This is a genomic window from Brevundimonas sp. (assembly GCF_046295775.1).
GTDB lineage: Bacteria > Pseudomonadota > Alphaproteobacteria > Caulobacterales > Caulobacteraceae > Brevundimonas.
Window position 1 is genome coordinate 1 of record NZ_JBKBML010000018.1, and the last position, 44,473, is coordinate 44,473.

Genomic DNA, 44,473 nt, shown 5'->3' on the forward strand with positions numbered 1-44,473 from the left:
GGACGCCAAGATCAGCCAGGCCGGCGTGCGCGCCCTGGCGATCGAGACCGAAACCTTCGAGGGCTGGCGCGCCGAGGTCCAGGCCCTGGCCGCGCCGCTCCAGGCCTTGGCCGACGCCCTGACCGAACTGGACGCCCACGCCGCCCTGGCCGAATGGGCCGAAGAGGTCTCGGCCGTCCGCCCGACGGTGGACGAGACCCTGGGCTTCGAGGTCGAGGCCGGCCGCCACCCGGTGGTCGAGGCCGCTGTGAAGGCGCAAGGCCTGCCCTACACGCCCAACGACGGGCGGCTGGACGGCGCAGGCGCCGCCCATGCTCGGCTGGCCATCGTCACCGGGCCGAACATGGCCGGCAAGTCCACCTTCCTGCGCCAGAACGCGCTGCTGGTCATCCTGGCCCAGGCCGGCGCCTTCGTGCCGGCGCGCGCCATGCGGCTGGGCGTGGTGGACCGGCTGTTCAGCCGCGTCGGCGCAGGCGACGACCTGGCGCGCGGACGCTCGACCTTCATGACCGAAATGGTCGAGACCTCGGCCATCCTAAGCCAGGCGACCGAGCGCAGCTTCGTGGTGCTGGACGAGATCGGGCGCGGCACCGCCACCTATGACGGCCTGGCCATCGCCTGGGCCGTCGCCGAGGCGCTGCACGAGACCAAACGCGCCCGCACCCTGTTCGCCACCCACTATCATGAGCTGGCGCGGCTGGAGGACCAGCTGGACCACGTCTGCAATCTGTCGATGAAGGCGCGCGAGTGGAACGGCGACCTTGTCTTCCTGCACGAGGCGGCGCCCGGCGCGGCGGACCGCTCGTATGGCGTCCAGGTGGCGCGGCTGGCGGGCGTGCCCGGGCCGGTCGTGGCGCGCGCCAAGGCGGTGCTCGATCGACTAGAGGGCCAGAAGGCCGCCGTCGCCCGTCTGGACGACCTGCCCCTGTTCGCCGTGGCGGAGGCCGCCGCGTCGCCGCCTGAACCCTCTGCGGTGGAGCGGGCGCTAGGTGCGCTCGACCCCGACGCCCTCAGCCCGCGCGAGGCGCTGGAGGAACTCTACCGCCTGAAGGGCCTGGCGGGCCGGTGACCGCTCCCTCGCCCGACGACCTGCTGATCGCGGCGGCCGGGGCGGCCGATCCGCGCGCGGCGGTCGCAGCGGTGCTGGGCGAGCGCTACGGTCAGGCCCGTGAGCGGGCGGCTCAGAAGCTGGCGAGCGGCCAGGCGGGCGTCGAGGTGGCACGGCAGTATTGCGCCGCCGCCGACGCCCTGATGACCAGCCTTTGGCGGCTGGCGACCGAGGTGCTGTATCCGGCGCCCAATCCCACCGAGGCGGAGCGGCTGTGCGTGCTGGCGGCGGGCGGCTATGGGCGCGGCGTGCTGGCGCCGTTCTCGGACCTGGACCTGATGTTCCTGCGTCCTTGGAAGACCACGCCCCGCAGCGAACAGATTGTCGAGTTCGTCCAGTATGTCCTTTGGGACCTGAACTTGAAGGTCGGCGCCGCCACGCGCTCGATCGACGAGGCCCTGACCCTGGCCTGGCGCGACATGACGGTGCGCACCGCGCTGCTTGAGGCCCGCTTCCTGGCTGGAGACGAGGGTCTGGCCGAGGGCTTCTTGGCGCGCTTTCGGCGTGAGGCGGCGCAGATCGATCCGCGTCCCTTCATCGCCGCCAAGCTGGAGGAGCGCGAGACCCGGCACCAGAAGGCCGGGGCCTTCCGTTATCGCGTCGAGCCGAACGTGAAGGACGGCAAGGGCGGCCTGCGCGACCTCAACACCCTGTTCTGGATCGCGCGCGGACTGGCGCCCGACAGCCATCTGGGCGCCCGAGCGCTGGAGGGTCTTCTGACGGCGCGCGAGCGGCGGCTGTTCGAAGAGGCCTTCGACTTTCTGTGGCGGGTGCGGGCCAATATGCACATCGTCGCCGGGCGCGCCGAAGAACGGCTGACCTTCGATCTTCAGCCCGAGATCGCACGCCGCATGGGCTGGCGCGGGCGCGGCGACGAGTTGGCGGTCGAGCGGTTCATGCGCCGCTATTTCATCGTGGCCCGCGACGTGGGCGCCCTGACGCGCGCGGTCAGCGCCCAGCTGGAGGCGCGCCAGCAGAAGAAGGCCATGGGCCTGTCGCGCCTGTTGCCCCGACGGCGCAAGCGCCTGCCGGTCAAGGGTCTGGTCATTGAGGGCGGCCGCTTGTCGATCGCCGGGCCGGGGGTATTCGAGAGCGATCCGCCCTTGCTGCTCAAGCTGTTCGCGGAGGCCGACCGGCTGGATCTGGACCTGCACCCCGACGCCTTTTCGGCGGTCACGCGCGCCTTGCCGCTGGTCACGCCGGCGCTCAGGCGTGACCCCGAGGCGGCTCAGGCCTTCCTGACCGTGCTGGCTCACGGACAGCGGCCCTATCGCGCCCTGACCATCATGAACGAGACGGGGTTGCTGGGCCGCTTCCTACCCGAATGGGGGCGGATCGTCGGCCAGACCCAGTTCAACATGTACCACGCCTTTACGGTCGACGAGCACACGCTGCAGGCCGTCGGCGTCATCAACGACATCGCACGCGGCAAGCTGGCCCAGGACCATCCGCTGTCGACCGGCATCGTGCACCGCATCGCCGACTTCGAAGCCCTGATGCTGGCCATGCTGCTGCATGACGTGGGCAAGGGCGGCGACCGGGGGCAGTTGGAGGATGGGGCCATCGCCGCGCGCCGCGCCTGCGAGCGGCTGGGCGTCGAACCGCGCCGGATCGAGCTGGTGGTCTGGCTGGTGCGCCATCACCTGACCCTGTCGGACTACGCTCAGAAGCGTGACGTTTCCGATCCCGAGACGGTGCGGGCTTTCGCCGCCGTGGTGGGCGATCTGGAGCGGCTGCGCACCCTGGTGGTGCTGACCGTGGCCGACATCCGCGCGGTAGGCCCCGGCGTGTGGAACAGCTGGAAGGGCCAGCTGATGCGCGACCTCTACGGGCGCACCGAGGCCCTGTTTCACGGCGAGGACATCGGCCGCTCCGACCCGCTGGCGCAGCATCCCGAACTGGTCGAGCGCGCGCGACAGACCGGCGCGGCGGCCGAGGCCTTCATGGACGACGAAGGCGGCGGCCTGCGCGTCGCCGTGGCCGCCCGCGACCGCCAGGGCCTGTTCGCCGATCTGGCCGCGGCCCTGGCCGCCTCGGGCGCCGATGTGGCCGGGGCGCGGCTGGCCACGTCGCCCGACGGCATGGCGCTGGACGTCTTCGACCTGCACGGCGAGCCCGACGCCCGGCGGCTGAAGCGCCTGACCCTGAGCCTGGAGCGCGCGGCGCTCGGCCGTTCGCGCCCGACGCCGCCGGGCCCCGAGCCGGTCAGCGCGCGCCGCGCGGTCTTTGATGTCCGCCCCGTGGTCATGATCGGCCGCGCCAGCGACCAGGGCCCGGTCATCCTGGAGGTGTCAGGCGCCGACCGGCCGGGCCTGCTGGCGGATCTGGGCCGCACCCTGGCCGACCACGACCTGTCCGTTCGCTCGGCCCATGTCGCGACCTTCGGCGAGCGCGCGGTCGACAGCTTCTATCTGGACCGGGAGCCCGAAAGTCCCGCCGCGCTGAAAATGGCTCTGGAGGCGGTGCTGGACCGCTCGCTTCCGCTCGCGCCGGGGCGCCGCCCTGCACCGGTTCGCGCCAGCGCGCGCGATGTCTCGGAGATCGGCCGACTGCCGTCGCCCCAGCCCATATCGCGGCGTCGCAAAGCGCGCTAATCGCTGATGCTCCGCCGCCTCGGACCGCGCCCTTGAGCCTCGCCCGCAACACCCTGGTGCAATCGACCCTGACGCTGGGCAGCCGCGTGCTGGGCTTCGCCCGCGACTTGGCCTTGGCCGCTCGCTTCGGCCAGGGGCCGATGATGGACGCCTTCACCACGGCGTTGATGCTGCCAAACATGTTCCGGCGGCTGTTCGCCGAGGGCGCCTTCGCCCAGGCCTTCGTGCCGATCTACGGCGGCGTGCGCGAACGCGAGGGCGAAGAGGCGGCCGCCGTCACGGCGTCGGAGGCGCTCAGCTTCATCTTCGGCGTCGTGGCCGGCTTCTGCATCCTGCTTCAGATCGCCATGCCCTGGATCATGCCCTGGCTGCTGTCGGCCTGGCGCGACGATGTGGGCGTGATGACCGCGGCGGTCACGGCCGCCCAGCTGACCATGCCCTATCTGGCCTGCATGACGATCGCGTCCCTGCTGTCAGGCGTGCTGAACACCAGCGGCCGGTTCGCCCTGTCGGCCGGCGTGCCCGTCTTCCTGAACCTGTGCACCCTGGTCCCCCTGCTGGCCCCCAGCCTGATTCCCATGGAGCAGCCGCTGATTCTGGTGGCCGTCAGTGCGGCGGTCAGCGTGTCCGGCCTGGTTCAGATGGGCCTGCTGTGGTGGGGCGTGAGGCGTCTGGGCGTGACCGTGCGCCTGTCTTGGCCGCGCCTGACGCCGGGGGTGAAGAAGACCCTGGCCCTGGCCGTGCCGGGCGTGCTGGCCGGCGGCGCCTTCCAGATCAACTCTCTGGTCAGCCAGTTCCTGGCCGGCTCGAACGAGGGCGCGCGTTCGGTGCTGTACAACGCCGACCGCCTGTACCAGCTGCCGCTGGGCCTGGTCGGGGTGGCGCTGGGCCTGGCCCTGGTGCCGCGCCTGACGCGCGCCTTTGTCTCCGGCGATCACGAAGGCGGCCGACGCACCATGGACGACGGCATGACCCTGGCGCTCGCCTTCGCCCTGCCGGCGGCGGTGGCCCTGTTCGTCATCCCCTTCTTCATCATCGACGCCACGGTGACGCGCGCGGCCTTCACCAGCCAGGACGCCGCCCGAACCGCCGATGTGCTGCGCCAGTTCGCCTGGGGCGTGCCGGCCTTCGTACTGGTCAAGGTGCTGACCCCGCCCTTCTTCGCGCGCCAGGACACGCGGCGGCCCATGATCTACGCCGTGGCCTCGGTGATCGCGACGGTGGTTCTGGGCGCCGGCCTATTCTTCGGCCTGTCGCGTGTCGGCGTGGACGGCGTTCTGGGCCTGGCCGTCGCCACCAGCACGGCGGCCTGGCTGAACGTCGCCCTGCTGGCCGGAACCCTGGCGCGTGAGCATGTCTGGCGGCCCTCGCCCGCCTTTCTGTCGCGGTTCGTCCGCGTCGTCGGCGCCAGCGTCCTGATGGGGCTGGTGCTGTTCCTGGCCAGCCTCAACTATCCGCTGCTGTCGCGCCTGTTGCTGACCAAGGAGATCGCCGTGCTGATCGTGTGCGGCGTCGGCGCGGCCGTCTATGGCGCGGCCCTGCTGGGTCTGCGCGCCGTCACCCTGGCCGAACTCAAGGGCGTGCTGCGCCGCGAACCGGGGGCCAAGGCCGTTCAAGGGCTGGACTGACGACCCGATGTGGCGATAAGCGCGAGGCATGACAGCCTCGGGCCTCCTTCTCGACCGGCGATGGCGCGGCTAGCTCCGCCCCGATCGCCCCTGTCCGCCCCTTCGCTTCGAGACCCGCACCATGACTGACACCTCGGCTGACTACACCGGCCCGCGCCGCATCCTGAGCGGTATCCAGGCCTCCGGCGCCCTGCACCTGGGCAACTATCTCGGCGCGCTAAAGCGTTTCACGGCGCTGCAGGACGAAGGCGCGCCCTGCTTCCTGTTCGTGGCCGACATGCACGCCATCACCGTCTGGCAGGACCCGGCCAAGCTGACGGCCCAGACGCGCGAGATCGCCGCCGCCTACCTGGCCTCGGGCCTGGACCCGGCCAAGTCGACCATCTTCCCGCAGTCGGCCGTTCGCGCCCACGCCGAGCTGGCCTGGGTGTTCAACTGCGTCGCCCGCCTCGGCTGGCTGGACCGCATGACCCAGTTCAAGGAGAAGTCCGGCAAGCACAAGGAACGCTCTTCGGTCGGCCTCTATACCTACCCGGTGCTCCAGGCGGCCGACATCCTGCTGTACAAGGCGACGGGGGTGCCGGTCGGCGAGGACCAGAAACAGCACCTTGAGCTGACGCGCGACATCGCCGCCAAGTTCAACACCGACTTCTCAGCCCCCGGCTTTTTCCCTCTGCCAGAACCCCTGATCCAGGGGCCGGCGACGCGGGTCATGAGCCTGCGCGACGGCTCGGCCAAGATGTCCAAGTCCGACCCGTCGGATCAGAGCCGCATCAACCTGACGGACGACGCCGACGCCATCGCCGCCAAGGTCAAGAAGGCCCGCACCGACGCCGAGCCCCTGCCCGAAACGCTGGACGGCCTGGCCGACCGCGCCGAGGCCAAGAACCTGGTCGCCATCTACGCCGCCCTCGCCGGGACCACGCGCGAGGCCGTGATCGCCGAATACGCCGGCCAGGGCTTCGGCGCCTTCAAGCCGCGCCTGGCCGAACTGGCGGTGTCGGAACTGGCCCCCGTCACGGCCGAGATGCGCCGCCTGATGGACGACCCGGCCGAGATCGACCGCGTGCTGGCCGACGGGGCGCGCCGCGCCGCCGAGATCGCCGATCCGGTGGTCGACGAGGTCAAGCGCATCGTCGGCTTCTGGCGCGCCTGATCGAGCCTAGGTGATCTGGTCGGGATGCGTTTGCGTCCCGGCCGGCAGGCCGTCGACGTCCTGCCAGGGATCGTCGGTCTCGCGCACCGCCAGAATCGACTCGCCCGGATGCATCAGCGGCACGGCGGCGTCGCCGGCCTGGACGTCGGTCTTGGACGGCACCTTCAGGACGCGCTTGGCGCCGTCCTCGGCGCCCACGGTGACTTCATAGATTCGCATGATCGGTCTCCTTGAAGGGATCGAACCCGTCGGGCGTCGGATGCGTTCCTGCGACATGACCGACCCCGACACCGATCCCCCCCTGAACCGCCACGGCTGGAGCGCGATCCTGATCCTGGTGATCCTGGGCTTCGTAGCCCTGCCGTTCGTGGTCTTCACCTGGGCCAAGCTGAGCGACTGGGGCCTGATGGGGGCATGGGCGCTGGGCGCGGGGGCCTGAGCCCACAAAGCAAAAAAGGCCCAGTCCGAAGACCGAGCCTTTTGTGTTTCGACTGGAGCGGGCGAGGCGATTCGAACGCCCGACCCTCACCTTGGCAAGGTGATGCTCTACCCCTGAGCTACGCCCGCACTCCGTGGAGCGACGATGCCGCCCCGTGTCGAGGAAGCGGCGTATAGCGGAGGGGCGAGGCAGGCCGCAACCCCTTTTTTGCCTATCGCGCTTCGTCTTGCTTGAGGCCATCCGGCGGTCGCCTCAGTCGGTGCTGTCTGAGGCCGCCAGGCGCTCAAGCAGCGCGAAACGACCGCGTCAGCGCGGCGCCAGACGGATCGCCCCATCCAGGCGGATGCATTCGCCGTTGATGTAGACGTTGCGCGCCAGTTCCAGCACCAGCGAGGCATAGTCCGCAGGCGTGCCCAAGCGGCTGGGGAAGGGGATGGCGGCGGCCAGGGCGTCCTGAATCTTCTGGTCCATGCCGGCCATCATCGGAGTCCACATGATGCCGGGCAGGATGGTGTTGCAGCGCACGCCTTCCTGAGCCAGGTCGCGGGCGACCGGCAGGGTCATGGCGTAGACGCCGCCCTTGGAGGCCGAATACGCGGCCTGGCCGATCTGGCCGTCCTGAGCGGCCACCGAGGCGGTGTTGACGATCAGGCCGCGCTCGCCGTCGGCCATGGGCTCAAGCGTGACCATACCCGCCGCCGACTGCGACAGAACGCGGAAGGTGCCGAACAGATTGACCGTCACCGTCTTCTCGAACTGCGCCATGTCGTGGGCGCGGATCTCGCCGGTGTCCTTCTTGCGGCTGACGGTCTTCTGACCGGTGGCGATGCCGGCGCAGTTCACGGTCAGGCGCTCCTGGCCATGGGCGGCGCGCGCCTTTTCAAAGCCGGCCGCGACCGAGGCGTCGTCGGTGACGTCGACCTGGCAGAAGACGCCGCCGATCTCGGCCGCGACGGCCTCGCCCCTCTCGGCGTTCATGTCGAAGATGGCGACCTTCACACCCTGGGCGGCCAGCGCGCGCGCCGTGCCCTCGCCCAGGCCCGAGGCCCCGCCTGTCACCACCGCCGCGATCGAACCGTCGAGTTTCATGGCCTGAGCCCCTATATGAGTGAACCTGAATGAGTGTGCGGGATTTAGCCGTCATGGCCGCAAACGCAAAACGCCCCTTTGGATCCTGGTCGCCGCGCGACGTGATCGATCCCAAGCGCGCCCTGATCCCGTCGGTGGTGCGCGTCAACGAGCGGCGGGTGAAGCAGGGCTTCTGGCCCAAGGTGACGCGCACGGCCGCGCACATCCCGTTCGCCGACCGGCTGCTGAGCGTCTGGTACGCCGCGCGCGATCCCAAGACGCCGGTGGCGGCCAAGGGGATCATGCTGGGCGCGCTGGCGTATTTCGTGCTGCCGGTCGACGCCATCCCGGACGTCTTCGTCGGCATCGGCTTCACCGACGACGCGGCGGTCATCGCCGCTTTGCTGGCGACCCTGGGCAGTCATGTGAAGCCGCGCCACCACGAAAAGGCCGAGCAGGCGCTGGAAGACCTGAACGCCCGCTAGGTCGGCGGCTGACCCGCTTCCGGCGGATTGACGCGCCACCAGCCGGTGATCGAATGACGCGGCCCCCCGGCGAAGGGGGCCACCATCGAGACCGCGTGGTCCTGCGGCACCTTAAAGACATTCAGCGTTCCGAAGGCGGGCGTGAAGGTCTCGCTGACCGCGCCGTCGTCGTCCAGGAACATCAGCAGGCCGCCCCATTCCGCCCGCCAGCGCGGCGTCAGATTCAGCACATAGGCGTATAGCCGCCCCGCGCCCTCGTGCTCGTCGGTGTGGCTGTTCAGGAAATGGCCCGGCAGATAGCGGGTCGCCTGGGCGTCGACATAGGCGATGCGGTCGTCGCCGGTCAGATCTCGCGCGAAGTTGAGATAGTCCTCGCCATTGAACAGGGCATGCAGCTCATAGAGCGCCTTCGGAATAGGCAGACCCATGCCCCGGGCCTGACCCAGGCGCAGACGGTCGAAGATGAACTGAAAGCCCTCAGTCGCTTCTTCGTGCGCCAGGCTGACCAAGCGAGCCTGCTCCTCGATCGGTTCGCTTTCGAACACGGCCACGGGCACGTCGGCGTTGTACGGATTTCGGATCGCGCGATTCCAGACCATGTCGGGATGGGCCACGGCCTCGGCCAGGATCGTCGCCCCAGCGTCCAGCACCCCCTCCACCCGCACGCGGCCCGTTTCGGCCAGCCGGGCGCGCGCTGCGGCGAGGTCCAGACCCGCAGCCAGCGACAGGCTCACGACGCGATCGTCACGACGATCTTGCCCATGGCCTGGCGGTCGCCCAGGGCCTTGATCGCCTCGCCCGCCTGCTCGAACGGATAGGTCCGGCTGACACGGGGTTTGATTTTGCCCTCGGCGTAGAGGCGGAACAGGTCGGCCATGTTGGCCGCGTGCGCCGCAGGGTCGCGCATCACCGCCGCGCCCCAGAACACGCCGATCACGGACACCGACTTCAGCAACGTCAGATTCAGCGGCAGTGACGGAATGCCCGCCGGGAAACCCACCACCAGATAGCGGCCGTTCCAATCCATGGCCCTCAGGGCCGGCTCGGCGTAGTCGCCGCCTACCGCGTCATAGACCACATCGGCGCCGTCCCGCCCGGTGGCCAGCTTGAACTCGCCCGACAGCTCCTTCTGGGCGGCCTTGTCCATCTGGCCAGACGGATAGATCAGGCCGTTGTCGGCGCCCAAATCCAGCGCGAACTCGACCTTGTCGTTGGTCGAGGCGGCTGCGACCACGCGCGCGCCCATGGCCTTGCCCAGCTCGACGGCGGCCGCGCCCACACCCCCGGCCGCGCCCAGCACCAGCAGCGTCTCGCCCGGCTGCAGGTTCGCCCGGTCCTTCAGGGCATAGTAGCTGGTGCCATAGGTCATGATCAGGGCCGCGCCCTCCTCGAAGCTCATGGCCTCGGGCATCTTGATGACGGTGGCCGCCGGCACGGCCAGCCGCTCGACCAGCCCGCCCCAGCCGGGCACGGCGATGACGCGGTCGCCCTTGAACAGCCCCTTCACGCCCTCGCCCACGGCCTCGATGACGCCGGCCACCTCGCCGCCAGGCGAGAAGGGGCGATCGGGCCGAAACTGGTACTTGTCCTCGATGATCAGGGTGTCGGGAAAGTTGACGCCCACCGCCCGCACATCGATGATCACCTCGCCCTTCTTGGGCGTCGGATCCAGCCTCTCCTCCAGCACCAGGGTTTCGGGACCGCCGGGGGTCTTGGACAGAATGGCGCGCATGATCAGGTCTCCGGGAAGGCGGGGGTGTCGGCGCGGATCCAGCCGGTGACGGCGTAGCGGGGCGCGCGGGCGAACGGGGTGACGAAGGTGACGGCGTGTGTTTGGGGCACGGCGAACAGATTCAGCGCATTCATGCGCGGCGCATAGGCCTCGGCCACGTGCCCGTCTTCGTCGATGAAGGCCAGAAGGCCGCCCCAGTCGGTCTTCCATTCCGGCGTCAGGTTCAGAACATAGGCGTAAAGCCGATCCTGGCCGGGGCGGCTGTCGTCATGCTGGGTCAGATAGTGGCCGGACGTGAACCGAGTGGCGCGTGAATCGACATAGGCCACGCGCGCATCGCCGGTCAGGACGCGGATGAAGTCGAGGAAGGCTGCCCCGTTCAGAAAGTCGTGCACGGCACGCCAGGGCGCCAGCAGCGGCTGACCATCGATCAAGGCCGTGTCGATGCGAAAGGCGTCAAACAGGAAGTGCAGCCGGCCTGGCGTCTCCAATGCGCGGACTGCCTCGGCGTGCGCCGCCTCGATGAGGGCGCGGGGCTTGTCGGGGCCAGACGCCGCCAGCGCCTTCACTGGTAGATCGGCGGCGCGATCGCCGGTCAGGGTCGAGGACACCCAGTCCTCTTCCGCCTCCAGCAGGCGATGCAGGGCCTGGGCGTCGCCCGTTTCCAGAACACCTGGCAGGTGCAGCCGTCCCAGCCGCCGGAACGCATCCGTCAGCCCGGCCGGATCGAGGGCCGGGTCGAGACGAAGGCGGTCGGGAAAGGCTGCGGTCATGCGAAACCCAGGACGGCGTCGCTTGCGCCGGGACAGGCGACGACGCTAACGAGCCTTGACCGTTCAGGAAAGATCATGACGCGACCAGCCCTCATTCTTCACGGCGGCGCCGGCGCCCGCCGCTCGCGCGACTACACCGCCGAGATCGCCCACATGCGGTCCGTCGTCGAGGCCATGAAGCCGCGGCTGGAGGCGGGCGAGCCGGCGCTGGACGTGGCCGTGGCGGCGGTGGTGATGCTGGAGGACTCAGGGCTGTATGTCGCCGGGCGGGGCGCTTCGCCCAACCTGGACGGGGCCTATGAGCTGGACGCCAGCCTGATGGACGGCTCCAGCGGCAAGGCCGGGGCCGTCGCGGCGCTGCAGGGCTATCGCAATCCGGTTGTCGCCGCCCGCGCGGTGATGGACCAAACGCCCCACGTCATGCTGGCCGGCGAAGGCGCCGCGCGGTTCGCCGCCGATCAGGGGCTGACGACGGTCGACGACCCCGCCGCCTGGTTCACCGGCGCCGGTCAGGGCGAGGACAATCATCCCCCCGGAACCCTGGCGCACGGCACGGTCGGCTGCTGCGTGCTGGACATGGAGGGAAGGCTGGCGGCCGCGACCTCAACCGCCGGCGTGTTCGGCAAGATGCCGGGCCGCGTCGGCGACACGCCCATCCCCGCCGCCGGAACCTGGGCTGATGGCTCCGCCGCCGTCTCCTGCACCGGGCAGGGCGAGTATTTTATCCGCCTGGCCGCCGCCGCTCGCGTGGCGTGGGGCGTGGAGGGCGGACAGACCCTTGGTCAGTCCGCGCAATCCGTCATCGACCGGATCGGCGCCCTGGGCGGCGACGGCGGCCTGATCGCGCTTGGGCGCGACGGCGAGATCGCCGCCCCCTTCAACAGCCAAGGCATGAAGCGCGCCTGGCTGGGCGTCGACGGCGTGATCGGGGTTGAGGTCTTCGGCCGCTGATCAGGCTGACAGGCAGACGACCTGCGCCACGCGCAGATCGCGCCTGAGCCCTTCGGCCACCTGGCCGTAGTTGTCGGTGTCGACCGGCTCGCCCAGCACCTGTTCGTCGGCCGCCTGCTGCCCGCCGACCGTCGGCCCGAAAGTCTCGGGCGAGGTGGTGTAGACGCGGCCCCGTCGCGGCGATTCCGCCAGGGTGACGCCCACGGCGCGCCCGCGCGCGTCCAGCACCGGACCGCCCGACAGGCCCGCCAGGGTGCCTTCCAGCCCTCGAGTGCGTCCGACCTCGGCCCAGGCCAGAACAGGCTCGTCACGCTCTCCACGCCCGCGGACGCGCAGGGTTTCGCGGCCCAGCAGCCGGCTGGCGACCTCGCCAGGCCGCCCCTGAGGAAAGCCGGGGTGGTAGGCGCGCTGGCCGCGCCTCAGCTCCGACCCCGAATAGACAGGCAGGGCAGGCGGCCCTCCGTCGGTCAGCAGCACGGCGATGTCGGCGCGCGGCGCCAGGCGCACGTCGGCGGCGACCGCACGCCCGCCGCCGACGACCAGGGCGGGCTGGCGGCAACCTTCGACAACGTGCCGGGCCGTGACCCAACGACCCTCGCCGGCGATCGAGAAGGCGGTGCCGGACGAAGGCTGGAACGGGATGTCCGGGGCGTTGACCACCACGGCGGGATCGAAGGGCGTGATGGGGCCCAGAAGCTCGCCTTCGGCGTCTGTCTCCACCGGCTGGCTCGATGCGACGTCGGCGTTCTCCCGGCGGCCCAACGAGGCGGCCAGCAGCACGCCGACGACCGCGGCATAGACGGCCCAGTCCGGCAGACGGGGGAAATGCATGGGCTCAGCCCGTCAGGGCGGCGGCCAGCACCACGGCGGTGGCCAGCTTCGCGCCGACCAGGACGACGGCGGCCGACATCTCCCCCTTCTCGATGCGTTGCGGCAGTCCCGTCAGGACCAGATCGACGAGGCGGAAGCACAGGAGCTGGATGACCAGGGTGGCCACCCCCCAGATGACGATATCGCGGGCTGTGGTAGACACCGACAGCGACACCGCCAGCGGAACCGCCAGCCCCACCAGCACGCCGCCGAACGCCAGGGCGGCGGCCGCATTGCCCTGGCGAATCAGAGTGACCTCGCGCCAGGGGGTCATGAGCGAATACAGCACCGCGCCCGCGCCGAGCAGCGCCAACGTCACCGCCAAGTGCAGCAGCATCACCGGAAATCCGCTGGCGAAGGCCTGGACCTCGGGGCTGGACAGGGCGTTGGACGGGTCCATCGGACGGCGCCTGATCAAAGGGTCAGAGGGGAACGAAACCAGACCGTCATTGCCCCATTGCCGCCCCAATCCGCAAGGGCGCCGAAGTCACAGTCGGCGACGGAAGTTTACAGACGACAGATCTACGCCGCCGCCTGCTCGGCCTTTCTGAGCGCGGAAGCCCGCACCTTCTCGCTTTCGGACTTCAGCTGTCCGCAGGCGGCCAGGATGTCGCGGCCGCGCGGCGTGCGGATGGGCGAGGCGTAGCCGGCCTTGTTCAGGATGGCGGCGAAACGCTCGATGGTCTTCCAGTCCGAGCATTCATAGTCAGTGCCCGGCCATGGATTGAACGGGATCAGGTTCACCTTGGCCGGAATGCCCTCGATCAGCTTGAGCAGAGCGCGGGCCTCTTCGGGGCTGTCGTTGACGCCCTTTAGCATGACGTATTCGAACGTCACCCGCCGCGCGTTGGACAGGCCCGGATAGGCGCGGATGCCGGCCATCAGCTGGTCCAGCGGATATTTCTTGTTCAGCGGCACCAGAACGTCGCGCAGGGCGTCGCTGGTCGCGTGCAGGCTGATCGCCAGCATGGCGGCGGTGCGCTCGCCCAGTTCGTTCAGCTTGGGCACGACGCCCGAGGTCGAGACGGTGATGCGGCGGCGCGACAGGGCGATGCCCTCGTTGTCCGAGATGATGTCGATAGCGTCGGCGACGTGGTCCAGATTGTAGAGCGGCTCGCCCATGCCCATGAAGACGATGTTGGACAGGCGGCGGTCTTCCTTGGGCGACGGCCATTCGCCCAGGTCGTCGCGCGCCACCTGGACCTGGGCCACGATCTCGGCCGTGGTCAGGTTGCGCACCAGCTTCTGCGTGCCCGTGTGGCAGAAGGTGCAGTTCAGGGTGCAGCCGACCTGGGATGAGACGCACAGCGCCCCGGCCCGGCCCACGTCGGGGATGTAGACGGCTTCGACCTCAATGCCCGGCGCCGTGCGGATCAGCCATTTGCGCGTGCCGTCCTTGGACACCTGGCGCTCGACGATCTCGGGGCGGGCCAAGGTGAAGTGCGCGGCCAGCTTGGCCTGCATGTCCTTGGCGACGTTGCTCATGGCCGCGAAGTCGGTCACGCCGTAGTGGTGGATCCAGCCCCAGATCTGGCTGGCGCGCATCTTGGCCTTTTCGGGCGGGCAGACACCGGCGTCGATCAGCGCCTGGCGCAGCCCCGCGCGCGTCAGACCGCTGAGGTTGACGGGAGCCGCAGCGGCCGGCGACGAAGCGCGCGAAAGATCGAGCGTGATGCTCAAGGCTGATGATCCTGAACGACGGGGAGCGCGCCTTATAGCACGGATCGCGCTGGTTTTAAGGCAGGGTCGTCAGCCGCTGTTGCGCAGGCCCGCCGCCACGCCGTTGATGGTCAGCAGAATGGCGTCGCGCACCTGGGGATCGTCGTCGCCTGCGCGCCGCCGGCCGATCAGCTCGACCTGGACGTGGTTCAGCGGCTCGACATAAGGCATGCGCAGCTGGATCAGCTGCTCCAGCTCAGGCTGGCCGCCTAGCAGTCGGTCCTCGCCGGTGATCGCCAGCACAGCGGCGTGGGTGCGATCCCATTCGGCGCGGATCTCGCCCAGCACGCGGTCCGCCAGGGCGCGATCGGGCACCAGTCCGGCGTAGCGCTCCGCCAGGGTCATGTCCGCCTTGGCCATGACCATCTCCATGTTCTGGATCAGGGTGCGGAAGAAGGGCCAGTCGCGGTTCAGGCCCGCCAGCCGCGCCATGTCCGCTCCCTGAACCGCCGAACCGAAGCCGAACCATCCGGGCAGCATGACGCGCGACTGGGCCCAGCTGAACACCCAGGGAATGGCGCGCAGATCCTCGATCCGGGTCGAGGAGGTCCGAGACGCCGGACGCGAGCCGATCTTCAGCTCGGCGATCTCGGCAATGGGGGTGGCCGCGCGGAAATAGTCCACGAAGCCGGGGGTGTCGTAGACCAGGGCCCGATAGGCCGCGCGCGACCGCTCGGATAGATCGTCCATCAGCGTCAGACGGTCGTCGTCGGGCGCCAGGCCGGGCCGGGGCTCAAGCGACGCCAGAAGCGTGCCGCAGGCCAGGGCGTCCAGGTTCAGCCGCGCCACGGCCGGCTCGCCGTATTTGTTGGCGATGACCTCGCCCTGTTCGGTGATGCGGATGCGGCCGCTGACCGTGCCCCGAGGTTGGGCCAGAATGCCGGAGAAGGCCGAGCCGCCACCCCGCCCGACCGCGCCGCCCCGACCATGGAACAGCTGAAGCCGCACGCCGGCTGCCTCCGTCACCTCCAGCAGGGCGCGCGAGGCCTGGTGCAGCGACCAGCCCGAGGTCAGGTACGAGCCGTCCTTGTTCGAATCCGAATAGCCGATCATCACCTCCTGCACGCCGCGCGCGCGGGCGACGGCGCCGGCCGAGGGCTGGGCCAGAAGGCGTTCGAGCGTCGGCCGCGAAGCGTGCAGGTCCTCGATGGTCTCGAACAGGGGCGCCGCCTGGATCGGACAGGCGCCGGGGTCGGCCGGATCGAACAGACCGGCTTCCTTGAGCAGCAGATAGACCTCCAGCAGGTCGGAGGCCGCGTCGGTCTTGGACACGATGTGGGTGCGGATCGCCTGCGGCCCGAACCGGGCCAACGCTTCCGCGGCCGCCGCCAGGATCTCGCGCTCTTTCAGGGTCTCGGCGTCATAGTCGGCATAGGCCGAGAACAGCGGGCGCGGCGAGGCCAGCTCGGCCTCCAGCACCGCGACGCGCGCGTCCTCGTTCAGGTCCAGATAGTCGTCCGCGACGCCCGCGCCCTTCAGCAGATCGGCCACGACCCGTTCGTGCACGTCCGCATTCTGGCGCAGGTCCAAGGTCGCCAGGTGAAAGCCGAACGCCTGCACCGCCGCGATCAGCCGCGACAGGCCGTCGTCGGCGAAGGCCGCGCCATGGCCCTGCACCAGGCTGTCGCGCAGCAGCCGCAGGTCGGCTTCCAAGGCCTCCGGCCCCTCATAGGCGGGGGCCTCGAACCCGGCCGGACGCGGCGGGGCGGCGTCGGCCAGCTCAAGGTGCGTCGCCGCCAGCCTGGCGTAGATCTGCGACAACGCCCGCCGATAGGGCTCGTCCGCGCGGTGTGGAGAGGCGTCGCCCGAGGCGTCGGCCAGGGCCTGCAGGGCCGGACTGACCCGCGCCAGATCGCCTGACAGGCTCAGCTCGCCGCCGAGCGCGTGGACGGCCTCCAGATAGAAGCCCAGCACCGCCCGCGCCTGGGTGCGGAAGGCCGCCCTCAGGGTCGAGGCGTCGACATTGGGATTGCCGTCGCGGTCGCCGCCGACCCACGCCCCCACCTTGAGAAAGGGCTTCAGCTCCGGCGCGTCCAGCAGCCGCCGCCAATCAGCCAGCTGTTCGGGCACGACCTTCAGGAAGACGCGCTGCATGAAGGACACCGCCGTGTCGATCTCGTCCTGAACCACCAGGCCCTGGGCGCGCACCAGCCGGGTCGCCCACAGGATCAGGATCTGGCGCATCAGCCCCGAGTTCAGCCGATCCGGCGCGTCGGCGACGCTCTCGCGGTCGTAGTCGTCCAGCAGATCGCCGATGGCCGTGATCCGGTCGATCACGCTCTTGCGCCGCACCTCCGACGGGTGGGCCGTCAGCACCGGCGAGATCAGGGCCCCGTCCAGCAGATCGCGCGCGGCCTCCCGACCAACCCCGGCCTCGGCCAGCCTCCGCAGCGCGCCTTCGGGCGTGTCGGGCCGTTCGCCGGCCGAGGTCTGGGCCCGCGCGCGGCGCTGGCCGGCCCGATCCTCGGCGATATTGGCCAAGAGCGAAAACAGGGCGAAGCCGTGCGCCAAACCCGCCGCTTCGCCCGCGTCCAGGTCCTTGAGCAGCCCTTCCAGTGTCTGCGCCTCATGGTCCGCCCCGTCGCGGTGCCAGGCCACCGAGGCCTGACGCACCGCCTCGACCCGGTCGAACAGGGCTTGTCCACCCTCGTCGCGGATCACCTCGCCAAGCAGGCCGCCCAGCAGCCGGATTTCCTCGCGCAGTCGATCGTCGGCGGCCTGGATCATGAAGCGTCTCTCTGCGGAAGGGATGCGAGGAGAAGTCCTGGCGACCAAGCCGGTTGCGCGTCGAAACCTATTGTGCGCCGGTCGGAGCAGAGATCGGCGGCAAGTCGAAGACGTCGCGCAGGAACAGGTTGGTCACTTCGGCCTGGGCGTCGGCGTTGGACTTCTTGCGGAAGCCGTGACCCTCGTCCATCGCCAGCAGATACCAGACCGGCCGCCCGTGGCCGCGCACGGCCGTCACGATCTGCTCGGCTTCCGAGCGCGGCACACGCGGGTCGTTGGCGCCCTGGATCACCAGGAGCGGGCTGGTCATCTGGTCGGTGAGGTTCAGCGGCGAGATCTGGTCGAAGATGGCCCGCATGGCCGGATCGCGCTCATCGCCGTATTCTGCCCTGCGCAGGTCGCGGCGATAGCCCTCGGTGTTCTCCAGGAAGCTGACGAAGTTGGAGATGCCGACGATGTCGACACCGCCCGCCAGCCGATCCGCATAGGCGGCCATCGAGGCGAGCACCATGAAGCCGCCGTACGATCCGCCATGCACCACCACCCGCTCGGGATCCAGGTCTGGCTGGGTCGCGATCCAATCCAGCAGGGCGCCGATGTCCTTGACCGAATCCTGGCGCAGCGGCCCGTTGTCGAGCGAGACGTAGCGCTTGCCGTAGCCGGTCGAGCCGCGGACGTTGGGCACGATCACCGTCGCGCCGAGGTCGGCGATCCACTGCTGATAGGTGGTGTTGAAGCCCGGTCGGGACTGGCCTTCGGGGCCGCCGTGAATATCGATGACGACCGGTGCGCGGCCCGAGGCGCTGGGCGCGCGATAGATGAAGGCCGGCACGCTGAGGCCGTCGAAGGAGTCGAACCGCACCAGCTCAGGAATAACGAAGGTCGAGGCGTCGATCGGGCCTACTTCGGACTCGGTCCAGCGCGTCAGACCGCCCCCGGCGACGTCCCACGTCCAGACGTCGCCCGACGACCGGGGCGTCGACATGTTGATCGCCAGCGAGCGGCCGTCCGGCGAGAATTTGATCCCCCCCACCACGCCGGTCGGCAGCTCAGGCTGCGGCAGGGCGCGGCGCGTGCGCAGGTCGCGCAGGTGCAGTTTGGAATAGCCGTCTTCGTTGGTGACATAGGCCAGCACCCGGCCGTCATCCGACAGCTCGACGGACGCCACGTCCCAGTTCAGCCCTTCGGTCAGCGGCGTGACCGCGCCGTCGGCCAGCGAGATTTCGACCAGGCCCCGGAAATCGGACCCCTCGTCGCTGGTGGCGATCACCGAGCGCGCATCCGGTCCAAACAGGGCGTCGCCATAGGAGACGGGCGTGTCGGACGGCCGGATTTCGCGCACCTGGCCTGAGGCGACATCCAGCACCCACAGCTCGCTGTCCTGGATCGAATTGTACTTGGTCAGCAGGATCGACCGGCCGTCCTGCGAGATGTCCGCCGGCTGCCACAGCCCATCGCCGCTATACATCACCCGCCGCTCGCCGGGTTGGGACGGATCGGCCGCCACGATCTCATAGGTCGCCTGGCCGGGCCGCACCTGGCTCCACACCGCCAAACGGCCGTCGTGAGACACCCGCAGACCCTGGTTGCGCGTGCCGGCCTCAGTCAGCGCCGTCTCGGCGCCGTCCGGTCCGGCCACATAAATCTGGAAATACTCGGCGCCGCCGCTGTCTCGCGAATAGGCGTAGCGGTCCGAGCCCGGCAGGGCGGTGGCGCCGCCCACCGGCTCGGCGAAGAAGGTCAGTTGGCGCCGATCCGCGCCGGGCGCCGCGACCCGGTGGATCTGAACGGTTTCGCCGAACCGGGTGCTGATCAGCATGCCGCCGTCCGCGGTCCAGTCCTGGAAGGACGCCGAGCGCGCGTTGCGATAGCGCTGCAGCTGCGGCTTCAGCTCGGCCGGAATGGCGGGGATGCCGTCGAACACCAGCGCCCCGACTTCGCGACGGTCCGGCTGGACGGACACAGTTTGCGCCCCGGCGGTCTGCCCGCCCTGCGCCAGCGCCATCGGCGCCGTCGAGGCCAGAAGCACGGTCGCCAGCGCCATGCGGCACGCCAGATTGCGGATCATCGTCGCCTCCCCTTGTGTTGAGGTGGGGGATCAAACGGGCTGAAGTCCCGCCTGGCAAGCGCCGGCCTTGTCTTTGACCCGCTTTTCCCTCATAAGCCGCCGCTTCCGGCGCAAGTGAATCCTGCGTCTCCACCGTCACGACCCCCAACAGCTTGGGACGAGGACGGCGAGAACCCTCTGCCGACGTGATCGTCGCCAGAGGCCGTTTCGCTATGGAGACCTGTTCGAGCGCATGAAAGGGTTTGAATGTTCGAGGCTCTGAACGAGCGGCTGACAGGCGTATTCGACCGGATCACCGGCCGCGGCGCCCTGTCCGAAAAGGATGTCGAGGCCGCGCTGCGCGAGGTCCGCGTCGCTCTGCTCGAGGCCGACGTCGCCCTGCCCGTCGTCAAGGACTTCATCGCCAAGGCCAAGGAGGCCGCGACCGGCGAGGACGTGATCCGTTCGGTCAAGCCGGCCGATCAGGTCATCAAGATCGTCTACGACGGCCTGGTCGACATGCTGGGCGGCGAAGAGCCGGTCGGCCTGAACACCAACGCCACGCCCCCCGCCGTCATCCTGATGGCCGGCCTGCAGGGCTCGGGCAAGACGACGACCTCGGCCAAGCTGGCGCTGCGCCTGACCAAGTTCGATCGCAAGAAGGTCATGATGGCCTCGCTGGACACGCGGCGTCCGGCGGCGATGGAGCAGCTGCAGACCCTCGGCAAGCAGATCGAGGTCGCCACCCTGCCGATCGTGGCGGGCGAGAGCGCGGTCCAGATCACCCGCCGGGCCCTGTCGTCGGCCAAGCTTCAGGGCTTCGACGTCCTGATCCTGGACACCGCCGGCCGCATCACCCTGGACGAGGGGCTGATGAACGAGGTGGCCGAGGTCGCCGAGATCAGCCGCCCTGTCGAGACCCTGCTGGTCGCCGACAGCCTGACCGGCCAGGACGCGGTGCGCACCGCGGCCGCCTTCCACGAACGCCTGCCGCTGACCGGCCTGGTGCTGACGCGCGCCGACGGCGACGGCCGCGGCGGCGCCATGCTGTCGATGCGCGCCGTCACCGGCCTGCCGATCAAATATCTGGGCGCGGGCGAAAAGGTCGACCAGCTGGACGTCTTTGACGCCCGCCGCGTCGCCGGCCGCATCCTGGGCCAGGGCGATATCGTGGCCCTGGTCGAAAAGGCCGCCGGCGAGCTGGATCAGGCCAAGGCCGAGAAGATGGCCCGCAAGCTGGCCAAGGGTCAGTTCGATCTGGACGACCTGGCCGGCCAGCTGGCGCAGATGAAGCGCATGGGCGGCCTGCAGGGCGTCATGGGCCTGCTGCCGGGCGTGGCCAAGATGAAGGCCCAGATGGCCGATAACAACATCGACGACCGCATGATCGCCCGCCAAGAAGCCATCCTGTCGTCCATGACCAAGGCCGAGCGCAAGAAGCCCGACCTGCTGAACGCCAGCCGCAAGCGCCGTGTGGCCGCCGGCGCCGGCGTCGAGGTTCAGGACATCAACCGCCTGCTGAAGCAGCACCGGCAGATGGCCGACATGGTCAAGTCGCTGTCGCGCGGCGGACCCAAGAAGATGCAGCAGATGGCCGCCATGCTGGGCGGCCTCGGAGGCGGTGCAGGCGGCGGGGCCGACATGGCCCGCCTCAAGGCGATGGGCGGAGGCAAGATGCCCGAGCCGGACGCCGAACAGATGAAAGCCCTTCAGGACCGGTTCGCCGGTCTTGGAAGCCCTCTCGGGGGCGGCGGACAAACGCCGGGGGGCCTTCCGGGTCTTCCCGGCCTCCCCAAGAAGAACTGATTTCCTAGAAAGAGACTGACAATGCTGAAGATTCGTCTGGCCCGCGGCGGCGCCAAGAAGCGCCCCTACTACCACATCGTCATCGCCGACTCGCACTCGCCGCGCGACGGCAAGTTCATCGAGAAGGTCGGCAGCTACAACCCGATGCTGCCCAAGGACGGCGACAAGCCGCGCGTCGCCCTGAAGGCTGACCGCATCGCCGAGTGGCTCGGCAAGGGCGCCCAGCCCACCGACCGCGTCGCCCGCTTCATCAGCCAGTCGCAGGACGAAGCCCTGGTCGGCAAGGTGAACTGGACCCAGTCCAACAACCCGAACAAGGCTCAGCCGGGCAAGAAGGCTCAGGAACGCGCCGCCGAGCGCGCCCAGCGCGAAGCCGACCGCGCCGAAGCCGAAGCCGCCGCCAAGGTGGAAGCCGCCGAAGCCGCCGAGCGCGCCAAGGCTGAAGCCGCCGCCGCCGCTGAAGAAGCCAAGAACGCCCCGGCTGCTGAAGAGGCCCCCGCCGAAGAAGCCGCCGCTGAAGCGCCTGCCGCTGAAGAGGCTCCGGCTGAAGACAAGGCCGAGGGCTGATCCCTTAGCGCCGTCCGGTTTCGACCGGATCGGATATGGAAAGCAGCGTCCTCACGGGCGCTGCTTTTCTGTTATGGGCGGGCAGGAATTGCGGAGAGCGGCATGGCCGGCGATGACAGACTGATCCTGGTGGGCCAGGTGGCCGGCGGCTTCGGCGTGAAGGGCGAAGTGCGGATCACCGCCTACACCGCCGACCCGCTGGCGCTGACGGCGTACGGCCCCCTGTTGCGCGCCGACGGCTCGCCGGGCCTGACCCTGACCTCGGCCCGGCCCGACAAGAACGGCGTCGTTGGTCGCGCCCGCGAGATCGGCACAAAGGAAGAGGCCGACGCCCTGCGCGGGCTGAAGCTGCACGTGCCGCGCGACCGCTTTCCCGAACCCGACGAGGACGAATTCTATCTCGCCGATCTGGTGGGCGTCGAAGCGCGCGACCCCGACGACGCCGTGCTCGGCGTGGTGAAGTCGGTGCAGAACTTCGGCGCCTCGGACATGCTGGAGATCGCGCCCGCGACCGGCGGCCCGACCTGGTATCTGCCCTTCACCCGCGAGGCCGTGCCCGAACTGCACCTGACCGCCGGTTGGCTGCGCGCCGTGCGCCCGACCGAGGTCGGCGAGCGCGAGCCGGACTGAACCGGCGCACACTTCTGGCGTTTCCGTATCCAGAAACGGGAGCCCGCAGTCATGAGCGTCTTTTCCTCCATTTGGAACGCCGTCACACGTCGCAAGCCGAAGGCAGCCGGCGCCGCCCAGACTGCACCAGCGCCGCAGCCCGCGCCTGCCACGCAGCCCTCACCCTCCCCGGCGACAGCCCCCGCGTCACAGCCGGTTGATGTCGAGGCGGTGCTGACTGAAATGGCGCAGGAGAAGGGCGGCGGCGGCAACTGGCGCACCTCCATTGTCGATCTGCTCAAGCTGCTGGATCTCGACTCCAGTCTGAATGCGCGCAAAGAGCTGGCGACTGAACTGGGCGTCAACGCCGGCCCGCACGGCTCGGCGGAACAAAACATCGCCCTGTCCAAGGCCGTCTGGAAGAAGCTGGCCGACAACGGCGGCCAGGTTCCGGCCTCTCTCAAAGATTGATCGGAAGCGCGCGGATGACTTCCAGCGTCATCCGCGCCTTCGACTATGACGCGACGCGTCGGCGGCTGGCGATCGCCTTCGTTTCCGGCGATGTCTACGTCTATCTGGATGTGCCGCCCGAGACGGCGCGCGGTCTGGCCGACGCGCCGTCGAAAGGGGTCTTCTTCGCCGAACAGATGCGAGACCGCTTCGCCTTCGAGCGCCGCCCGCGTGGCGGTTAAGCCCTACTCTTCGTCGCCCGCCAGACCCATCATGTGGAAGCCAGCGTCGACGTGGACCACTTCGCCGGTGGTCGACAGGCCCAGGTCCGAGCACAGCCAAAGGGCGGCGCCGGCGACGCCTTCCATCGAGGTGTCTTCCTTCATCGCCGACATGGCGCGGCCCTGGGCGATCATGCCCCGGCCGCCCGAGATGCCGGCCAGGCTGAGGGTGCGCATGGCGCCGGCCGAAATGGCGTTGACGCGGATGCCCTTCGGTCCCAGGTCGCGCGCGATGTAGCGGGTCGCGGCTTCCAGCCCGGCCTTGGCCACGCCCATGGTGTTGTAGTTCGGGATGGCCCGCTCGGCGCCCAGATAGGTCATGGTGATCATCGAGCCGCCGTTCGGCATCAGCTTGGAGGCCCGCTTTGCCACGTCCACGAAGCTGAACACCGAGATGTTCATGGCCAGCAGGAAGCTGTCGCGCGTGGTGTTGTCCACGAACGAGCCCTGCAGCTCGTTCTTGTTGGCGAAGGCGACCGAGTGGACGACGAAGTCGATCGTGCCGAAGGTCTTCTCCAGCTCGGCGAACAGGGCGTCCATAGAGGCGTCGTCGGTCACGTCGCAGGGCAGGATGGCCTTGGCGCCGACGCTTTCGGCCAGCGGACGGACGCGACGCTCAAGCCCCTCGCCGAGATAGGTGAAGGCCAGCTCGGCGCCCTGGGCGGCCAGCTGCGAGGCGATGCCCCAGGCGATGGAGTTGGCGTTCGCCACGCCCATGACCAGGCCCTTCTTGCCCTTCATGAGTTCGCCCGCGGGCATGGTCCAGCTGCTCTCGGCCATGACGGCTCTCCTGTTGGTTTTCCGGCGCCTGACCTAGCACCGTGCGCGCAAGGTCGGAAGTCAGTCGCCCGTGGGATAGGGGATGGTCACGCCGGTGGAGATGACGCCCGGCATGGCCTCGCCCAGGCCCGCCAGGATGAACTGGATGGCCATGGCGCACAGTATCAGGCCCAGCACCCGCACCACGACCGCCATGACCACGTCGCCCATCACGCGGCTGATCGGGCCGGTCAGGGAGAAGCAGATGAAGGTGATGACGCTGACCGCCAAGATGGCGGCGGCGCTGGCGGCGAGGCCGATGGGGCCGAGGACTTCCGCCTCGCCCGCCTGGATGATGACGGCCGAAATGGCGCCGGGGCCGACCAGCAGCGGGATGGCGAAGGGCACGATCAGCTTCTGGAACCGGCGCTTGGCGTAGCCGCGCACGTCCTGAGCGTCCGCCACGGCGTCGGCGTCGGCGAACAATTTGAGGAAGTCCTCGCGCGCCATGCTGAGGCCGAGCAGCAGCAGCAGGATGCCGCCGGCGATGCGGAAGGCGGCCATCGAGATGCCGAAGAACTCCAGCACCATCAGGCCGGTCAGCAGGAAGAACAGCAGGAACAGCACGATGGCGACGCACAGACGGGCCGCCACCGCCATGCGCTGCTTCCAACTGGCCCCGGCCGTGGCGGCGGCGAAGATCGGGATGTTGCCGATGGGATCGACCAAGGCGAACAGGATCACGAACAGGTTGATCCCCAGGAAGAACGCGTCCATTGCCTGATCTCGCCCCTCAATACGCCGGCCCAGCCGACGACGCGTCCCGCCGCGTCGTTTCGCCATAGCCGGTCAGCGCGAGCCCGTCGATGACCCTCAACCCCAATCGTGCGCCCGATCCCCGGCTGATCTGCGCCCTGGACGTCGAGACGGCCGATGAGGCGCGTCGCCTGGTTGAGCGCACCGACGGCGCCGTGGGCTTCTTCAAGATCGGGCTGCAGCTGTTCGCGACGGACGGCATGACCCTGGCGCGCGAGCTCAAGTCCGAGGGGCGTCAGGTGTTCCTGGACTGGAAGCTGCACGACATCGGCGCGACGGTTCAGAAGGCGGCGGCGGTTCTGGCCGGTTCCGGCTGCGACCTGCTGACGGTGCACGCCCGGCCGCAGGTGATGGCGGCGGCGATGCGCGGGGTCGAAGGATCAGGCCTCAAGGTGCTGGGCGTCACCGTCCTGACCAGTCTGACGACCGAGGACGTGGCCGCCGACGACCACAGCCTGTCGCCCGCCGAACTGGTCGAACATCGCGTGCGTCAGGCGCTGGACGCGGGCGTGCACGGCGTGGTCGCCAGCCCGCATGAGGCGGCGCGCGTGCGCTACCTGGCGTATGAAGCAGGCCGCGAGGACTTCCTGATCGTCACCCCAGGCGTCCGGCCCGCCGGAGCGGCCCTGGACGACCAGGCGCGGGCGGCGACCCCGGCGCAGGCCATCCGCGACGGCGCGACCCATCTGGTCGTGGGCCGTCCGATCACGGGCGCTGAGAATCCCCGCGCGGCGGCTCAGGCGATCGCCGGAGAGATCGCCCTGCTCTGACCGGCGACGGCGGGGCTCAGCCCCGCTCGCCGCGCTCCTGAACGTAGGGATATTCGCTCGACGACCGCGGCGGCGGCGCGGCGGCCGGGCGGCTGTCGGGCTGGCCATAATAGCCCGAGGGCGGCGTATGGCCGTGGTGCGGCGGCGGAGGCGGCGCCTGTTCGAACTCCACCATCGGCGGGGCCACCTCGACCGACGGCGGGGCGACATGGACCGGGCCTTGGCTCACATGCACGCGCGACGGGGCGACGCGGACGTCGGCGGGTGCGACGTGGACCGGCGGCGCCTGCACATAGACGTCGTTCGGCTGCACATAGACCGGCGCGGGCTCCACATAGACGGGCGGCGCCTGGACATAGACGGGCGGGGCCTGAACATGCACCGGCCGTTGGCGCACATGCACCGGAGGAGGCAGCGGCGCATAGACGGGCTCGGGATAGGGCTGGGGCCGGTGCGACGGCGGCGGGACGCAGTGGCCGCACTCGCGATAGCCCTGGCTGTATCCGTAGCGGCCGCCGCGATCCTCGACATAGTCGCGGCGCTCGTAGCTGTAGCTTTCGACTGGCGGGGTGATCTGCGAATAGCCGTAGCCGCTCGAATAGCCGCCCGCGTATCCGCCGTTGGCATGGCCGTAGTCGTAGCCGCCGTAACCCGAGCCGCCCTGACGATAGCGCGTCCAGGGCGCGCCGCCGGAATAGTCGCGGCCGAAGCCGTAGACGGGATAGCCGAACGGCATCGACTGCTGGACCTGGCCGGCCCAGCCGCCGCGGATCGGCTCGGCGTGGCTGATCACCACCGGGGGCGCATAGCCCGCCCCGCCGGCGCCGTAGGCGTAGCCGCCGCCGTAGGCTTCGACCGGCCCGTAGCCGCCGCGCCAGCCGGTGTCGCTATAGCTTTCCGAGCGGGAGACGTATCCGCGCACCGAACCGTAGCTCTGCGCGTCGGACCAGGACCGCGCCTGGGCGTGGCCCCCGGCGTAGGCCTGGCCGTGGGCCGGCATATGGCGGGCGTATCCGCCTGCGGCGTTGCGGTGGCCTTGGGCTTCAGCGGCCGTCGCAGCGGTCAGAACGGCCGCCAGGGCCAGTGTCGCGGTGGTGATGTGTCGAGCCGTCACGGCCGATCTCCCTGTCGATTCCCAGCCAAGCTAATGCCGTTTTCTCGAAACGGTTCGGATTTCCCTTTCCGCGCGAGAGACAGGGTTAACATTCCCTAAAAATCGATCGCCAGACCCTTCTTCTCCCAATCGCCGTAGCGGGTGGGCTCGGGCCCGCGCGGGCCGCCGTCCTCGGGCGGGAGGTCAGCAGCGGTCTCGGCCTCGCGGCGTTCGGCGGCCTCCAGCAGGGCGCGACGGGCCGCGTCGCTGAGGGGTCGTTCAGGCGTGGCGTTCGGCACGTCTGCGTTGTGGCGCGGCGCGGCGTCTTCGTCGGGCGGGGTGGGCTGATCGGTCACAGGGCGTCTCCCTTGAGGGGCGGGCGGTGCGCAATCAGATAGTCGAGCGACCGGCCCGCGTCATGGCCGGACATGGTGACCTGCGATGAATCATCTGAAGACCTTCGCCCTTCTGGCCGTGATGACCGCCCTGTTCATGGGCTTGGGCTACCTAATCGGCGGCGCGGGCGGCATGGCGATCGCCTTCGTGATCGCTCTGGGGTTGAACATCTTCAGCTACTGGAACGCCGACAAGATGGTGCTGAAGATGTACCGGGCGCAGGTGGTGGACGAGAGCCACCCCAACGCCGTGGTGCGCGCCTATGTGGCCGACGTGGTGCAGATGGCGGCCGACGCCGGCCTGCCGCGACCGGCCATCGCCATCATTCCGACCGATCAGCCCAACGCCTTCGCCACCGGCCGCAATCCGGCCAATGCGGCCGTCTGCGCCACCACCGGTCTTCTGGACATGCTGAACCGCGACGAAGTGCGCGGCGTGATGGCCCACGAACTGGCCCATGTGAAGAATAGAGACACCCTGATCATGACGGTGACGGCGACCATCGCCGGCGCCATCGCCATGCTGGCCAACTTCGCCCTGTTCTTCGGCGGCGACCGGGATCGCCCGGGCGGCATCATCGGGACCATCGCCTTGATGCTGCTTGCGCCCATGGCGGCCGGTCTGGTGCAGATGGCCATCAGCCGCTCGCGTGAATACGAGGCCGACCGCGTCGGGGCCGAGATCGCCCGCGATCCCCAGGCCCTGGCCTCGGCGCTGCAGAAGATCGAAGCCTACGCCAAGCGGATCGAGAACCCCACGGCCGAGCGCAATCCGGCCTCGGGCCAGTTGTTCATAATCAATCCCCTGACGGGACGTGGGGCAGACAACCTGTTCTCGACCCACCCCAACACCGGCAACCGCGTGCGCGCTCTGATGGAGCTGGGTGCGAAGATGGGCATGAGCCGTCCGGCGCCCGCCGCCTTCCACGAGCCTGCGGCGCGGGCTTCGACGGCGGTTCCGACCTCGACAGACGTTCCCCAGGGACCGCGCGGCCCCTGGGGCTGAGCCCGACCGGTTTCAGTCCATCAGCTGCTGGGACAGATAGACGTAGTGCCGCGCCCAGCGACGGGCGTTGGCCACCGGGTCTGCGTCGTTGGAGTGGCCGCCCGCCGTGTCCTCGAAATAGAGGTGGTCGTGGCCCATGTCGCCCAGGCGCGCGGCGAACTTGCGCGCGTGGCCGGGGTGCACCCGGTCGTCGCGGGTGTTGGTGGTCAGATAGACGCGCGGATAGTCCACGTCGGGGCGCAGCTGCTGATAGGCCGAATAGCGGGCGATGAACTCGGCGTCGCCGGGGATGCGCGGATCGCCGTATTCGCCGATCCACGAGGCGCCCGCCGGCAGCTCCTGATAGCGCAGCATGTCCACCAGCGGGCTCTCGATGACCGCGGCATTGAACAGCTCGGGATGCTGGGTGATCGACACCGAGGTCAGCACCCCGCCGTTCGACCGGCCGTAGATGCCCAGCTGTTTCGGCGTGGTGATCCCGCGCGTCTGCAGGTCGCGGGCGACGGCGGCGAAGTCGTCGAACGATCGCTGGCGGTTTTCGCGCAGGGCCGCCTGGTGCCAGGCCGGTCCGAACTCGCCGCCGCCGCGAATGTTGGCCGAGACGAAGACGCCGCCGTTCTCGAGCCACAGCTTGCCCATCTCGGGCCGGTAGATCGGCGGGAAGCTGGCCTGGAAACCGCCATAGCCGAACAGGATGGTCGCCGCCGATCCCTGCTGGTCGCGCGGGCGGGTGACGAAATAGGGGATGCGCGTCCCGTCGGTCGAAACGGCCTCGAACTGCTCCACCACATGGGTCGAAGCGTCGAACTTGGCCGGGGTGGTCTTCAGTTCGGTCAGCGAGGCGCCCGGCACGCTGGCCAGGTTCAGCGTCGCCGGCGTCAGGAAGCCCTGCGTCGAGACAAACACCTCGCCGCGCGACTTGGAGCTGTCGCCCAGTCCGACCGAGCTGTTGGCCGGCACGGCGATGTCGGTGGCGCGCCACGCGGCGTGGCCGCGCGGGGCGCTGCTGTCGAAACGCTTCAGCGTGCCGACGACATTGTCGGACACCACGGCCAGGATGCTGTCGGACATGACACGCACGCTGTCGATCGACTGGCGCTCGCCCGGCGTGAAGATGACGTTCTTGAGGTGGTTCGTCGCCACAGGCATCGAACCGTCCCCATGATCCTCGAGGAATGCTAGCGGCACAGACAGAAGCGAGCCGGGTGACACAGGCTCTTCTTGCCAGGTGAATTCCTGGTCGTTCGAGAAGATCAGGCGGTTGCCCTGTGTTCCGAAGATTGAGACCCGCTCGGGCAGGTTCAGCTTGACCGCGCGGCCGTCGACCCAGCGCCAGGTCTCGGCGCGGAAGGTGTCCAGCGGGCGGCGGAACAGCACGGCTTCGACGTTGCCGTCCTTGTCGCGATAGACCGCCGGGCTGACGCCATAGCCGCCATCGCCCTGTTCGCCGCGATAGACCTCGGTCGCCTGGGCCAGGGTCTGGCCGCGTTTCAGCGATTTGACGATGTAAGGATAACCTGACTCGGTCAGGGTGGGGCGGCCGTTCCCAGATCCGATATCAGGGCCGAAGTCGGTAGCGATCAGCAGGGTGTCGCGATCCAGCCAGCTGATGCGGTGCTTGCCCTCGGGCAGGACGAAGCCGCCGTCAACGAAGCGCTTGGTGGTGGTGTCGAACTCGCGCACGACCACGGCGTCCTTGCCGCCGTCCGACAGATTGACCAGGCAGCGTGTCTCGTCCGGCGCCAGGCAGCTGACGCCCTTCCAGACCCAGTCCTTGCCCTCGGCCCGGGCCAGGGCGCCGACGTCGATCAGGGTCTCCCACTGAGGCGTTTCGGTGCGATAGCTGGCCAGCGTCGTGCGCCGCCAGACGCCCTTGGGATTGGCCGCGTCCTGCCAGAAGTTGCCCACGCCGTCGCCCAGGAACGAGGGCGAGGGGATGCGGTCCGTGGCGGTCAGGATGGCCTGGGCCTGCTGACGGAAGGTCTCGTAGCGGCGGTCGCCCTCCAGGGCGGCCAGGGCCTTGCGGTTGGATTCCGCGACAAAGGCCATGGCCTCGGCCCCGTCCACCTGCTCGAGCGCCAGATGATCGTCCGCCGCCGCGACGCCGGCCGGCGACAGGTCGGCCGGAAAGTGCGGGGCCGGGCCCCGTTGAGCCGCCTGCTGGGCGGGGGCCTCGGCCACAGGCGCGGTGGTCGCGCAGGCGCCCAGCAACAGAGCCGGGATGGCGGCGGACAGGATCAGGTGACGCATGGATTTCTACTCCGCTCGTCCCGGCGCACGCCGAGACACAGGTATGGGCGGCCGAAGCCGCCCACGTTCAGGCCTATTGCTGCGCCGGTTCGTCTATCAGGCGGCGCGTCAGATAGGTGTATTCCAGCGCCAGCCGCCGGGCGGTCTCGCGCAGATTGGCGCCGGCCGCGTGGCCGCCGTCGGTGTTCTCGTAAAACAGGACCGGATAGCCCAGCTCCTCAAGCCGCGCGGCCGCCTTGCGGGCGTGGCCCGGGTGGACGCGGTCATCCTTGGTCGAGGTGTGGATGAAGACCTCGGGATAGGGCTGGCCGGCGGCCAAGCGCTGATACGGTGAATACTGCTCGATCCACGCGCGCTGCTCGGGGATGTCGGGGTTGCCGTATTCCGCGATCCAGCTGGCGCCGGCCAAGAGGCGGTGGAAGCGCAGCATGTCGAACAGCGGCACCTGAATGACCGCCGCATTGATGAGGTCGGGCCGCTGGGTCAGCATCGCGCCCATGAACAGCCCGCCCTGCGAGCCGCCCATGATCCCAAGGTGCGGCTGGCTGGTGACGCCGCGCGTGATCAGGTCCTGGGCCACGGCCTGGAAGTCCTCGTGCGCGCGCTGGCGGTTTTCCTGAAGCGCCGCCTGGTGCCAGCGCGGGCCGAACTCGCCGCCGCCGCGCGTGTTGGCGATGACATAGACGCCGCCGCGCTCCAGCCACAGCTTTCCGACAGTAGGCGAATAGCCGGGCAGAAGCGACGACTGGAAGCCGCCGTAACCGTACAGCAGCGTCGGGTTGGACCCGTCCATCGCCATGGCGTCCTTGTGGACCACGAAGTACGGGATCATCGTGCCGTCGGCCGAGCGGGCCTCGAACTGATCCACCCGCATGCCGGTCGCGTCGAACTTGGCCGGCAGCGACTTGACCTGGGCCACGTCGCCCGTCGCCGCGTCGGCCAGATACAGGCTGGACGGGTTCAGATAGCCGGCGACGCTGACGAACACCTTGTCGTCGCGGTCCGAGCTTGAGCCGATCCCGACGGTGACGTTCTCGGGCAGGTCCAGACGGGTGCGCGACCACTCGCCCGAGGTCGAGGGCTCATAGACATAGACCGAGCCGCGCACGTTCTCGTACAGGGCCACGACCAGCTTGTTGCGGGTCGCCGAAACCGCCTCGACCGCCTCGCGCTCGCCGGGACGGATGATCAGCTGGGCCGGCGTGGCCGGGTCGGCTAGCCAGGCCTCCAGCGGCCAGGCGATCACGTCGCCGGTGGTGAAGTTCTGGCCGGACGGGGCGGTCCAGTCCTGATCCGTGGTGACCACCAGCTGGCCGTTCACCAGGGCGTTGATGTTCGACTTGGCCGGCAGCTGCAGCTGAGTGGTCGTGCCGTCGTCGTTCAGGCGCCACGTCTCGCCTTCGTAGAAGTTGATCGAGCGGTTCAGCAGCACCGCCTTCACCGCACCGTCGGCGTCGCGCAGGGCATAGCCCGAGACGGATACGTCGGTGGACTGGCCGCGGAAGACTTCCTGCGCCTGGTCGACCGTCTGGCCGCGCTTCATCAGCTTGACGATCATCGGATAGCCCGAGTCCGTCAGCGTGCCCTCGCCAAAGTCACGCGAGATCAGCAGGGTGTCCTGATCGATCCAGCTGGCGCCGCCCTTGGATTCAGTCAGTTCGATGCCGCCCGGCACGAAGGCCTTGGCGGCGATGTCGAACTCACGGATCGTCACGGCGTCCTTGCCGCCGTCCGACAGGGACACGAGGCAGCGGTTCTCGTCCGGCGCCAGGCAGGTCATGCCCTTGTAGACCCAGTTCTTGCCCTCGGCGGCGGCCAGGGCGTCGATATCCAGGATGGTCTCCCACTGGGGCGCGTCGGTGCGATAGCTGTCCAGCGTGGTCATGCGCCAGATGCCGCGCACATGCTCGGCGTCCTGCCAGAAGTTGGAGACGCGGCCGTCGTGGCGCAGGCCCGGCGACGGAATGCGGTCGCGCGACTGGACGATCTCAAGGGCCTGCTGATGCAGGGTTTCGTAGCGGGGGTCGCCCTGCAACACGCCCAGCGAGCGGGTGTTCTGCTCATTGACCCAGGCCATGGCCCGATCGCCTTCGACCTCCTCCAGCCACAGATAGGGATCGGCGGCGTCGGCGCTGGGAGCGGACGGAGCAGGGGCCGGCGGCGGGGTCTGGGCCAAGGCGGTCGAACTCAGGCTGGTGGAGGCGAGAAGGGCGGCAAGCGCCCCGGCGGAAGCGAGCGAACGGATCATCGACAGGGCCCCGGAGAGAAAAGAGTGCGGCACCTTAACCACCGACGGCTGACCGGCAAGCGGGCGCGACATTACGGCCGCGTAATGATCAATTGCCTTCGTCGGGAATGGCCAGGGTCGTCCCGCAGGCCTTGCAGTGCACGGCATCCGGATCGTGTTTCTGAAGCGCGCATGTGGGGCAGGGAAACCGCACCTTGTGCGGCCGCAGAAGGGTTTGTCCCAGACGTACGAACAGCGTCACGCCGGCCAGCATGATGACAATGGAGACCACCCGGCCCCACGGCCCCGGCAGCAGAATGTCACCATAGCCGGTCGTCGTCAGGCTGGTGACGGTGAAATACAGGGCGTCGAGATAGCCGCTCAGCCCGTCGGCGCGACCGAGGAACCATGTGTATACAAAGCCGGTGGCCACGAAGACAAAGGTCACCAGCGCCGCCAGCGCCTTGACGATTTCTTCGACGCGGGTGTCGTCGTAGCGCCGGCCGACGGTGCGCCAGAAGAAGTCGGAGCTGATCAGCGTCCACAGCCGCAACAGCCGCAGGAAAGCCAGGCTGAACAGCCAGGCCGGGAATAGCAGGGTGGCCAGGACGAACAGGTCGACCCAGACGATCGGCTTCTTCAGCCAGTCGCGGATGTCGGCATAGGCCAGGGCGCGCGCCGTCAGATCTGTCGCCAGCAACGCGGCGATCAGATAGTCCACCGCATAGAAGACCCAACCGCCTTCCTTGAGCACCGGCGCGGCGATGAAGAAGGCGATGATGGCGATGTCGATGATGATGACCGCCAGCCGGAACCGCACCGCCGGCGGCTGGGAGCCGTGGTAGAGGTAGCGCAGCCGCGCCCTCAGGCGCAGGCCGCCGCCGTTCGCTTCTGTATGGCTCAAGCGCATCCCCGCTTCATGGACCGGCCGGACCATAGAGCACGCCGCGCGTGCGCCAAGCCCCGGCTCGAAACGGCGTCGGCGAGGGGCTATATGCGAGCCATGACCCAAGCTTCGCCCGGCCGTCCCTATGTGCGCATGAACGGCGCCGGCAACGACTTCGTCGTTGTCCAGGCCTTCGACGCCGCGTTTCGGCCCGAAGCCGACGCGGTGCGCGCCCTGTGCGACCGCGCCTCGCCCACCGGCGGCTGCGACCAGTTGATCGTGCTGGAGCCCGCGCCGGACGCGGACGCCTTCATGCGGGTGTGGAACGCCGACGGCTCCAGCGTCGAGACCTGCGGCAACGCCCTGCGCTGTGTCGGCTGGCTGATGATGGAGGCGCTGGGGTGCGAGGAGGTGCGGATCGACACCGCGGGCGGACCAACCACCGCCCGTCGCATATCAGGCCGCGTCGGGTCGGGAGATCCCGAAGGGTCGACGACCGCAGCCCAGATTCAAGTCGACATGGGCAAGCCGCGCCTGGACTGGACCGAGGTGCCGCTGGCCGAAGAGATGGACACGCGCGGCATCGAGCTTCAGGTCGGACCGATCGACGACCCGGTGATCCATACGCCGGGCGCCGTCTCCATGGGCAATCCGCACGTGGTCTTCTTCATGGACCATGCGCCCAACGACGCCTTCGTGCGCGGCTCGGGCTCGCTGGTCGAGCATCACCCGCTGTTTCCCGAAGGGGTCAACGTCGGCTTCGCCCATATCGAGGCGCCGGACCGCATCCGTCTGAGGGTGTGGGAGCGTGGCGCGGGCCTGACCAAGGCGTGCGGCACGGGCGCCTGCGCCGCCCTGGTCGCGGCGGCCAGACGGGGCAAGGCCGACCTGTCGGCGGACGTGGTGGTCGACGGCGGGGTGCTGCGCATCGACTGGGACGAGACCACCGGCCACGTGTTGATGACGGGTCCTGTCGAGGTCGAAGGCACGGGCATCCTGCCGCTCTGAGGCGCCAAGGGCGGTTGTCCCTGGGGAAGGGGGGCTCTAGGACAGGTCTGCGCCCGCTTCAGACCCGAGACCCCGATGCCCGAACTGACCGACAAGCAGACCTTCTCCGACGACGAGGCGCTGGAATTCCACCGCGCGCCGACGCCCGGCAAGATCTCGATGGCGCCGACCAAGCCGATGGCGACGCAGCGGGACCTGTCGCTGGCCTATTCGCCCGGCGTGGCCGTGCCCGTCCTGGCGATCGCCCAGGATGCCGACCGGGCCTATGACTACACCTCCAAGGGCAATCTGGTCGCGGTGATCTCGAACGGCACCGCGATCCTGGGCCTGGGCAACCTGGGTCATATGGCGTCCAAGCCGGTGATGGAGGGCAAGTCGGTCCTGTTCAAACGCTTCGCCGACGTCGACAGCTTCGACGTCGAGGTGAAGACGACCGACCCGGACGAGTTCGTCACCGTGGTCAAGAACATCGGCGACACCTGGGGCGGCATCAATCTGGAGGACATCAAGTCCCCCGAATGCTTCGTGATCGAGAGCGAACTTCAGGACCTGCTCGACATCCCGGTCTTTCATGACGACCAGCACGGCACGGCCATCATCTCGACCGCCGGCCTGATCAATGCCTGCCACATCACCGGCAAGAAGCTGGAGGACGTGAAGGTCGTTCTGGCCGGCGCCGGCGCGGCGGGCCTGTCTTCAATCGCCCTGATGAAGTCTGTCGGCGTGCGCGCAGAGAACACCGTCATCGTTGACCGCGACGGCGTGGTCTACAAGGGGCGCGACGGCGTCGATCAGTGGAAGGCCGCCCACGCCACCGACACGCCGCACCGCACCCTGGCCGAGGCGATGGTCGGCGCCGACGTCGTCATCGGCCTGTCGGCCAAGGGCGCAATCACCAAGGAGATGGTGGCCTCGATGGCGCCGCGTCCGATCATCTTCGCCATGGCCAATCCCGACCCGGAGATCACGCCCGAAGACGTGCTGTTCGTGCGTTCCGACGCCATCATCGCCACGGGCCGGTCCGACTACGTCAACCAGGTCAACAACGTGTTAGGTTTTCCTTACATTTTCCGGGGCGCTCTGGACGTGCGTGCGCGCCAGGTGAACCACGAGATGAAGGTCGCCTGCGCCCAGGCCCTGGCCGCCCTGGCGCGCGAGGACGTGCCGGACGAGGTCGCCGCCGCCTATCGCGGCCGCAAGCTGAAGTTCGGACCGGACTACATCATCCCCACGCCCTTCGATCCGCGCCTGATCTGGTACATCCCGCCCTTCGTCGCCCAGGCGGCGATGGACACGGGCGTGGCCCGCAAGCCCATCGAGGATATGGAGGCCTACCGCACCGAACTGCGCCAGCGCGTCGATCCGTCCGCCTCGCTGATGCAGAAGATTTCGTCCGCCGTGCGGGCGGGGCCGAACAAGCGCGTGGTCTTCGCCGAGGGTGAAGAGACCGCCGTCATCCGCGCCGCCTGGGGCTTCAAACAGGCCGAGCTGGGCACGCCGATCCTGGTCGGCCGCGAGGACCTGATCCGCCAGAACGCCGCCGAGGCCGGGCTGAACTTCGATGAGCTGGGCATCGAGATCGTCAACGCCCGCGTCTCGACCCACAACACGGGCTACACCGACTGGCTGTACGAGCGGCTGCAGCGCCGCGGCTATCTGCGCCGCGACGTCCAGCGCATGATCAACCAGGACCGCAACTACTTCGGCGCCGCCATGGTCGCGCAGGGGCAGGCGGACGCCATGGTCACCGGCGTGACCCGCAACTTCAACATGGTGCTCAAGGAGGTTCGGCGCGGGCTGGACGTCCAGGACACCCTGATCGGCCTGTCGATCGTGCTCGCCAAGGGCCGCACCCTGTATGTGGCCGACACCTCGATCCACGAACTGCCCGACGCAGCCGAACTGGCCGACATCGCCATCAAGGCGGCGGCGACGGTGCGCAAGCTGGGGCGTGAGCCGCGCGTGGCCTTCCTGTCCTACTCCACCTTCGGCAACCCGCCGGGCGACCGGGGCGAGAAGGTGCGCGAGGCTATCCGCATCCTGGACGGGATGAACGTCGATTTCGAGTACGAGGGCGAGATGCCGCCGGAACTGGCGCTCGATCCCGAGGCGCGGTCGTCCTATCCGTTCATGCGCCTGACGGGCGACGCCAATGTGCTGGTCATGCCCGCCATCCACTCGGCCTCGATCTCGACACGTCTCGTCCAGGCCCTGGGCGGCGCGACCGTTATCGGCCCGCTGCTGGTGGGGCTGGAGAAGTCGGTGCAGATCGTGCCCCTGGGCGCCTCGGTCAGCGAGATCATCACCGCCGCCACATTCGCCGCCTACGACGAAAGCGTGGCCTGACCGGTCAGGCCGGGGTTTCGGCCCCGGCCCGCTCCGTCTCGGCTTCGGCCGCGCGGGCGTCGATCTCGGGCTGGCGGCGCGCGATCATGAAGGCCAGCACCACGGCCACGGCGCCGATGGCGACCGAGTACAGGAAGAAGCTGGCGTAGCCGGCGCCCAGCGACGCCGGCGTGACGCCTGCGATGTCGGCGCCCTTGGCCAGCGCGCCTTCGGGCAGGCGATCGAACATCGGCCTGAAGGCGGCGGTCAGGCCGCCGGCCTCGGCCATGCGCGCCGAGCCCTCGACGATCCGCCCGCTCTGCGAGGCGATGATCTTGCCGAAGATGGCGTAGAGAGAGCTGAACAGGGCGTACTGGGTGGCGGTGAAGCCTGCCGCCGTCAGGCTGGACATATAGACGATCAGCGCCGTGCCGGCGAAGCCGGTGGCGAAGTTGTCGATGGTGATCGAACCATAGAGCGCCGGCATCGATGCGCCCTGCGTCGCCAGCCAGATGAAGACCAGGTTCGACAGCGGACTGGCGAACACCCCGATCACCATGGTGCGCAGGATGCCGAACCGCGTCACCGCCCAGGCCCCGGCCGAGATGCCGGCCAGCGAGGCGACCACGCCATAGACTTTACGCACCTCGGCGATCTCGGTCAGGCTGAACCCCAGGTCGATGTAGAAGGGGTTCATCAGGTTCAGCACGAAATCCGACAGGCGGTACATGCAGATCAGCGCCAGGATCAGCAGGCCGAACTTCGTCCCGAAGCGCCCGAAGAACTCGCCCAGCGGCTGGCCATAGGCGCGGCGCAGATAGACGCCCGGCCGCGTCTGGCGGCCCGGCAGGGGCACGCAGGCCAGGGCGATCAGGCCCAGGCCCGCGACCACGGCGGGGAACTGGATGAAGATGCCGGTCTCGCGCGATTCCCACACCGCCTTGAAGGATTCGGCCGCCGCGTCCGACTGTCCGAGCAGGTGCAGCGCCGCGTTCAGGAAGGTGGCGTTGGCCGCCAGGCCCGAGCCGGCGATCAGGGCGCCGATCAGGATCAGCGCCAGGCGCCCGCCCCATTCGAACACCTCCAGCGCCGGGCGCGCGACCATGTCGGCCACGACGCTGGGGCGCGGCGGCTGGTTCGGCTCGCGCGGCGCCAGGATGGTCGCGCCGACGGCCACCAGCATGCACCCAGCCATGACGGCGTAGGAGACGTTCCAGCCGTAGGAGTCCGCCAGCACCAGCGGCAGGGCGCCGGCGGTGATCATGGCGATGCGGTAGCCCCACTGATAGGCGGCGGCCATGGTGCCGTAGAGCGGCGTGTCCACCACCTCGATGCGCCAGGCGTCGATGGCGATGTCCTGGGTCGAGCCGGCGAAGCCGACCAAAACGGCCAGAAGCGCTACCTGGCCCAGGTTCAGCGCCGGATCCGATCCCGCGATCAGCCACAGGCCGACGATGATCAGCACCTGCATGGTCGCCATCCAAGACCGCCGCTGACCCAACAGGCGGCCCAGCAGCGGGATGCGCACGCGGTCCACCACGGGCGCCCAGACGAACTTCAACGCATAGGACAGGGTGGCCAGGGCGAAGACGCCGATGGTCTGCAGCGACAGATCCGACTGGCGCAGCCACGCGGACAGGGTGTCGAAGATCAGGAAGAAGGGCAGGCCCGCCGCCGCGCCCAGCCACAGCATGACGAAGACGCGGCGGTCGCGCAGGGACTTGATGAAGTCCCAGGTGGTCGGCCGGCTCTTGGCGGCTGCGGTCATTCTCGAGGCGTCCCCGGATCAGGCGCCCCCGCGCCGTTGTCGGGTCAGACCTTGGCGCGCGCCGCTGCGTTCGTCCAGCGGGCCAGGGCGGCTTTCAGCGCCTCGGCCTCCAGCGGCTTGACCAGATGGTCGTCCATGCCCGCGTCCAGACAGGTCTTGCGGTCCTCGGCGAAGGCGTTGGCGGTCAGGGCCAGGATCGGCGTCTGGTCGCCCGTGGAGCGGATGGCCCGGGCGGCGGCGGGGCCGTCCATGCCCGGCATTCTCATGTCCATGAACACAAGGTCGTAGCGGGCGCGCTTCAGCGCCTCGACCGCTTCACGGCCCGAGGCGGCGGTCTCGACCGCGCAGCCTTCGCGCTTCAGCAGGGTGGCGGCCAGCAGGGCGCCGACCGGATTGTCCTCGACCAGCAGCACCCGCACCCCGGCGAAGCGGATCGGCGTGACGCGGTCGTCCTCGCCGCCGCGCGCATCGGCCCGAGCCTCGCCCGCCGCGGCCTGCACCCGTTCGACCAGGGACCGGCGGCGCAGCGGCTTGATCAGATAGCCATGGAAGCCCGCCGCCCGGTAGCGGACGATCAGGTCGCGCTCGGACGGTTTCAACAGGATGATGGCCTGGCCGTCGGGCCGGTCGGCCAGATCGCCGGCCGCCGCGCCCGCGTGATCGACCAGCGTCAGGGGCGCTGTCTTCGCCACCCCGGCGCCCGAGGCCTGAAGCTGGCTGACCGCCGCGTCGCGCACCAGAGGGTCAGGCGACCGCACGGCGACGACGAAGTCGTCCAGCCCGCGCTCGCGGCGACCCGGTCCCGCGATGGGCAAGGCGGCCTCGAAGCGGAAGCGGGCGCCGACGCCATCGGGCCGGTCCTCGACCCAGACGCGGCCCTCCATCGCCTCGGCCAGCTTGCGCACGACGGCTAGGCCCAGGCCCGCGCCGTCAAAGCGGGCGGCGTCTGAGGAATCGGCGTGGCCGAACTCTTCAAAGATGCGGGCTCGCGCCTCGGGCGGCACGCCGGGCCCGGTGTCGTCGACGACAAAGGCCAGCCGAGGCCGGGCGTTGGTTCCGCCGGCCCGCTCGACGTGGATGCGAACCCCGCCTGACGCCGTGAACTTGACTGCATTGCCGGCCAGATTGAACAGGACCTGGCGCAGACGCGCCTCGTCGGCGATCACGTCGGGCGCATCGGCCGCGACCGACCAGGCGATCTCGATGCCCTTGTCGTGGGCGCGGGGGCTGAGCAGTTCGGCCACGCCCCGCACCAGCCCCTCCAGATCGACGGGCGCGGGATCGAACTCCAGCTTGCCGGCCTCCAGCCGGGCGTAGTCCAGCAGATCGTTGACCAGACCCAGCAGGTGCTCGGCCGACGACCGCGCCGCCTCGGCATAGGCGCGTTGTGCGCCATCCAGACGTGTGCGGGTCAGAAGGCCCAGCATGCCGATGACGCCGTTCAGCGGCGTGCGCATTTCGTGGCTCATCAGGCGCAGGAACTGCTGCGCCGGCTCACCTTCGGGCGGAGCGAACAGGTCCGGTTCCGCCTTGTCGATCGTCCGCGTCGCCCGTCTGGCCATCCTGGTCCCCGCCGCCCGTGCCCGTGCGGAACCCACATTGGCGCCGAAGGCTTAAGAACCGCTGATCTTTTCCAGGCGGCTTTTCGCGCCTCGACCGGTGCGCTACCGAAGGCGCAGGCACTCCAGCAGGATTTGACGATGCGCGTTCTCATTCTCGGCGGCGACGGCTTCTGCGGCTGGCCGACGGCGCTGCACCTCTCGGCCCGGGGGTGGGACGTGACGGTGGTCGACAACCTGTCGCGCCGGAACATCGACAACGAACTCGAAGTCCAATCGCTGACGCCGATCCGCACCATGGGCGAGCGCATCGCGGCCTGGAAAGAGGTGTCGGGACGCGACATCGGCTTCGTCAACATGACGGTCGGCAAGGAGTTCGACCGGCTGGTCGCCGTGATCCGCGATCTGAAGCCGGACAGCATCGTCCACTTCGCCGAGCAGCGCGCGGCGCCCTATTCGATGAAGTCGGCGCGTCATCGCCTCTACACCGTCGACAACAATCTGAACGCCACCAACCATCTGCTGGCCGCCATGGTCGAGAGCGGGCTGGACATTCACCTGGCCCACCTGGGGACCATGGGAGTCTATGGCTACACGACCGCCGGCCTGCGCATCCCCGAAGGCTATCTGAAGGTGACGGTCGACACCGATCATGGCCCGACCGAGCAGGAAATCCTTTTCCCGCCGAACCCGGGCTCGATCTACCATATGACCAAGACTCAGGACGCGCTGCTGTTTCAGTTCTACGCCAAGAACGACGCGGTGCGGATCACCGACCTGCACCAGGGCATCGTCTGGGGCGCCCAGACGGAGGAGACCCGCCAGGACGAGCGGCTGATCAACCGGTTCGACTATGACGGCGACTACGGCACGGTGCTGAACCGCTTCCTGATGCAGGCGGCGGTGGGGCATCCGCTGACCGTGCACGGCTCGGGCGGTCAGACGCGGGCCTTCATCCACATCCAGGATACGGTCCGTTGCGTCGAACTGGCGCTGAAGAACCCGCCCAACTCGGGCGAGCGGGTCAAGATCCTGAACCAGATGACCGAAAGCCGGCGGGTGCGTGATCTGGCCCGGATGGTCGCCGACATGACCGGGGCCGAGATCGCCCACCTGCCCAATCCCCGCCAGGAGGCCGACGAGAACGAACTGGTCGTCGCCAACGACCAGTTCCGCGACCTGGGCCTGAAGCCGATCACCTTGGCGGAGGGTCTGATGACCGACGTGACCGAGATCGCTCGTCGCTACGCCGATCGCGCCGATCGGTCGCGCATCCCGTGCGTGTCCGCCTGGAACACCCGCCGCGCCGAGGCGCTGAACGCCGAGCCCGTTCCGGCCGTCTCGACCACGGCCGCCGCCCACAGCCGCATCGCCTGACCTTATTCATGACCACGACCGCCGCCGACCCGACCGCCCTGCTTGTCTTCGGAGGCGGCTGGCTGGGCGAGGCGGCGGCCCGCGAGGCGATCCGGCGGGGTGGCCGCGCCATCGCCACCTCGCGCGACGCCGACTGCCGCGCGGCTCTGCAGGCGGCGGGGATCGAGGCGGTGGACCCCAATGACGTCCAGGCCCTGGGCGCGGCGCTGGAGCAGGCTCAGGCCGTGCTGATCACCGCGCCGCCGGACGCCGGCGGTTGTCCCGGTCTGCGCGCCCTGGCGCCTCTGGCCGGTCGGGCCTGGCCGGACTGGATCGGCTATGTCTCCTCCACCAGCGTCTATGGCGACCGCGGCGGCGGCTGGGTGTTCGAGGACGGCGCGCTGAACGCCGCGACGCTTCAGGGCGCGCGCCGGGTCAGGGCCGAGCGCGACTGGCTGGACGGCGCTCAAGGGATGGGCCTGACGGTGCAAATCTTCCGCCTGCCGGGGCTGTACGGGCCGGGACGCAGCGTCATCGACCGGCTGCGCGACGGCTCGGCCAGACTGGTGCGCAAGCCGGGCCAGATCTTCAACCGCATCCATGTCGACGACGCCGTCTCGGGACTGTTCGCCTCCATGGCCCAACCCAACCCCGGCCGCGCCTACACCCTGACCGACGACGAGCCGGCGCCGGCCGACGAGGTGATGGCGTGGGCCGCCGAGCGCCTGGGCCTGCCGCCGCCGGCCGAAGTCGACTGGACGGACCCGTCGGTCAGCGAGGGGATGCGGCGCTTCTATCTGGACTCCAAACGCCTCTCGAACGCCCGCGCCAAGGCCGAGCTTGGCTGGCGGCCGCGCTATCCCAGCTACCGCGAGGGGCTGGAAGCGATCATCGCTGCAACCTGACGCGGGCGCTCAAGCCGCGAGCGACCGCGTCGCGAGCCTAGCGGCCTTAGAACGGCAGGATGTTCCGCTGGCGGCTGTAGGCCATGGTGCCGACGTTGGCGCCCAGGCGCAGGCCGACGCCCGTGCGGATGGGGGCGAGCACGATGCCGTCCGCGCGCTGATAGTTCACGCCCAGGCCAGCCACCAGATAGGCCGACCCCTCAACGCCGGGGTAGCGGCGGTACAGCATGTCGGGGTGGTACAGGCCGTAGACCAGGGTGAAGACTCGGCTGGCGTTGCCGCCGATGTCCCAGCCGATGGAAATGCCCTGCCAAAAGACTTCCTGCGAGGCACTCATGTCCTTCATGTGCAGGGCGCCGCGTCCATAGCGCAGGCCGATGGCGGCGGCGCCGGCGCCTTCTTCACCCGCGATATAGGCGGTGGGGCGGTCGCCCTGATCGGCGAAGACGCGCTCGATCGCGCGGCCCACCGTCTCGGCGGCGATGCCCAGCTCGCGAGAGCCGGCGGCGACCAGTTCGTCGAAAGTATAGGCCTGGGCCTGCTGGTCGGATCGGATCGGATAGTCGGGCTCCACCGGACGCGTGGCGCAGGCGCCCAGCGAAGTGGCGGCGGCGGCGGCGAAACCGGTCTGGATCAGGTGGCGGCGATGCATGGCGGGCGCTCCGGGCGGCGATGACAGCTTGGCCGCGAGGGTCGGCGGCCTTTGCGGCAGACTTGGGGCTTCAGGGTTAACGAGACCTTGCCAAGAGACCGATCGCGGGGCGTGACGCGAACAAATCGCATTCGACACGAAAAGGCCCCGTTTCGGTCCCTCGCCCGCCCGTTTGGGCGGTGAAACACCAAACATCGGCCTGTCGGAGTTCGGAGCGATCCGGATCCTGAACAGCCCCCCCAGCCCCCTGGATCATTCCATTCAAAGGGCTTCGACGGGCCGATGCTTCCTCCAAGCGAGACGCCCGCTCCGCCACCCTCCCCCTCCCGGCAGAGCGGGCGTTTTGCTGTCTGGGCCTCAGGTTCCGCGAGGCCGCAGGACGATCTCTTGGCGATCGTCGCCCCGCTTCACTTCAAGGGTCAGGCCGCCCTCGCTCAGGCCAGATGCCGCCTCGGCCAGTGTGGCCGCCGCGCGCCCATCGATGGATGTCAGACGGTCGCCGGCCGCCAGGCCGGCCTGGGCCGCGGTTGAGCCGGCTTCCACCGCAACGACCTGAACTTCGCCGTCCGCGCTCGCGCGCAGGGTCGCGCCGTGGGCGATGACCGCCTCCCGGCCGATGACGACGGCGGGAATGGGGCCGTCCTCAACCGTCAGGGTGGTCGAGGCCTCGCGTCCGTCGCGCAGATAGGTCAGGGCAAGCTGCGATCCGGGCGCGGCGATGCCGACAGTCGCCTGAACCGAGCCGGCGTTGGCGACCGGCCGATCCTGGATGCGGGTGATGATGTCGCCACGCCGCAGGTCGGCCTGTTCGGCCGGCGAGCCGGGCGCGACGTCGTCGACCACCGCGCCGCGCACGATCCGCAGGCCCAGGTTGCGCGCGCGCTGGGCGCTCAGCGAGCCCAGGATCACGCCGGTTCGGCCGCGCTTGACCTCGCCGTTCTGGCGCAACTGGTCGGCGACATACAGCATGATGCGCGTCGGCACGGCGAAGGCGATGCCGTCATTGCCGCCGCCCATGCCGCCCGACAGGATAGAGGTGTTTATGCCGATCAGGCGGCCTCGGCTATCGAGCAGAGGCCCGCCGGAGTTGCCGGAGTTCACCGCCGCATCGGTCTGGATGTAGTCCTCGACCGCGTCGCCCAGGCCAGAGCGTCCCAAGCCGGACACCACGCCCATGGTCAGGGTCTGGTCCAGACCCAGGGGGTAGCCGACGGCGAAGGCCAGGTCTCCCGTCCGCAACTGGTCAGAATCCGCGATCTCGACCTGGCTCAGGTTCAAGGCGCCGCGGTCGCCGGGCTCGATCCTGAGCACCGCGATGTCAGTGGCCTTGTCCACCCCGATCAGGGTGGCGTCGAACAGACGGCCGTCGGTCATGTCCACGGTGAAGGTCTGGCCGCCTTCGACCACGTGGTTGTTGGTGACGACGATGCCTTGGGCCGCGTCGATGATGACCCCCGAGCCGCCGGAGACGGGCTTGGGTTCGTTCTCGCCTGAGGTCGGCCCGCGTGACTGGCCCAGGGTTGTGACCTGGACCACCGCAGGCAAGCTGTCCTGCAGGCCGGCGGCGAAGGTCAGCACGCCGCGTTGCGCGTCGTAGATGGCGGCGGGTGGGGAGGGCCGCTGCTGCGCCATGGCGGGTCCGCCGGACAGTCCCAGGGCAAAAGCCAAAGCGGCCAGACTGGGCGCGA

The 44,473-nt window shown here is 69.3% G+C and carries 39 protein-coding genes and 1 tRNA gene; 18 read left to right on the forward strand and 22 right to left on the reverse strand.

Features of this window, described 5'->3' with window-relative positions; all coding sequences use genetic code 11:
* The 4 genes from ACK4I0_RS10770 to trpS all read left to right on the forward strand — a co-directional run.
* A partial coding sequence (locus tag ACK4I0_RS10770) for a MutS-related protein (RefSeq protein ID WP_409610798.1) occupies positions 1–1,069 on the forward strand: 1,069 nt, incomplete at its 5' end.
* A complete protein-coding gene (gene glnD, locus ACK4I0_RS10775; RefSeq protein ID WP_409610800.1) occupies positions 1,066–3,702 on the forward strand; it encodes a [protein-PII] uridylyltransferase in 2,637 nt (878 codons plus the stop codon). The genes ACK4I0_RS10770 and glnD, both read left to right, overlap by 4 nt.
* 32 nt (positions 3,703–3,734) lie before the next feature.
* On the forward strand, positions 3,735–5,330 hold the full coding sequence (murJ, locus tag ACK4I0_RS10780; protein ID WP_409610802.1) for a murein biosynthesis integral membrane protein MurJ: 1,596 nt from the start codon (positions 3,735–3,737) through the stop codon (positions 5,328–5,330).
* 121 nt (positions 5,331–5,451) lie between these two features.
* Entirely contained in the window at positions 5,452–6,486 is a 1,035-nt protein-coding gene (gene trpS / locus ACK4I0_RS10785) for a tryptophan--tRNA ligase (protein ID WP_409610804.1), read from the forward strand.
* Positions 6,487–6,492: 6 nt separating this feature from the next.
* Here the strand turns inward: trpS and ACK4I0_RS10790 are convergent, their stop codons facing one another.
* Positions 6,493–6,705: a hypothetical protein gene (locus ACK4I0_RS10790; RefSeq protein WP_409610806.1), complete on the reverse strand. Its 213-nt coding sequence runs from the start codon at positions 6,703–6,705 to the stop codon at positions 6,493–6,495.
* A gap of 55 nt (positions 6,706–6,760) precedes the next feature.
* Between ACK4I0_RS10790 and ACK4I0_RS10795 the strand changes: the two genes are divergently transcribed.
* Positions 6,761–6,925, forward strand: a complete 165-nt coding sequence (locus ACK4I0_RS10795; RefSeq protein ID WP_409610808.1) for a hypothetical protein — start codon at positions 6,761–6,763, stop codon at positions 6,923–6,925.
* A 53-nt stretch (positions 6,926–6,978) separates the two neighbouring features.
* On the opposite strand, the gene ACK4I0_RS10800 is transcribed toward ACK4I0_RS10795, so the two are convergent.
* A tRNA-Gly gene (locus tag ACK4I0_RS10800) sits at positions 6,979–7,053 on the reverse strand.
* A 178-nt stretch (positions 7,054–7,231) separates the two neighbouring features.
* Complete coding sequence (locus tag ACK4I0_RS10805) at positions 7,232–8,014, reverse strand: SDR family NAD(P)-dependent oxidoreductase (RefSeq protein ID WP_409610810.1); 783 nt, start codon at positions 8,012–8,014, stop codon at positions 7,232–7,234.
* Positions 8,015–8,067: 53 nt separating this feature from the next.
* Here ACK4I0_RS10805 and ACK4I0_RS10810 point away from each other — a divergent pair, with 53 nt between their 5' ends.
* Positions 8,068–8,478: a YkvA family protein gene (locus ACK4I0_RS10810; RefSeq protein WP_409610812.1), complete on the forward strand. Its 411-nt coding sequence runs from the start codon at positions 8,068–8,070 to the stop codon at positions 8,476–8,478.
* On the opposite strand, the gene ACK4I0_RS10815 is transcribed toward ACK4I0_RS10810, so the two are convergent.
* The 3 genes from ACK4I0_RS10815 to ACK4I0_RS10825 are packed head-to-tail and all read right to left on the reverse strand — an operon-like array spanning position 8,475 to position 10,983.
* Complete coding sequence (locus ACK4I0_RS10815; protein WP_409610814.1) at positions 8,475–9,212, reverse strand: 2OG-Fe(II) oxygenase; 738 nt, start codon at positions 9,210–9,212, stop codon at positions 8,475–8,477. The two genes, ACK4I0_RS10810 and ACK4I0_RS10815, sit on opposite strands and share 4 nt — an antisense overlap.
* Positions 9,209–10,210 (reverse strand): NADPH:quinone oxidoreductase family protein, encoded by a 1,002-nt coding sequence (locus tag ACK4I0_RS10820; protein WP_409610816.1) that lies wholly within the window; start codon positions 10,208–10,210, stop codon positions 9,209–9,211. Before ACK4I0_RS10820 ends, ACK4I0_RS10815 begins: the two co-directional genes overlap by 4 nt.
* Before the next feature lie 2 nt (positions 10,211–10,212).
* Positions 10,213–10,983 (reverse strand): 2OG-Fe(II) oxygenase, encoded by a 771-nt coding sequence (locus ACK4I0_RS10825; protein ID WP_409610818.1) that lies wholly within the window; start codon positions 10,981–10,983, stop codon positions 10,213–10,215.
* A gap of 75 nt (positions 10,984–11,058) precedes the next feature.
* On the opposite strand from ACK4I0_RS10825, the gene ACK4I0_RS10830 reads away from it, so the two are divergent.
* Positions 11,059–11,934 (forward strand): isoaspartyl peptidase/L-asparaginase family protein, encoded by an 876-nt coding sequence (locus ACK4I0_RS10830; RefSeq protein WP_409610820.1) that lies wholly within the window; start codon positions 11,059–11,061, stop codon positions 11,932–11,934.
* Here ACK4I0_RS10830 and ACK4I0_RS10835 read toward each other — a convergent pair whose 3' ends face one another.
* The 5 genes from ACK4I0_RS10835 to ACK4I0_RS10855 all read right to left on the reverse strand — a co-directional run bounded on the left by ACK4I0_RS10835 (position 11,935) and on the right by ACK4I0_RS10855 (position 19,318).
* Entirely contained in the window at positions 11,935–12,765 is an 831-nt protein-coding gene (locus ACK4I0_RS10835; RefSeq protein WP_409610822.1) for a serine protease, read from the reverse strand.
* A 4-nt stretch (positions 12,766–12,769) separates the two neighbouring features.
* Complete coding sequence (locus tag ACK4I0_RS10840) at positions 12,770–13,204, reverse strand: DUF350 domain-containing protein (protein ID WP_409610824.1); 435 nt, start codon at positions 13,202–13,204, stop codon at positions 12,770–12,772.
* 122 nt (positions 13,205–13,326) lie between these two features.
* Positions 13,327–14,484: a 23S rRNA (adenine(2503)-C(2))-methyltransferase RlmN gene (rlmN, locus tag ACK4I0_RS10845; RefSeq protein ID WP_409610826.1), complete on the reverse strand. Its 1,158-nt coding sequence runs from the start codon at positions 14,482–14,484 to the stop codon at positions 13,327–13,329.
* Between the two features lie 69 nt (positions 14,485–14,553).
* A complete protein-coding gene (ppc, locus tag ACK4I0_RS10850; protein ID WP_409610828.1) occupies positions 14,554–17,250 on the reverse strand; it encodes a phosphoenolpyruvate carboxylase in 2,697 nt (898 codons plus the stop codon).
* A gap of 67 nt (positions 17,251–17,317) precedes the next feature.
* Complete coding sequence (locus ACK4I0_RS10855; protein ID WP_409610830.1) at positions 17,318–19,318, reverse strand: S9 family peptidase; 2,001 nt, start codon at positions 19,316–19,318, stop codon at positions 17,318–17,320.
* 246 nt (positions 19,319–19,564) lie between these two features.
* On the opposite strand from ACK4I0_RS10855, the gene ffh reads away from it, so the two are divergent.
* From ffh to ACK4I0_RS10880, 5 genes are all read left to right on the forward strand, one after another.
* Positions 19,565–21,103 (forward strand): signal recognition particle protein, encoded by a 1,539-nt coding sequence (gene ffh / locus ACK4I0_RS10860; RefSeq protein WP_409610832.1) that lies wholly within the window; start codon positions 19,565–19,567, stop codon positions 21,101–21,103.
* Between the two features lie 21 nt (positions 21,104–21,124).
* On the forward strand, positions 21,125–21,670 hold the full coding sequence (gene rpsP, locus ACK4I0_RS10865) for a 30S ribosomal protein S16 (RefSeq protein WP_409610834.1): 546 nt from the start codon (positions 21,125–21,127) through the stop codon (positions 21,668–21,670).
* Positions 21,671–21,772: 102 nt separating this feature from the next.
* Positions 21,773–22,300, forward strand: coding sequence for a ribosome maturation factor RimM (gene rimM / locus ACK4I0_RS10870; RefSeq protein ID WP_409610836.1), 528 nt, complete (start codon positions 21,773–21,775; stop codon positions 22,298–22,300).
* A 51-nt stretch (positions 22,301–22,351) separates the two neighbouring features.
* The gene (locus ACK4I0_RS10875; protein ID WP_409610838.1) at positions 22,352–22,750 is read left to right on the forward strand and encodes a DUF3597 family protein; all 399 of its coding nucleotides are present in this window, start codon (positions 22,352–22,354) and stop codon (positions 22,748–22,750) included.
* 14 nt (positions 22,751–22,764) lie between these two features.
* The gene (locus ACK4I0_RS10880) at positions 22,765–22,971 is read left to right on the forward strand and encodes a KTSC domain-containing protein (protein WP_409610840.1); all 207 of its coding nucleotides are present in this window, start codon (positions 22,765–22,767) and stop codon (positions 22,969–22,971) included.
* A gap of 3 nt (positions 22,972–22,974) precedes the next feature.
* Here the strand turns inward: ACK4I0_RS10880 and ACK4I0_RS10885 are convergent, their stop codons facing one another.
* Together ACK4I0_RS10885 and ACK4I0_RS10890 are read right to left on the reverse strand one after the other, a co-directional pair.
* Positions 22,975–23,790: an enoyl-ACP reductase gene (locus tag ACK4I0_RS10885; RefSeq protein WP_409610842.1), complete on the reverse strand. Its 816-nt coding sequence runs from the start codon at positions 23,788–23,790 to the stop codon at positions 22,975–22,977.
* Between the two features lie 60 nt (positions 23,791–23,850).
* A complete protein-coding gene (locus ACK4I0_RS10890; protein WP_409610844.1) occupies positions 23,851–24,546 on the reverse strand; it encodes a MarC family protein in 696 nt (231 codons plus the stop codon).
* A gap of 89 nt (positions 24,547–24,635) precedes the next feature.
* On the opposite strand from ACK4I0_RS10890, the gene pyrF reads away from it, so the two are divergent.
* Entirely contained in the window at positions 24,636–25,355 is a 720-nt protein-coding gene (gene pyrF, locus ACK4I0_RS10895) for an orotidine-5'-phosphate decarboxylase (RefSeq protein ID WP_409610846.1), read from the forward strand.
* Between the two features lie 16 nt (positions 25,356–25,371).
* Here the strand turns inward: pyrF and ACK4I0_RS10900 are convergent, their stop codons facing one another.
* On the reverse strand, positions 25,372–26,469 hold the full coding sequence (locus ACK4I0_RS10900; RefSeq protein ID WP_409610848.1) for a hypothetical protein: 1,098 nt from the start codon (positions 26,467–26,469) through the stop codon (positions 25,372–25,374).
* A gap of 95 nt (positions 26,470–26,564) precedes the next feature.
* Complete coding sequence (locus tag ACK4I0_RS10905; protein ID WP_409610850.1) at positions 26,565–26,804, reverse strand: DUF1674 domain-containing protein; 240 nt, start codon at positions 26,802–26,804, stop codon at positions 26,565–26,567.
* An 85-nt stretch (positions 26,805–26,889) separates the two neighbouring features.
* On the opposite strand from ACK4I0_RS10905, the gene htpX reads away from it, so the two are divergent.
* The gene (gene htpX / locus ACK4I0_RS10910; protein WP_409610852.1) at positions 26,890–27,849 is read left to right on the forward strand and encodes a zinc metalloprotease HtpX; all 960 of its coding nucleotides are present in this window, start codon (positions 26,890–26,892) and stop codon (positions 27,847–27,849) included.
* 12 nt (positions 27,850–27,861) lie between these two features.
* On the opposite strand, the gene ACK4I0_RS10915 is transcribed toward htpX, so the two are convergent.
* The 3 genes from ACK4I0_RS10915 to ACK4I0_RS10925 all read right to left on the reverse strand — a co-directional run bounded on the left by ACK4I0_RS10915 (position 27,862) and on the right by ACK4I0_RS10925 (position 33,230).
* Entirely contained in the window at positions 27,862–30,099 is a 2,238-nt protein-coding gene (locus ACK4I0_RS10915; protein ID WP_409610854.1) for a prolyl oligopeptidase family serine peptidase, read from the reverse strand.
* 73 nt (positions 30,100–30,172) lie between these two features.
* Positions 30,173–32,347, reverse strand: coding sequence for a prolyl oligopeptidase family serine peptidase (locus ACK4I0_RS10920; RefSeq protein ID WP_409610856.1), 2,175 nt, complete (start codon positions 32,345–32,347; stop codon positions 30,173–30,175).
* 88 nt (positions 32,348–32,435) lie between these two features.
* Positions 32,436–33,230, reverse strand: coding sequence for a potassium channel family protein (locus ACK4I0_RS10925; protein WP_409610858.1), 795 nt, complete (start codon positions 33,228–33,230; stop codon positions 32,436–32,438).
* A 99-nt stretch (positions 33,231–33,329) separates the two neighbouring features.
* On the opposite strand from ACK4I0_RS10925, the gene dapF reads away from it, so the two are divergent.
* Positions 33,330–34,220 carry a diaminopimelate epimerase gene (dapF, locus tag ACK4I0_RS10930; protein WP_409610860.1) on the forward strand — a complete coding sequence of 297 codons (891 nt, stop codon included), beginning with the start codon at positions 33,330–33,332 and terminating at the stop codon, positions 34,218–34,220.
* A 75-nt stretch (positions 34,221–34,295) separates the two neighbouring features.
* The gene (locus ACK4I0_RS10935) at positions 34,296–36,566 is read left to right on the forward strand and encodes an NADP-dependent malic enzyme (RefSeq protein ID WP_409610862.1); all 2,271 of its coding nucleotides are present in this window, start codon (positions 34,296–34,298) and stop codon (positions 36,564–36,566) included.
* Positions 36,567–36,570: 4 nt separating this feature from the next.
* Here the strand turns inward: ACK4I0_RS10935 and ACK4I0_RS10940 are convergent, their stop codons facing one another.
* Positions 36,571–38,313 (reverse strand): AmpG family muropeptide MFS transporter, encoded by a 1,743-nt coding sequence (locus tag ACK4I0_RS10940; RefSeq protein ID WP_409610864.1) that lies wholly within the window; start codon positions 38,311–38,313, stop codon positions 36,571–36,573.
* Between the two features lie 44 nt (positions 38,314–38,357).
* Complete coding sequence (locus ACK4I0_RS10945) at positions 38,358–39,875, reverse strand: response regulator (RefSeq protein WP_409610866.1); 1,518 nt, start codon at positions 39,873–39,875, stop codon at positions 38,358–38,360.
* Positions 39,876–40,013: 138 nt separating this feature from the next.
* Here ACK4I0_RS10945 and ACK4I0_RS10950 point away from each other — a divergent pair, with 138 nt between their 5' ends.
* The gene (locus tag ACK4I0_RS10950) at positions 40,014–41,249 is read left to right on the forward strand and encodes an NAD-dependent epimerase/dehydratase family protein (RefSeq protein ID WP_409610868.1); all 1,236 of its coding nucleotides are present in this window, start codon (positions 40,014–40,016) and stop codon (positions 41,247–41,249) included.
* Positions 41,250–41,257: 8 nt separating this feature from the next.
* Complete coding sequence (locus tag ACK4I0_RS10955; RefSeq protein ID WP_409610870.1) at positions 41,258–42,133, forward strand: SDR family oxidoreductase; 876 nt, start codon at positions 41,258–41,260, stop codon at positions 42,131–42,133.
* Positions 42,134–42,179: 46 nt separating this feature from the next.
* Here the strand turns inward: ACK4I0_RS10955 and ACK4I0_RS10960 are convergent, their stop codons facing one another.
* Both ACK4I0_RS10960 and ACK4I0_RS10965 read right to left on the reverse strand, forming a co-directional pair.
* Positions 42,180–42,785 (reverse strand): EipA family protein, encoded by a 606-nt coding sequence (locus ACK4I0_RS10960; RefSeq protein ID WP_409610872.1) that lies wholly within the window; start codon positions 42,783–42,785, stop codon positions 42,180–42,182.
* Positions 42,786–43,142: 357 nt separating this feature from the next.
* Positions 43,143–44,473, reverse strand: a 1,331-nt coding sequence (locus ACK4I0_RS10965) for a trypsin-like peptidase domain-containing protein (protein ID WP_409610874.1), incomplete at its 5' end; no start/stop codon positions are given.

Coding starts and splice junctions, on each gene's coding strand:
- trpS (WP_409610804.1), top strand. CDS start 5,452: ATGACTGACACCTCGGCTGACTACACCGGCCCGCGCCGCATCCTGAGC.
- ACK4I0_RS10790 (WP_409610806.1), bottom strand. CDS start 6,705: ATGCGAATCTATGAAGTCACCGTGGGCGCCGAGGACGGCGCCAAGCGC.
- ACK4I0_RS10795 (WP_409610808.1), top strand. CDS start 6,761: ATGACCGACCCCGACACCGATCCCCCCCTGAACCGCCACGGCTGGAGC.
- ACK4I0_RS10805 (WP_409610810.1), bottom strand. CDS start 8,014: ATGAAACTCGACGGTTCGATCGCGGCGGTGGTGACAGGCGGGGCCTCG.
- ACK4I0_RS10810 (WP_409610812.1), top strand. CDS start 8,068: ATGGCCGCAAACGCAAAACGCCCCTTTGGATCCTGGTCGCCGCGCGAC.
- ACK4I0_RS10820 (WP_409610816.1), bottom strand. CDS start 10,210: ATGCGCGCCATTCTGTCCAAGACCCCCGGCGGTCCCGAAACCCTGGTG.
- ACK4I0_RS10825 (WP_409610818.1), bottom strand. CDS start 10,983: ATGACCGCAGCCTTTCCCGACCGCCTTCGTCTCGACCCGGCCCTCGAT.
- ACK4I0_RS10830 (WP_409610820.1), top strand. CDS start 11,059: ATGACGCGACCAGCCCTCATTCTTCACGGCGGCGCCGGCGCCCGCCGC.
- ACK4I0_RS10835 (WP_409610822.1), bottom strand. CDS start 12,765: ATGCATTTCCCCCGTCTGCCGGACTGGGCCGTCTATGCCGCGGTCGTC.
- ACK4I0_RS10840 (WP_409610824.1), bottom strand. CDS start 13,204: ATGGACCCGTCCAACGCCCTGTCCAGCCCCGAGGTCCAGGCCTTCGCC.
- ppc (WP_409610828.1), bottom strand. CDS start 17,250: ATGATCCAGGCCGCCGACGATCGACTGCGCGAGGAAATCCGGCTGCTG.
- ACK4I0_RS10855 (WP_409610830.1), bottom strand. CDS start 19,318: ATGATCCGCAATCTGGCGTGCCGCATGGCGCTGGCGACCGTGCTTCTG.
- ffh (WP_409610832.1), top strand. CDS start 19,565: ATGTTCGAGGCTCTGAACGAGCGGCTGACAGGCGTATTCGACCGGATC.
- rpsP (WP_409610834.1), top strand. CDS start 21,125: ATGCTGAAGATTCGTCTGGCCCGCGGCGGCGCCAAGAAGCGCCCCTAC.
- rimM (WP_409610836.1), top strand. CDS start 21,773: ATGGCCGGCGATGACAGACTGATCCTGGTGGGCCAGGTGGCCGGCGGC.
- ACK4I0_RS10875 (WP_409610838.1), top strand. CDS start 22,352: ATGAGCGTCTTTTCCTCCATTTGGAACGCCGTCACACGTCGCAAGCCG.
- ACK4I0_RS10880 (WP_409610840.1), top strand. CDS start 22,765: ATGACTTCCAGCGTCATCCGCGCCTTCGACTATGACGCGACGCGTCGG.
- ACK4I0_RS10885 (WP_409610842.1), bottom strand. CDS start 23,790: ATGGCCGAGAGCAGCTGGACCATGCCCGCGGGCGAACTCATGAAGGGC.
- ACK4I0_RS10890 (WP_409610844.1), bottom strand. CDS start 24,546: ATGGACGCGTTCTTCCTGGGGATCAACCTGTTCGTGATCCTGTTCGCC.
- pyrF (WP_409610846.1), top strand. CDS start 24,636: ATGACCCTCAACCCCAATCGTGCGCCCGATCCCCGGCTGATCTGCGCC.
- htpX (WP_409610852.1), top strand. CDS start 26,890: ATGAATCATCTGAAGACCTTCGCCCTTCTGGCCGTGATGACCGCCCTG.
- ACK4I0_RS10915 (WP_409610854.1), bottom strand. CDS start 30,099: ATGCGTCACCTGATCCTGTCCGCCGCCATCCCGGCTCTGTTGCTGGGC.
- ACK4I0_RS10920 (WP_409610856.1), bottom strand. CDS start 32,347: ATGATCCGTTCGCTCGCTTCCGCCGGGGCGCTTGCCGCCCTTCTCGCC.
- dapF (WP_409610860.1), top strand. CDS start 33,330: ATGACCCAAGCTTCGCCCGGCCGTCCCTATGTGCGCATGAACGGCGCC.
- ACK4I0_RS10935 (WP_409610862.1), top strand. CDS start 34,296: ATGCCCGAACTGACCGACAAGCAGACCTTCTCCGACGACGAGGCGCTG.
- ACK4I0_RS10940 (WP_409610864.1), bottom strand. CDS start 38,313: ATGACCGCAGCCGCCAAGAGCCGGCCGACCACCTGGGACTTCATCAAG.
- ACK4I0_RS10945 (WP_409610866.1), bottom strand. CDS start 39,875: ATGGCCAGACGGGCGACGCGGACGATCGACAAGGCGGAACCGGACCTG.
- ACK4I0_RS10950 (WP_409610868.1), top strand. CDS start 40,014: ATGCGCGTTCTCATTCTCGGCGGCGACGGCTTCTGCGGCTGGCCGACG.
- ACK4I0_RS10955 (WP_409610870.1), top strand. CDS start 41,258: ATGACCACGACCGCCGCCGACCCGACCGCCCTGCTTGTCTTCGGAGGC.
- ACK4I0_RS10960 (WP_409610872.1), bottom strand. CDS start 42,785: ATGCATCGCCGCCACCTGATCCAGACCGGTTTCGCCGCCGCCGCCGCC.